51 protein-coding genes, 2 pseudogenes and 1 riboswitch are annotated in these 57671 nt (G+C 69.4%); of the genes and pseudogenes, 39 read left to right on the top strand and 14 right to left on the bottom strand.

Annotated elements, in window-relative coordinates:
- The first annotated feature begins 31 nt into the window (after positions 1-31).
- Complete coding sequence (locus ABD197_RS00265; protein WP_344050421.1) at positions 32-658, top strand: TrmH family RNA methyltransferase; 627 nt, start codon at positions 32-34, stop codon at positions 656-658.
- Position 659: 1 nt separating this feature from the next.
- Here the strand turns inward: ABD197_RS00265 and ABD197_RS00260 are convergent, their stop codons facing one another.
- Positions 660-1106: a pyridoxamine 5'-phosphate oxidase family protein gene (locus ABD197_RS00260; RefSeq protein ID WP_344050419.1), complete on the bottom strand. Its 447-nt coding sequence runs from the start codon at positions 1104-1106 to the stop codon at positions 660-662.
- A 57-nt stretch (positions 1107-1163) separates the two neighbouring features.
- Entirely contained in the window at positions 1164-2489 is a 1326-nt protein-coding gene (locus ABD197_RS00255; protein WP_344050417.1) for an MATE family efflux transporter, read from the bottom strand.
- Positions 2490-2572: 83 nt separating this feature from the next.
- On the opposite strand from ABD197_RS00255, the gene ABD197_RS00250 reads away from it, so the two are divergent.
- Together ABD197_RS00250 and ABD197_RS00245 are read left to right on the top strand one after the other, a co-directional pair.
- On the top strand, positions 2573-4534 hold the full coding sequence (locus ABD197_RS00250) for a M13 family metallopeptidase (protein WP_344050415.1): 1962 nt from the start codon (positions 2573-2575) through the stop codon (positions 4532-4534).
- A gap of 136 nt (positions 4535-4670) precedes the next feature.
- Positions 4671-5591 carry a serine hydrolase gene (locus ABD197_RS00245; protein WP_425560990.1) on the top strand — a complete coding sequence of 307 codons (921 nt, stop codon included), beginning with the start codon at positions 4671-4673 and terminating at the stop codon, positions 5589-5591.
- A 12-nt stretch (positions 5592-5603) separates the two neighbouring features.
- Here ABD197_RS00245 and purU read toward each other — a convergent pair whose 3' ends face one another.
- Positions 5604-6488, bottom strand: a complete 885-nt coding sequence (gene purU, locus ABD197_RS00240) for a formyltetrahydrofolate deformylase (protein ID WP_344050413.1) — start codon at positions 6486-6488, stop codon at positions 5604-5606.
- Between the two features lie 30 nt (positions 6489-6518).
- Positions 6519-7889, bottom strand: coding sequence for an HNH endonuclease signature motif containing protein (locus tag ABD197_RS00235; RefSeq protein ID WP_344050411.1), 1371 nt, complete (start codon positions 7887-7889; stop codon positions 6519-6521).
- A gap of 142 nt (positions 7890-8031) precedes the next feature.
- Between ABD197_RS00235 and ABD197_RS00230 the strand changes: the two genes are divergently transcribed.
- From ABD197_RS00230 to ABD197_RS00215, 4 genes are all read left to right on the top strand, one after another.
- Positions 8032-8817, top strand: coding sequence for a hypothetical protein (locus ABD197_RS00230; RefSeq protein WP_344050409.1), 786 nt, complete (start codon positions 8032-8034; stop codon positions 8815-8817).
- 57 nt (positions 8818-8874) lie between these two features.
- Positions 8875-8941, top strand: a riboswitch (guanidine-III (ykkC-III) riboswitch).
- Between the two features lie 12 nt (positions 8942-8953).
- Entirely contained in the window at positions 8954-9274 is a 321-nt protein-coding gene (locus ABD197_RS00225) for a DMT family transporter (RefSeq protein ID WP_344050407.1), read from the top strand.
- A gap of 215 nt (positions 9275-9489) precedes the next feature.
- Positions 9490-9981 (top strand): FBP domain-containing protein, encoded by a 492-nt coding sequence (locus ABD197_RS00220; RefSeq protein ID WP_344050405.1) that lies wholly within the window; start codon positions 9490-9492, stop codon positions 9979-9981.
- An 84-nt stretch (positions 9982-10065) separates the two neighbouring features.
- A complete protein-coding gene (locus ABD197_RS00215) occupies positions 10066-10959 on the top strand; it encodes an aldo/keto reductase (protein ID WP_344050403.1) in 894 nt (297 codons plus the stop codon).
- Positions 10960-10977: 18 nt separating this feature from the next.
- Here ABD197_RS00215 and ABD197_RS00210 read toward each other — a convergent pair whose 3' ends face one another.
- The 3 genes from ABD197_RS00210 to gnd are packed head-to-tail and all read right to left on the bottom strand — an operon-like array spanning position 10978 to position 14217.
- Positions 10978-11751: an alpha/beta fold hydrolase gene (locus ABD197_RS00210; protein ID WP_344050401.1), complete on the bottom strand. Its 774-nt coding sequence runs from the start codon at positions 11749-11751 to the stop codon at positions 10978-10980.
- Positions 11752-11791: 40 nt separating this feature from the next.
- Positions 11792-13159, bottom strand: a complete 1368-nt coding sequence (locus tag ABD197_RS00205) for a glucose-6-phosphate dehydrogenase (RefSeq protein WP_344050399.1) — start codon at positions 13157-13159, stop codon at positions 11792-11794.
- Complete coding sequence (gnd, locus tag ABD197_RS00200; RefSeq protein ID WP_344050396.1) at positions 13156-14217, bottom strand: phosphogluconate dehydrogenase (NAD(+)-dependent, decarboxylating); 1062 nt, start codon at positions 14215-14217, stop codon at positions 13156-13158. Before gnd ends, ABD197_RS00205 begins: the two co-directional genes overlap by 4 nt.
- A 500-nt stretch (positions 14218-14717) precedes the next feature.
- Here gnd and ABD197_RS00195 point away from each other — a divergent pair, with 500 nt between their 5' ends.
- Positions 14718-15887, top strand: a complete 1170-nt coding sequence (locus ABD197_RS00195; protein WP_344050394.1) for a hypothetical protein — start codon at positions 14718-14720, stop codon at positions 15885-15887.
- 242 nt (positions 15888-16129) lie between these two features.
- Here ABD197_RS00195 and ABD197_RS00190 read toward each other — a convergent pair whose 3' ends face one another.
- Both ABD197_RS00190 and ABD197_RS00185 read right to left on the bottom strand, forming a co-directional pair.
- Positions 16130-17314, bottom strand: a complete 1185-nt coding sequence (locus ABD197_RS00190; protein ID WP_344050392.1) for a 4-hydroxybenzoate 3-monooxygenase — start codon at positions 17312-17314, stop codon at positions 16130-16132.
- A gap of 196 nt (positions 17315-17510) precedes the next feature.
- Positions 17511-18263 (bottom strand): IclR family transcriptional regulator, encoded by a 753-nt coding sequence (locus ABD197_RS00185; RefSeq protein ID WP_344050390.1) that lies wholly within the window; start codon positions 18261-18263, stop codon positions 17511-17513.
- Between the two features lie 61 nt (positions 18264-18324).
- On the opposite strand from ABD197_RS00185, the gene ABD197_RS00180 reads away from it, so the two are divergent.
- Positions 18325-18957: a nucleotidyltransferase domain-containing protein gene (locus ABD197_RS00180; protein WP_344050388.1), complete on the top strand. Its 633-nt coding sequence runs from the start codon at positions 18325-18327 to the stop codon at positions 18955-18957.
- Here ABD197_RS00180 and ABD197_RS00175 read toward each other — a convergent pair.
- Positions 18954-19862 carry a LysR family transcriptional regulator gene (locus tag ABD197_RS00175; RefSeq protein ID WP_344050386.1) on the bottom strand — a complete coding sequence of 303 codons (909 nt, stop codon included), beginning with the start codon at positions 19860-19862 and terminating at the stop codon, positions 18954-18956. The genes ABD197_RS00180 and ABD197_RS00175 overlap by 4 nt on opposite strands.
- A 110-nt stretch (positions 19863-19972) precedes the next feature.
- Between ABD197_RS00175 and ABD197_RS00170 the strand changes: the two are divergent.
- The 19 genes and pseudogenes from ABD197_RS00170 to ABD197_RS00080 all read left to right on the top strand — a co-directional run.
- Positions 19973-20416: pseudogene (locus ABD197_RS00170) on the top strand (amidohydrolase family protein); the annotation flags it as partial.
- Positions 20417-20495: 79 nt separating this feature from the next.
- A complete protein-coding gene (locus ABD197_RS00165; RefSeq protein WP_344050383.1) occupies positions 20496-20999 on the top strand; it encodes an amidohydrolase family protein in 504 nt (167 codons plus the stop codon).
- 17 nt (positions 21000-21016) lie between these two features.
- Entirely contained in the window at positions 21017-21721 is a 705-nt protein-coding gene (ligK, locus tag ABD197_RS00160; RefSeq protein ID WP_344055763.1) for a 4-carboxy-4-hydroxy-2-oxoadipate aldolase/oxaloacetate decarboxylase, read from the top strand.
- Positions 21718-22671: an amidohydrolase family protein gene (locus ABD197_RS00155; protein ID WP_344050381.1), complete on the top strand. Its 954-nt coding sequence runs from the start codon at positions 21718-21720 to the stop codon at positions 22669-22671. Before ligK ends, ABD197_RS00155 begins: the two co-directional genes overlap by 4 nt.
- Position 22672: 1 nt before the next feature.
- Positions 22673-24028: a protocatechuate 4,5-dioxygenase subunit alpha/beta gene (locus tag ABD197_RS00150; RefSeq protein ID WP_344050378.1), complete on the top strand. Its 1356-nt coding sequence runs from the start codon at positions 22673-22675 to the stop codon at positions 24026-24028.
- The gene (locus tag ABD197_RS00145) at positions 24025-24978 is read left to right on the top strand and encodes a Gfo/Idh/MocA family oxidoreductase (RefSeq protein WP_344050376.1); all 954 of its coding nucleotides are present in this window, start codon (positions 24025-24027) and stop codon (positions 24976-24978) included. Before ABD197_RS00150 ends, ABD197_RS00145 begins: the two co-directional genes overlap by 4 nt.
- Entirely contained in the window at positions 24975-26030 is a 1056-nt protein-coding gene (locus tag ABD197_RS00140; RefSeq protein ID WP_344050374.1) for an aldo/keto reductase, read from the top strand. Before ABD197_RS00145 ends, ABD197_RS00140 begins: the two co-directional genes overlap by 4 nt.
- Positions 26027-26704, top strand: a complete 678-nt coding sequence (locus ABD197_RS00135; protein ID WP_344050372.1) for a substrate-binding domain-containing protein — start codon at positions 26027-26029, stop codon at positions 26702-26704. The genes ABD197_RS00140 and ABD197_RS00135 overlap by 4 nt, the downstream gene beginning before the upstream one ends.
- Before the next feature lie 23 nt (positions 26705-26727).
- Positions 26728-27717 carry an acyl-CoA thioesterase gene (locus ABD197_RS00130; RefSeq protein ID WP_344050370.1) on the top strand — a complete coding sequence of 330 codons (990 nt, stop codon included), beginning with the start codon at positions 26728-26730 and terminating at the stop codon, positions 27715-27717.
- A 227-nt stretch (positions 27718-27944) separates the two neighbouring features.
- Positions 27945-28697: a 3-oxoacid CoA-transferase subunit A gene (locus ABD197_RS00125; RefSeq protein ID WP_344050368.1), complete on the top strand. Its 753-nt coding sequence runs from the start codon at positions 27945-27947 to the stop codon at positions 28695-28697.
- Entirely contained in the window at positions 28694-29341 is a 648-nt protein-coding gene (locus ABD197_RS00120) for a 3-oxoacid CoA-transferase subunit B (protein ID WP_344050366.1), read from the top strand. Before ABD197_RS00125 ends, ABD197_RS00120 begins: the two co-directional genes overlap by 4 nt.
- A 1-nt stretch (position 29342) precedes the next feature.
- Positions 29343-30512 (top strand): thiolase family protein, encoded by a 1170-nt coding sequence (locus ABD197_RS00115; RefSeq protein WP_344050364.1) that lies wholly within the window; start codon positions 29343-29345, stop codon positions 30510-30512.
- 117 nt (positions 30513-30629) lie between these two features.
- Positions 30630-31409 (top strand): IclR family transcriptional regulator domain-containing protein, encoded by a 780-nt coding sequence (locus tag ABD197_RS00110; RefSeq protein ID WP_344050363.1) that lies wholly within the window; start codon positions 30630-30632, stop codon positions 31407-31409.
- A 327-nt stretch (positions 31410-31736) separates the two neighbouring features.
- Positions 31737-33038: a C-glycoside deglycosidase beta subunit domain-containing protein gene (locus ABD197_RS00105; protein ID WP_344055762.1), complete on the top strand. Its 1302-nt coding sequence runs from the start codon at positions 31737-31739 to the stop codon at positions 33036-33038.
- A gap of 38 nt (positions 33039-33076) precedes the next feature.
- Positions 33077-34552: a C-glycoside deglycosidase beta subunit domain-containing protein gene (locus ABD197_RS00100; RefSeq protein ID WP_344050361.1), complete on the top strand. Its 1476-nt coding sequence runs from the start codon at positions 33077-33079 to the stop codon at positions 34550-34552.
- On the top strand, positions 34549-35457 hold the full coding sequence (locus tag ABD197_RS00095; protein ID WP_344050359.1) for an alpha/beta hydrolase: 909 nt from the start codon (positions 34549-34551) through the stop codon (positions 35455-35457). The genes ABD197_RS00100 and ABD197_RS00095 overlap by 4 nt, the downstream gene beginning before the upstream one ends.
- Positions 35454-36620, top strand: a complete 1167-nt coding sequence (locus ABD197_RS00090; protein WP_344050357.1) for an SGNH/GDSL hydrolase family protein — start codon at positions 35454-35456, stop codon at positions 36618-36620. The genes ABD197_RS00095 and ABD197_RS00090 overlap by 4 nt, the downstream gene beginning before the upstream one ends.
- On the top strand, positions 36617-38086 hold the full coding sequence (locus tag ABD197_RS00085) for a family 43 glycosylhydrolase (protein ID WP_344050355.1): 1470 nt from the start codon (positions 36617-36619) through the stop codon (positions 38084-38086). The genes ABD197_RS00090 and ABD197_RS00085 overlap by 4 nt, the downstream gene beginning before the upstream one ends.
- Positions 38083-39711 (top strand): DUF5597 domain-containing protein, encoded by a 1629-nt coding sequence (locus ABD197_RS00080; protein WP_344050353.1) that lies wholly within the window; start codon positions 38083-38085, stop codon positions 39709-39711. Before ABD197_RS00085 ends, ABD197_RS00080 begins: the two co-directional genes overlap by 4 nt.
- A 329-nt stretch (positions 39712-40040) precedes the next feature.
- Here the strand turns inward: ABD197_RS00080 and ABD197_RS00075 are convergent, their stop codons facing one another.
- The 3 genes from ABD197_RS00075 to ABD197_RS00065 form a co-directional block, all read right to left on the bottom strand.
- Positions 40041-42176: a glycoside hydrolase family 3 N-terminal domain-containing protein gene (locus tag ABD197_RS00075; protein ID WP_344050351.1), complete on the bottom strand. Its 2136-nt coding sequence runs from the start codon at positions 42174-42176 to the stop codon at positions 40041-40043.
- A 110-nt stretch (positions 42177-42286) separates the two neighbouring features.
- Entirely contained in the window at positions 42287-43582 is a 1296-nt protein-coding gene (locus ABD197_RS00070; protein ID WP_344050349.1) for an ABC transporter substrate-binding protein, read from the bottom strand.
- A gap of 142 nt (positions 43583-43724) precedes the next feature.
- Positions 43725-46892 carry a glycosyl hydrolase gene (locus ABD197_RS00065; protein WP_344050347.1) on the bottom strand — a complete coding sequence of 1056 codons (3168 nt, stop codon included), beginning with the start codon at positions 46890-46892 and terminating at the stop codon, positions 43725-43727.
- A gap of 129 nt (positions 46893-47021) precedes the next feature.
- Between ABD197_RS00065 and ABD197_RS00060 the strand changes: the two genes are divergently transcribed.
- Both ABD197_RS00060 and ABD197_RS00055 read left to right on the top strand, forming a co-directional pair.
- Positions 47022-47981: a carbohydrate ABC transporter permease gene (locus ABD197_RS00060; protein ID WP_344050345.1), complete on the top strand. Its 960-nt coding sequence runs from the start codon at positions 47022-47024 to the stop codon at positions 47979-47981.
- A 3-nt stretch (positions 47982-47984) separates the two neighbouring features.
- Positions 47985-48821 (top strand): carbohydrate ABC transporter permease, encoded by an 837-nt coding sequence (locus ABD197_RS00055; RefSeq protein ID WP_344050343.1) that lies wholly within the window; start codon positions 47985-47987, stop codon positions 48819-48821.
- Positions 48822-48824: 3 nt separating this feature from the next.
- On the opposite strand, the gene ABD197_RS00050 is transcribed toward ABD197_RS00055, so the two are convergent.
- Entirely contained in the window at positions 48825-49811 is a 987-nt protein-coding gene (locus ABD197_RS00050) for a LysR family transcriptional regulator (protein ID WP_344050341.1), read from the bottom strand.
- Positions 49812-50021: 210 nt separating this feature from the next.
- On the opposite strand from ABD197_RS00050, the gene ABD197_RS00045 reads away from it, so the two are divergent.
- The 9 genes and pseudogenes from ABD197_RS00045 to ABD197_RS00005 all read left to right on the top strand — a co-directional run.
- Positions 50022-50816 carry a TIM barrel protein gene (locus tag ABD197_RS00045; RefSeq protein ID WP_344050339.1) on the top strand — a complete coding sequence of 265 codons (795 nt, stop codon included), beginning with the start codon at positions 50022-50024 and terminating at the stop codon, positions 50814-50816.
- Positions 50813-52339 carry a GMC oxidoreductase gene (locus ABD197_RS00040; RefSeq protein ID WP_344050337.1) on the top strand — a complete coding sequence of 509 codons (1527 nt, stop codon included), beginning with the start codon at positions 50813-50815 and terminating at the stop codon, positions 52337-52339. Before ABD197_RS00045 ends, ABD197_RS00040 begins: the two co-directional genes overlap by 4 nt.
- A gap of 91 nt (positions 52340-52430) precedes the next feature.
- Positions 52431-52826, top strand: coding sequence for a C-glycoside deglycosidase beta subunit domain-containing protein (locus tag ABD197_RS00035; protein ID WP_344050335.1), 396 nt, complete (start codon positions 52431-52433; stop codon positions 52824-52826).
- Positions 52823-53929, top strand: a complete 1107-nt coding sequence (locus ABD197_RS00030) for a sugar phosphate isomerase/epimerase family protein (RefSeq protein ID WP_344050332.1) — start codon at positions 52823-52825, stop codon at positions 53927-53929. The genes ABD197_RS00035 and ABD197_RS00030 overlap by 4 nt, the downstream gene beginning before the upstream one ends.
- Complete coding sequence (locus ABD197_RS00025) at positions 53926-54972, top strand: sugar phosphate isomerase/epimerase family protein (RefSeq protein WP_344050330.1); 1047 nt, start codon at positions 53926-53928, stop codon at positions 54970-54972. The genes ABD197_RS00030 and ABD197_RS00025 overlap by 4 nt, the downstream gene beginning before the upstream one ends.
- The gene (locus ABD197_RS00020) at positions 54965-55747 is read left to right on the top strand and encodes a nuclear transport factor 2 family protein (protein WP_344050328.1); all 783 of its coding nucleotides are present in this window, start codon (positions 54965-54967) and stop codon (positions 55745-55747) included. Before ABD197_RS00025 ends, ABD197_RS00020 begins: the two co-directional genes overlap by 8 nt.
- 16 nt (positions 55748-55763) lie before the next feature.
- Positions 55764-56180, top strand: coding sequence for a C-glycoside deglycosidase beta subunit domain-containing protein (locus ABD197_RS00015; protein ID WP_344050326.1), 417 nt, complete (start codon positions 55764-55766; stop codon positions 56178-56180).
- The gene (locus ABD197_RS00010; RefSeq protein ID WP_344050324.1) at positions 56177-57358 is read left to right on the top strand and encodes a Gfo/Idh/MocA family protein; all 1182 of its coding nucleotides are present in this window, start codon (positions 56177-56179) and stop codon (positions 57356-57358) included. Before ABD197_RS00015 ends, ABD197_RS00010 begins: the two co-directional genes overlap by 4 nt.
- A 24-nt stretch (positions 57359-57382) precedes the next feature.
- Positions 57383-57671, top strand: a pseudogene (locus ABD197_RS00005) (sugar phosphate isomerase/epimerase); the annotation flags it as partial.

The following is a 57671-nucleotide window of genomic DNA, read 5'->3' as shown; positions in this document are numbered from 1 at the left end:
AGCGCGACGTGGCACCCGATAACCTGACCCGATGAACGCCGAGCCTGTTGCCGAGCCCTCGCACGGCGTCGGGCCGTGGCCCGGCGGACCGGGCGAATGGCCCGACGACCCGCGCCTCGACCCGGACCTGCTCGCGCACGGCGACACCCGCAACGTCGTGGACGCCTACCGCTACTGGCGCATGGACGCGATCGTCGCCGACCTCGACACCCGGCGGCATCCGTTCCACGTCGCGATCGAGAACTGGCAGCACGACATGAACATCGGCTCGATCGTGCGGAGCGCGAACGCGTTCCTCGCCGCCGAGGTGCACATCATCGGCAAGCGCCGCTGGAACCGGCGCGGTGCGATGGTCACCGACCGGTACCAGCACGTCCGCCATCACGAGGACGTCGCGACGTTCACGGCGTGGGCTCGGGATGCCGGCATCCCCGTCGTCGCGGTGGACAACCTTCCGGGCGCCGTGCCCGTCGACCGAGCCGAGCTGCCGGAGCGCTGCGTCCTGCTCTTCGGGCAGGAGGGTCCCGGTCTGTCGGCGGAGGCGCTGGCGGCGGCATCCGGAACCGTCGAGATCACGCAGTACGGCTCGACCCGCTCGATCAACGCGTCGGCGGCTGCGGCCGTCGTGATGTACGAGTGGTGCCGCCGCTGGGCGTGAGTCAGTCCGCGGCGCCCGTCGACGCGACGTAGCGCGCGGGTTCCGGCATCCGGGTGAACAGGCGTCCGGTGATCGAGAACGGGGTGATCCGCACCCAGCGGTACTTGAGCGTGGGGATCCACGGTCGAAGCGGCAGGGCGTCCGCCGCGTCGATGTCGGCCTGGCGGGCGAGGCGCGTCGCCGTGCCCTTCACCACGACACTCGCCGCCTGGTGCTCGTCCCATCGGTCGACTTCGAACGCGACCTCGGCGTTCTCGGCGAGGTCGGTGAGCTTCGATCCCGGCGCGGTGCGGAACAGCAGCCGCGGCCCGTCCACGACATAGTTCACCGGGAAGATGTCCGGTCTGCCTCCGACGGCGACCGCGAGTCGGCCGACCTCTCCGCGGGCGAGCAGATTCCAGCAGGCGTCCTCGTCCAGGTCCCAGACGGCGGGTGCTCCCTCGTTCATGCGGTCAGTCAACCTGCCCGCGCCGTCGGGCACGCAGGCCGAAGGTCCCGCCGTGGACTACGCTCCGGCGGTCATCCAGGCCGCTCCCCGCACGCGCCAGCCGAGGGTCGCGAGGCGAGCGAGCATGTAGACGCCGAAGAAGGCGACCGACAGCCACGCGAGTCCGGCCGCGCCGCCGACGCCGATCGCCGCGAGCACGATGAGCGCCGGGACGAAGGGGACGAGGTTCAGCACGCCGGCGATCGCGAGGTACTTCGCATCACCGGCGCCGATGAGGACGCCGTCGAGCACGAACACGACGCCGCACACGGGCTGGGCGACCGCGAGGATCAGCAGCGCCGGCTGGATCAGGGCCGCGAGGGCGGGATCCCCGGTGAAGAGCAGTCCGATCACGCCGGACAGTGCGGCGATCACGCCGCCGACGATCACCCCGAACCACACGCCCCACGCCACGGTGCGCCGGAGCGTCCGGTGGACCTCGTCGAGCGCTCCCGCCCCGAGGCCCTTGCCGATGAGCGCCTGCGCCGCGATCGCGAGGGCGTCCAGCGCGAACGCCGCCGTGGAGAAGATCGTGAAGGCGACCTGCCAGCCGGCGAGCTCCTCCGTGCCGAGCGCGGTCGCGACGCCGACGGTCGCGAGGAGCGCCGCGCGCAGCGACACCGTGCGCAGGAACAGCCAGCCGCCCGAACGCGCCGACCCGCGCACGCCGTCGCGCTGCGGGCGGATCGAGGCGGAGTGCGTGCGCGCGAGTCGACCGATCACGACGACGTAGGCACCGACCATGCCCCACTGCGCCACGACCGTGCCGAACGCGGACCCGGCGATGCCCCAGCCGAACCCGTAGATGAACAGCCAGTTCAGGAGCGCGTTCGCGCCGAACCCCAGCCCCGCGATCCACAGCGGCGTCACGGTGTCCTGCATCCCGCGCAGGAGCCCGGTCGCGGCGAAGACGATCAACATGGCCGGCAGGCCCCACATCGAGATGCCGAGATACGTCTCGGCATCCCGCGCCACCTCCGGCGTCGCGCCGAAGAGTCCGACCAGGAAGGGCGTCGCGAGGTAGCCGCCGAGGGCGAGGATCGCACCCATCCCGAGGGCGAGCCACATGCCGTCGATCCCGACCGAGACCGCCTTGCTCGGGTCTCCCGCGCCGAAGCGCCGCGCGACGGCCGGGGTCGTCGCGTAGGCCAGGAACACCATGAGCCCGACGATCGTCTGCAGGACCGCGGAGGCGATGCCCAGGCCTGCGAGCGGAGCGACCCCGAGGTGTCCGACGAGGGCGGAGTCGACGATGAGGAACATCGGCTCAGCGATCAGCGACCCGAGCGCCGGCACGGCGAGCCGCAGGATGTCGCGGTTCAGCGTTCGGGAGGAGGTCGGCACCCTTCGACCCTATGAGTCCGCGCCCACATGAGGAGTTCCTCAGAGGCGCTCGCGCTCGAAGGATGCGCGCATATCCTGTACGGATGACCGCTTCCCGCTCCGGTCTCGCGCTCGACGAGCTCAGTGCTGAGATCCGCCCCCAGGACGACCTCTTCCGCCACGTGAACGGTGCGTGGCTGGAGCGGACCGAGATCCCCGAGGACAAGGCCCGCTGGGGCTCGTTCCACCTGATCGCCGAGCAGGCCGAGAAGGACGTGCGGGCGATCGTCGAAGAGACACGGGATGCCGAGCCCGGCTCCGAGTCACGCAAGATCGGCGATCTGTACTCGAGCTTCATGGACACCGAGCGCATCGCCGCGCTCGGCGTCGCACCGCTGCACGACCAGCTCGCCCAGGCCGACGCGATCGACTCGATCCCCGCCCTGCTGCGCGCGCTCGGCGAACTCGAGCGCGACGGGATCGGGGGCCTCATCGGCCTGTACGTCGAGCCCGATCCGGGCAGCCCCGACCGCTACGTGCCGTTCCTCGTGCAGGGCGGACTGTCGCTGCCCGATGAGAGCTACTACCGGCTCGAGAACTTCGACGCCGTGCGCACGGCGTATCGCGCACACATCGAGAAGATGCTGGAGCTGGCCGGTATCGCCGACGCCGCGGCATCCGCCGACCGCATCTTCGCGCTCGAGACCGAGATCGCCTCGCACCACTGGGACAACGTACGCAGCCGCGATGCGGTCGCGACCTACAACCTGAAGTCGTGGGACGAGGTCACCGCGCTCGCCGGGGTGGACCTGCACCCGTGGCTCGAGGGCACCGCACCCGGACGCGAGGAGGCGTTCGCCGAGGCGAACGTCTACCAGCCGAGCTTCATCGAGGGACTCGGTTCGCTGCTGAGCGAAGAGCGCCTGGAGGACTGGAAGGCGTGGGTGCGCTGGCGGATCGTGCACGGTGCCGCGGCATTCCTGCCCGATGAGTTCGTCGACGAGAACTTCGCGTTCTACGGCACGCAGCTGACCGGAGTGCCGGTCAATCGCGAGCGCTGGAAGCGCGGTGTGGGCCTCGCCGAGGCCGCGATGGGCGAGGCGATCGGCCGCGTCTACGTGGAGCGTCACTTCCCGCCGGCGGCGAAGGAGGCGATGGACGAACTCGTCGCGAACCTCATCGAGGCGTACCGGCAGAGCATCACGAATCTCGAGTGGATGAGCCCTGAGACGCGAGAGCGGGCGCTCGCGAAGCTCGACGCCTTCACCCCGAAGATCGGGTACCCCGTCAAGTGGCGCGACTACTCGGCGCTCGAGATCGACGCCGCCGACCTCATCGGCAACGTCCGCCGCGCGCACGTCCACGAGCACGACCGTCAGATCGGCCGCATCGGCGGACCCGTCGATCGCGACGAGTGGTACATGACGCCGCAGACGGTCAACGCGTACTACAACCCGCTCATGAACGAGATCGTCTTCCCGGCGGCCATCCTGCAGCATCCGTTCTTCGAGTCCGACCGCGACGCCGCAGCGAATTACGGCGGCATCGGTGCGGTGATCGGGCACGAGATCGGCCACGGCTTCGACGACCAGGGCAGCCGCTTCGACGGCGACGGGTCGCTCCGCGACTGGTGGACGGATGCCGACCGTACGGCGTTCGAAGAGCGCACGAGCGTGCTCATCGAGCAGTACAACGCCCTCGTTCCCCGCGGCCTCGCGGAGGAGAACCACGTCAGCGGCGCGCTCACGATCGGCGAGAACATCGGCGACCTCGGCGGACTCGGCATCGCGATCAAGGCGTACGAACTGTCGCTCGACGGCGCGGAGGCACCGGTGATCGACGGATTCACCGGCATCCAGCGGCTCCTGTTGTCGTGGGCGCAGATCTGGCAGCAGAAGGGGCGGGATGCCGAGACGATCCGCCTGCTCACGATCGACCCGCATTCGCCGAACGAATTCCGCTGCAACCAGATCGTCCGCAACATCGACGCGTTCTACGACGCGTTCGATGTGACGGAGTCGGATGAGCTCTGGCTCGACGCCGACAAACGCGTCACCATTTGGTGAGGCGTCCCCGCTAGAATCGCCGCGCACGCCACCCGAGTGCGCAGCGGCCGGACCGCAGGAGAACACGCGTTTTCGCAAGCGGTGTTCGGTGTGCCCGTCGAAGACCGCAGACCCCCTGGACACGGGAAGGAACCACGTGGGCATCGCCCCTGAACCTCGTCGTGACGCGGAGTCCCTCCGCAGCTCGCGGCGCGGTGGTCGCCGGCTTCCGCGTCGCGCGGCGGTCGGCCGTCGCTCGTTCACCGCGACGCTGAAGGCGCTGGATGAGCTCGCCGCGAGCGGCGCGCGGATCTCCGTGCGCATCACGGACCTCGATCGCGGGACCTCCGTCCTCGCCGGGGACGACTTCGTCACGCTCCCGGTCGCCGGTCTCGGCGTGGTGCCGCTGCTGATCGAGGTCGCATCGGGCTTCGAGTCGGGTTCTCTCGACCCGCTCGAGATCATCGAGAAGTCGAGCATCGGGCCGGTTGCCGGAGCGGGCGTGTGGCAGTACCTGAAGGCGCCGGCGCTGCCGCTGTCGGATCTCGCGGTACTCGCGGCATCCGCAGGTGATGCGCTGGCGGCGAACGCCCTGATCGGGCGGGTCGGGCTGCCTGCGGTCCGCGCGCGCATCGAGCAGCTGGGCTTCGCGCACACGGCCCTGTTGGATCTCTTCCGCGACGAACGCGGCCCCGATGACGCCCCGCACGTCGCGCTGGGCTCGGCGCGGGAACTCGCGGAGCTGTTCGCGGCGCTGGTGAATTCGAGCGCCGTGTCGGCCGGAGTCAGCGCGCAGGTGGCGGAGTGGCTGAGCCTGAACCAGGATCTCTCGCTCGTGGGCTCGGCGACGGGCCTCGACGCCTTCGATCACGAGAACGACGAGCACGGGCTGCTCTTCGTGAACAAGACGGGTCGGGATGCCGGAATCCGTGTCGAGGCGGGCGTTCTCGGCGGTCCGCGCGCGGGGGTCGCCTATGCACTCATCGTGTGCTTCGACGACCTGTCGATCGCGCACCGGCTCCGCGCACACGAGGCGTTCCGCACCCTCGGCACGGACCTCATGGAGTACGTGTTCTGACCTGCGTGCCGGTCAGGGGCGGTCGCTGAAGACGATCGTCTGGTTGCCGTGGCGGATCACACGGTCCTCGGCATGCCACTGGACGGCGCGGGAGAGGACGGCGCGCTCCACATATGCTCCGTGTGCCTGCAGAGCGGCGGCATCCATCGCGTGGTTCACCCGCGCGACGTCCTGCTCGATGATCGGGCCCTCGTCGAGGTCCTTCGTGACGTAGTGGCTCGTTGCTCCGATGAGCTTGACGCCGCGCTCCTTCGCCCGGCGGTAGGGAGCTGCGCCGACGAACGCGGGCAGGAACGAGTGGTGGATGTTGATCACCGGTACGCCGACGGTCTCGAGGAAGTCCTCCGAGATGATCTGCATGTAGCGGGCGAGCACGATGAAGTCGACGTTGTCCTTCACGAGTTCGAGGATCTTCGCTTCGGCCGCTGACTTGTCGGTGCCCTGCGAGGGCACGTGGAAGAACGGGATGCCGAACGAGCGGACGTCCTCGGCGGTGTTGGTGTGATTCGAGATCACCATCGGGATCGTGACGGGCAGCTCGCCGCGCCGGTGCCGCCAGAGCAGCTCGAGCAGGCAGTGATCGGACGTCGAGGCGAGGATCGCCATGCGCTTGGGCACGGACTGGTCGGTCAGCGTCCACTCCATGCCGAAATCGGCGAGGGTCGCCTGGATGTCCGCTTCGATCTCGGGCATGGATGCCGCCAGGTCAGCGCGGTGGAAGACCACCCTCTGGAAGAAGGCTCCGCCGTCGGCGTCATCGGAGTACTGGTCGAGCTGGACGATGTTGCCCTGGTTCCGGGTGATGAGCGCCGTGACGGCTGCCACGATGCCCGGCCGGTCGGGGCCGTGGACGATCAGGCAGGCGTGGTCGCGCAGGGACTCGTTTCGCGCTGGCATGCGTCAAGCCTGGCATGAGCGCGTCGGTGATCAGAACGGTGGGACGGAGGTGTCCGCGCTCGTTCGGAAGTGCACGCCGAGAGACGGGGGATCCTCGATGTAGATGCGCCCGAGCGGAGAGGTCCACTCGAGGACGCCGTCGCTGAGCTGTCGGACCCGCCAGGCGGTGAACTGCTTCATCGAATGATGGCGTTGGCACAGGTGGGCGAGGTTGCGCACGTGGGTCTCGCCGCCGAGCGCGTGATCCACCGTGTGGTCGACCTCGCATCGGATCGCCGGCTGCCGGCATCCGGGGAATCTGCAGTGCTGGTCGCGGGCCCGAAGGTGACGGTCGATCGCGGCGGTGCGCTGGTAGGTGTCGACGTGCAGCACGGCGCCGGTCACCGGGTGGGTGAGGATGCGCTCCCACGGGCTCCAGGTGAGGCAGGCCAGTTCGCGCGCGGTTTCGGGATCGATCGGTGCACGTCCGACGAGATCGGCCGCCTGATCGTCGGAGCCGAGCAGCGTGAGAGCCGGAACGACGATCTGCACGCGTGCCCGGATCGCGCCGAGCGTGCCGGGGCCGTCGTCGTCGCGGGTCGGGTCGGCGCCCGGCATCGACGTCAGCAGCATGTCCGCGACCAGGTCCGCGCGGAGCTGATCCATCGAGCGCGTGTCCGACGCGATCTGCTGCGGGGTGAGCGACGCGGATGCCGGGGGAGCGGCATCCGTCGAGGAATCGGCGGGCGTCATCGCGCGCGCCCGCGATCGAGCGTCGACGATCGTGTGCGCCTGCTGGGTGAGGCGGTCGAAGATGGCATCGACGAGCACCGTCGGGGCGATCGTGGTGAGCGCCGACATGCCGTCGGCGAGGGTCATGATCTTCACCGCGCGCTGCTCGCGCGCGTCGTGGTGACGTTCGGCGAGTGTGCGCGGATGCATGTTCTCGGCGATGAGCTCGAGCCGTGTCCGCACGCGCCCGGCGGTGTCGATCTCGCACTCGCGAAGGGCCGTCGCCTCGAACTCGGCACGGTACTCGGGCGGCAGGACGACGCCGGTGTCGACGATCGCGCGCACATGAGCACGGGTGATCAGGCCGTCCTGCCAGGCTTGGAGAGTCATCGGATAGTCCTGGACGAGCTCGGTGGCGTCGCCGATCTGACGCTGCACGGAACGGTCGGAGGTGCGCATGACCCCGGCCACTTCGGCGGCGATCGCACGCAGGGCCATGTCGTGATCGCGCACTTTCGCCGACGAGCGGGCGGCCTGCGTGCGGGCGAGGTCTCCTGCCCGGGCGAGGGCGCGCGTCTGCGCCGCCTGTGCAGCCGCGAGGAGGGCCGTGGACTTCTCGACGTCGGCGACGATCTCAGCGAGGGCGGCGGTGTCCGCGTCGCTGAAGCCGATGACGTCGTTCGAATGCATGTTCTAATGATGGCAGGGGCCTCCGACATCGATCGGGCCTCCCGCACCCCCTTTTCCCCCCTTCGTCGCCGCGAGTACTGGTGCACCCGGGCGGTCGGGTGTAGACCGAGCGCGGGGAAGGACAGAGGAAAGGTCGGATTCGATGAAGAAGTCAACGCGCCTGCGGGTGCTCCTCTCCGGTGTGATCGCGGTGGCGCTGTCGCTGTCCGCCGTCCCGGCGATGGCCGCATCGCCCCGAACGGCGCCGCCGGCGAACTACACGTGCAGCGGCGGTGAGATCCCATCGGGAAGCTACGCGAACGTCTCGGTGACGGGTCCGTGCACGGTCGGCGTCGGAGCAGTGATCGACATCACCGGCAATGTCAGCGTCGCCGCCGGCGCCTCACTGGACGCCCAGAGTGCATCGGCGACGATCTCGGTCGCCCGCAATGTCACGGCATCCGCCGGCTCGTTCCTCGGCCTGGGCTGTCAGCCGCCCTCTTACACCGGCAACTCCGCGCACGAGTGCACCGTCGATCCGGAAGGTGTATCGGTGATCAGCGTCGGGGGGAACGTCACGGCGAACGGCGCGATGGCCGTGATGCTCAACGGCATCACGGTGCGCGGCAACGTCACCCTCACCGGTGGCGGATCGACGATCCCGTGGTCGATCAAGAACAACGCGATCGACGGAAACCTCACGGTCACCGGTCAGCGGACGGAGTGGCTCGGCGCCCTGTTCAACACGATCGGGGGCAATGCGACGCTCACGAACATCGCGCTCAGCGACCCGCACCCGGGTGCGCCCGGCGTCTACATCGTGCGGAACAACGTCGCGCGCAACCTCACGTGCAACGGCCTGACGCCGGGAGTGTCGGGCGGGTTCGTACCTGGCAGCGTGAACGTCGTGGGAGGCAACGCCACCGGGCAGTGCGCGGCACTCGTGTGATGGGGAGGCAGATCAGGCCGCGTGACCAGCGCCTGCACAGGCGGGCGCCCTAGACTCGTCGAGGACCCGCAACAAGGTCCCCGGACGACGGATCAGTACCCGGTGAGCGACAAGACTGGCCATGGAGGCGAGTCTCATGTCGTGGGTCATCCTTGTTCTGTCCGGAGTCCTCGAGGCCGTGTGGGCGACCGCGCTCGGCAAGTCCGAGGGCTTCACGAAGCTCTGGCCGACCGTGGTGTTCGGTGTCGCCCTGGTGGCGAGCATGGGCGGTCTCGCGTGGGCGATGCGCGACATCTCGACGGGCACCGCGTACGCGGTGTGGGTCGGGATCGGTGCGGCGCTCACGGTGGCGTACGCCATGATCACGGGCGCCGAGCCCTTCTCGATCGTGCGGATGCTGCTGCTGCTCGGCCTGGTCGGCTGCGTGATCGGTCTGAAGCTGGTCGGCGGCGAGTAGGGGAGCGCCGGCATCCGGGGCCCACCCGGCTGAGCGGGCGTAGACTCCCGGGGTGGATATTCGCATGACGCCTTCAGGCGTGAGGAGGTCGTCGACGCTCACCGCGTCGACAGACGGTCGAGCCTGACCTCCCGTCACCCTCCCGTCGAGTGCACTCGCGCTCCGGCATCCGTCACGAACGTCGCTTTCCGGCGACCCCACCGAAGAAAGTCATCATGCGATCCTTCACCGACGCCCAGATCCGGGCATCCTTCGTCAACGCTTCGCGCAGCGAACTGAAGAACCTCACACTGCCGGCCGATTTCGACGCCCGGGATTTCTCCCCGCTCGACTATCTCGGCTGGCGGGATCCGAAGCTTCCGAACGTCGCGTACGTCGTCGCCGAGATCGACGACGAAGCCGTCGGCATCCTGCTCCGCCGCGCCGACGCACGACCGCGCAGCCGCGCGCAGTGCGCGTGGTGCGCCGACGTGCAGCTGCCGAACGACGTCGTCTTCTTCTCGACCAAGCGAGCGGGTGCCGCCGGACGTCGCGGGGATACCGTGGGCACGCTCATCTGCGAGAACTTCGAGTGCTCGCAGAACGTGCGCAGACTGCCGCCGAGCGCGTACCTCGGGTTCGACCGCGAAGCGGCGCGCGACCGCCGGATCGAGGCGCTCCGGCAGAGCGTCGACGGGTTCGTGCGTGACGTGCGCGGCGAGGGCTGACCCGCCCATTCGTTCCCCGTCCACCCCCAGCCGCCGACGTACCACCGGTGGCAATCTGGAACCACACCACGATCAGGAGACCCCATGAAGCACCGCACACTCGCCGGACGACAGGTTTCGGCCATCGGACTCGGTGCCATGCCGCTGTCGATGAACAACGACGGGGAGTACCCGGCGCTCGAAGACGCGATCGCGACCGTGCACGCGGCCCTCGATGCGGGGGTGACGCTCATCGACACCGCGGACATCTACGCCCCGGCGTGGAACGAGATGGGTCACAACGAGCGGATCGTCGCCGAGGCCCTTCGCACCTGGAGTGGAGATGCGTCGAGCATCTTCGTGGCGACCAAGGGCGGCATCACGCGCAGCGAGGGGGAGAAGTGGGGCCGGGACGGGTCGGCGGCGTATCTTCGGAGCGCGCTCGAGCGTTCGCTCGAGATCCTCGGCGTGGACAGCATCGACCTCTACCAGTACCACCGCCCCGACCGCTGGCTCGTGTACGGCGAGATCATGGCGACGCTCGCGGGCTTCAAGGAGGAGGGGCTCGTCCGCGCGGTCGGCATCTCGAACGCGAGCGTCGAGGAGATCGAGATCGCCCAGCACGTGCTCGGGGACGGTGGCCTCGCGAGCGTGCAGAACGAGTTCTCGCCGAAGCATCCGGGCAGCATCGACGAGCTCCGCTACTGCGGCGATCACGGCATCGCCTTCCTCCCGTGGAGCCCGCTCGGCGGCACCGGCGGCGGCGGACGCAACGTCGGCGACCGCTTCTCGGCCTTCCGCGAGATCGGCGAAGCACGCGGCGTCAGCCCGCAGCAGGTCGTGCTGGCGTGGGAACTCGCGCTGGACCCGCATGTGATCCCGATTCCGGGCGCGCGGCGAGCGGCATCCATCGTCGACTCCGCCAAGGCGACGGATCTCGACCTCAGCGGCGACGAGGTCGCGGCCCTGTCACGCTCGGTGGAGATCTTCGAGGACTGAGCTCGCGGCCCGTGGGGGTCAGATGCGCTCCGCGATCACGCGTGCGGTCGCGACCGGGTCGGGGCGGTGCATGACGGATTCCGGGACGATCACGAGGTCCGCGGCGGCCATCTCCTCGGCCAGCCGGTCTGCGGCGCGGATGAGCATCGGGAACGTCTGCTCACCGCGCAGGATCGTGACCGGCAGCGCGACGGAGAGCATCTCCGGCGTCGGCGTCGAGACCGCTGCCGTCAGTCGCGCGTCGTAGACCGTCGACTGCGCGAGCCCGACGAGGTGCGGGAACAGGTCGCTCTGCCGGATCTGGTCGACCATCCCACGCGGCAGCTCGACGCCCTCGAGCTGGAACGTCACGACGGCGTCGTCAGGCTGGCCGGAGTCGATGAGCTCCTGCAGCCGCTCCGCCAGCCGAGGATCGGGTTCGCCCACGCCGAACCGGAAAGGCGGCTCTGACACGAACAGTGCGGTGATCGGCACGCCGCGCGCGGCGGCGGAGAGGGCGAGGACGGCACCCGAGGAGTGGCCGAGCACGATCGCCTGCCCACCCACCGCGTCGATGACCGCGGCCAGATCGGCGACCTCGTCGTCGGGCGTCGACCCGCGCCGATCGCCGCTCGAACCTCGTCCCCGACGATCGACCGTGACGGCGCGGAAGCCGGCATCCGCCAGGGCGGAGGCGATCCCGGCGCCGTCGGCGGCCTCCGAGAACGCGCCGCCGACGACCACGACGGGAGGGCCGTCCCCGATCTTCTCGAACGCGATCGTGATGCCGTCGGCAGAGGTGGTGGTGTCCATGCCGATAACCAAGCACGGCCCGCCGACATCCGCGAGGGGCCTACCAGCCTTTCGGGCCGAGCGACCCGGCCGCGTATTCCTCGAGCGGGACCTCGTTCTTCTTCCACGCGCGGAGGACCGGCGCCACGATGCGCCAGCACTCCTCCGCCATGTCCGCCCGCACGGACAGCAGCGGATCGCCCTCGACGATGCCTTGCAGCACCTGACCGTAGGGCAGAAGATGCCCGGGCTCCTTCTTCGCGACGAGCATGCTGCGCTCGAGGCCGAACGGGTCACCGCTGCCGTTCATGGTCACCCCGAGCTCGACCGCGCCGGATTTGAGGTCGAGCATGATCGAATCCGGCTCGGGGGCGCCCCCGAAACCGGGGATCTCCGGCACCGGACGCATGTGCACGCGCACCTGCGTCACGTACTGACCGAGCGCCTTGCCCGACCGCAGCACGAACGGCACGCCTCGCCAGCGCGCCGTGTCGACCTCGAGAGTGATCTGGGCGAGCGTCTCGGTGTTCAGCGCCGGGTCCACACCCTCCTCGTCGGCGTAGGACGGCAGTCGGCGGTCCCCGACCTTGCCGGCGGTGTACCGCGCTCGGCGGCTCGAGGCGACCGGGTCGTCGTCCCACACGTGCGTGGCACGCAGCACCTGGGCGGCGTTCGAACGGAGCTCCACCTCGTTCAACCGCGGCGGCTGCTCCATCGCGACCAGGGCCAGCACTTCGAGCAGGTGGCTCTGCAGCATGTCGACCAGCGCGCCCGCGTGGTCGTAGTAGCCGCCGCGCCCCTCGAGCCCGAGCAGCTCGTCGTAGATGATCTCGACGCGCTCGATGCGGCGGGCATCCCACACCGACTCGAAGAACTGATTCGCGAAGCGGAGCCCGAGGATGTTGAGCACCATAGACATCCCGAGGAAATGATCGATGCGGAACACCTGCTCTTCGGGCACGAGCTGCGCGATCACGCGGTTCAGTGCCCGCGCGGAGCGCAGGTCCGTCCCGAACGGCTTCTCCAGCGCGAGGCGGGTGCCCTCGGGCAGCTCCACTTTCCGCAGCGCGGCGCAGACCGTGACGGTGACCGCGGGCGGCAGGGCGAAGTAGATGACGGGCGTGTGGTCGCACGCTTCGAGCAGGGTCCTCAAGTGAGCGGCATCCGTCACGTCGCCCGTGATGTAGCGCGCCGACTCGAGGTAGCGGTCGGCGTTCTCGGGGTGGGTGACCTGGCTGAAGCTGTCGCGGATCAGCGCTCTCCACTCCGCGTCGGTGCGCTCCTCCCGGGCAGCGCCGATGACCTGAACGTCGTACTCGTGCTCGGACAGCAGACTCGCCAGGCCCGGGATCAGGAGGCGCCTGGTGAGGTCGCCCCCCGCGCCGAGGATCAGCAGGCTGACGCTCTGGGGTTCGCGCTTCCTGCTCATGCGGAATCCGAATCCGCCTTCCGGCTGCCGGCCTCGAGCACGTCTCCCGCGGGGAGCTCCTTGTGCCCGCCGAACTGCAGGCGCATCGCCGAGAGCAGCTGATTCGCGTAGTGGTCCTCTCCGCGGGAGGCGAAGCGTTCGAACAGCGCGGCGCTCAGCACGGGGACCGGAACACCGGTGTCCACGGCCGCCTTGATCGTCCAGCGCCCCTCGCCCGAGTCGGACACGCGTCCGGCGAGCGAGTCGAGCGTGGGGTTCTCCTCGAGCGCCGCCGCGGTGAGATCCAGCAGCCACGACGAGATCACCGAACCGCGGCGCCAGAGCTCCGTCACTTTCGGGGTGTCGATCGTGAACTGGTAGAACTCCGGCTCCTCCAGCGGCGCGACCTCGGCCGAGTGCTCGGATTCGCGGATGCCGGCATCCGCGTTCTCGAGGATGTTGAGCCCCTCCGCCAGGGCGGCCATGATGCCGTATTCGATGCCGTTGTGCACCATCTTCACGTAGTGGCCCGCGCCGGACGGGCCGCAGTGCAGGTACCCCTGCTCCTCCGGCGCGAAGTCGCCCTCGCGGCCGGGGGTCCGCGGGATCTCGCCCGGACCCGGTGCGATCGTCTTCAGGATCGGCTCGATGATCCGCACGGCCTCGTCCGGCCCGCCCACCATGAGGCAGTACCCCCGCTCGAGGCCGAAGACGCCGCCGCTCGTGCCGACGTCGACGTAGTGGATGCCGCGCTCGGTGAGCTTCTTCGCCCGGCGGACGTCATCGCGGTAGTTCGAGTTGCCGCCGTCGATGATGATGTCGCCCGGTTCGAGGTGCGCGGCGACCTCATCGACGACTCTGCCGGTCAGGCCCGCGGGGATCATGAGCCAGACCACGCGCGGCGACTGCAGCTTCTGCGCGAGCTCTGCGAGGCTGCGACTGCCGTCTGCGCCCTCGCTCTCCAGCGCCGCGACCGCCGCCTCGGTGACGTCGTACACGACGGCTTCGTGCCCGTCGCGCATGAGTCTGCGCACGAGGTTCCCGCCCATCCGGCCGAGGCCGACCATTCCCAGTCGCATGCTTCCTCCACGTTGTCGTCCCACCCGCATCACGGCGGATCACCGGAGTCTACGGCTGGTGATCGGATGCGGGTCCGAGGGTGGCGGTGACGGCACGGCGCCTGGGACACTGAACGCGACGCCCGACCCCAGCGCGGGGCCACCCGACGGGCGGAAAGGTCTACGGACTGCTGCCGGTGCTCATCGGCTTCACCGCGACCGCCCTCGTGCTGGTGGTCGCGACCCGGGGGCGGCTCGGCTACGGCGCGTATCTGCAGCGCGCGGGCCGCTGAGTCCTGGGGCTGCCGTCCGCCGAGGTGGGGGGTTGTCCGCCGAGGTGGTGGGTTCTGCGCCGAGGTGGTGGGTTCTGCGCCGAGGTGGTGCACACCATCTGGGGGAAAGGGGAACCACCTCGACGGAAGGGGGACCATCTCGACGGAGAGTGGGACACTCGCGGCGGAGGGCTACACTCGGATTCCTCCGTCCGGTCCCCTCGCGCGCGCTGAAAGGCAGGTGGCCTCGTGCCCGACCTGGTCACCGGACCCCCTCAGCGGACCCGCGAGTCCGGGGGAGGCATCCGCGTCTCTGCAGAAGTGGACGGCGCGCAGCCGCTCTGGTTCAGCGTCGATGAGACCTTCGCCGAGATGCTCTCCGAACGGGCCGACCACATCGCGGTCGCGCTGCTGCTCCCCGCGATGCGCTACGGGCGGAACCTGCATGTCGGCGGCACCGTCACGGACACGCTTCTGCACCGGCTGAACCACGACGCGCAGGCACTCGTGCGCAGCGTGCATCCCGAATACCGGACCATCACGGTGACTGCGGACGAGACCGCCGAAGCCGGCTCGCCCGCCGCGGGCGTCGCGACCGGCTTCTCGGGCGGCGTCGACAGCTTCGCGACGCTCAGCGAGTACACCGGCGACGGCGTGCCGTCCAGCCTTCGGGTCACGCACCTGCTCAACAACAACGTCGGCGCGCACGGGGACGACGGTGCGGACCTCTGGCAGAAGCGGTTCGACGGGCTTCGGCCGGTCGCGCAGGAACTCGGTCTCCCGTTCATCCGCGTCGACAGCAACATCGGCGAGCACTATCCGCGCATGGGGTTCATGCAGACCGTCACCTTCCGCAACGCCGCGGTCATCCACGTGCTCGGCGGGGGGATCGGCCGCTCGTATCACGCGTCGGAGGGCTCGTTCGGGAACATCAGCATGCCGCCGCGGCACGGCGACATCGGCCTCGTGGGAGCCATGACCTTTCCACTCCTGTCGACCGCCGCGCTGACGTTGGAGTCCACGAGCTCAGGGATGTCCCGGGTCGAGCGCACGCTCGCACTCGTCGGGCGCCCGGTGTCCCGGCACCTCGACGTGTGCGTCGACGCGAACCCCGACCGCACGACCAACTGCTCGCACTGCTGGAAGTGCATGCGCACGATGCTCACGCTCGAGATCGCGGGCAGTCTCGACGAATTCGTCCCCGCCGTGTTCGTCCGCGAGCCGTACGAGCGACGCCGCGAGCAGTACTACGCCGAGCTCCTGTCCTCCACTGAACCCAACGACATCGAACTCGTGGAATTCGGTGACGCCCACGGGTGGCATTGGGGCCTCGGCGCTCGCGGGCGCGCGCTGGCGCGCCGCACCGAAGAGCATGCTCGGGATGCCGCGCGCGGCATCCGGCGTCGTCTGCGGCGCTGACCCCCAGGTCGTCGCTGGGCCCCGAGATGGTGGATTCTGCGCCGAAGTGGTGGGTCTTCTTGCGAGATGGTGGGTCTTCTTGCGAGGTGGTGCGCACCATTTCGGCGGAGAAGGGACCATCTCGGCGGAGAAGGGACCATTTCGGCGGAGAAGGGACCATTTCGGCGGAAGAGGGACCATCTCGGCGGAAGAGGGACCATCTCGGCGGGAGAAGGACCGGCGCGGGGGCCGGAGCGCGGGAGCTACGCGGTTGCGAGGGGCCAGCCGGTGTACGCCTCGGCCAGATAGGTCTGGCCGGCCTCGGACTCCACGATCGAGCGCAGCTCGCCGAGCTGACGCATCCGGTCGAAATCCGTCGCGTCAGCGGTCACGTGCAGCATGCTCGTCATCCACCAGGAGAAGTGCTGCGCCTTCCAGATGCGGCGCCGGGCGGCATCCGCGAAGTCGTCGATGCGCCGCTCGTCGCCTTCGAGCAGGAGCGCCTGCAGGGCGAGGTTCAGCAGGATCACGTCGGCGACGGCGAGGTTCATGCCCTTCGCGCCGGTCGGCGGCACGGTGTGGGCGGCATCCCCGACGATCGCGACACGACCCTTCCGCAGTTCATGCGCGACGAAGCTGCGGAAGCGCAGCACGTCGCGCTGGAAGATCGGTCCCTCTTTCAGCGTCGTGCCCGGTACGCGCTTCTGCAGCTCTTCCCACAGCTGCGCTTCCGAGTACGCCGCCGTGTCGGCATCCGGATCGCACTGGAAGTACATGCGCTGCACGGTGGCGCTGCGCTGACTGATCAGCGCGAAGCCGTCGGGGGAGTTGCTGTAGATGAGCTCGTCCGCGCTCGGCGGTGCTTCGGTGAGGATGCCGAACCACGCGAACGGGTATTCGCGGAAGTATCCGCCGAACGCGGATCCGGTCACGACCGGCCGCGCGACACTGCGCGAGCCGTCGGCGCCCACCACGAAGTCCGCCTCGATCACGAGCGGCTGCCCGTCGGCGTCGGTCGCGATCACCCGCGGGCGCTCGGTCCCGGCATCCTCGATGCCGTTGACGGTGATGCCGAAGCGGAGGTCCTGCCCGCCGGCGAGGCGCGCGGCGATGAGATCCTTCAGCACTTCGTGCTGCGGGTAGAGCCACACGCTGCGTCCGACGAGCGAGGGGAAGTCGATGCGGTGCCCCTCGCCGGCGAAGCGCATCTCGATGCCGTCGTGGCGGTGCCCGACCGTCCGGGCGCGACTGTGCTCGCCGAGCGAGTCGAGGACCTCGACCGTGCCCTGCTCGAGAATGCCGGCGCGGATGGTCGACTCGATCTGCTCGCGCGTGCGCTGGTCGACGACGACCGACTCGATGCCGGCATCTGCGAGCAGGTGCGACAGCAGGAGGCCGGCGGGCCCGGCGCCGACGATCGCGACGCGGGTGCGGACGGTGGTGGTCATGACGTCTCCTTCGACGGGGATGCTGTCCGCCGAGTGTCCGCCCCGCCCCCGCGTCCTCGCCCGTCATCTCCCATTCAACGGGACCCCTTCTTCTCCCTCGGGTCGCGAGTGCACGGGATGCCGCCGAGTGCACGGCTTCATCGCGCCAAGAACCCGTGCGCTCGGCGCGAAGTCGTGCACTCGGCGCAACGGGGGCTCAACCCCGGAAACCCAGTGCCTGCTCGATATCGCGCTTGCCGGCGTGCAGATCGCGCAGTGCGGGCTCGGTCGGTGCGTCGCGGGGCAGCACGACCGAGAGGGCGGCCGTGACGCGGCCGGCCTCGTCGCGCACCGGCACGGCGACACCGGTCGAGACCGTCTCGATGAACCCGCGGGCGACGGCGTGGCCGAGCGTGCGGACTTCGGCGAGCTTGCGGCGGAGCACCGCGGGATCGGTGATCGTCTCGCGGGTGAGGGCGATGAGCGGCTCGGCGAGGACGCGCTCCTGCAGCTCGCGCTCGCCGAACGCGAGCAGCACGAGACCTGACGACGATGCGTGCAGGGGGAGGCGTCCTGCGATCCGCGTGATGTTCGCGCCGGAGTCGGGGGCGCTCAGCCGCTCGAGGAAGAGCGCCTCGTCCTGCTCGAGGATCGCGAGCTGCGTGTGCTCGCGGACACGCGCCTGGACGCGCTCCATCGCGGGCATCGCGACCTGCCGCAGGCGCAGCGCCTGCGACGAGCGGGTCGCGAGCTCCCACAGCCGCACGCCGATGCGGATGCGACGGTCGTCGTCGCGCTCGAGCAGTCCGGCGTCGACGAGCTCGCCGACGATGCGGTGCGCGCTGGATCCCGGGAGCCCCGCGCGCCGGCCGATCTCGGCCGCGGTCTGTACCGTCCGGGTGGGGGTGAAGGTCTCGAGCACCCGCACGAGCCGGTCGGTGACCGAGTCGCCCGACGGGGAGTTCGCCATGCCGCCAGCATCCCACGACTCCCATTGAGTGGGAAACGCCGGACCGCAGTACCCTCAGGGGATGGCCGATGAACCCTGGTCTCCCCTCGAGCCGCGCGCCGTCGCGGAGCTCTTCGACGGGACCGCCGCGCGCTGGTGGATCTCCGGCGGCGTCGCGCTCGACCTGTTCGCCGGACGGGCGATCCGCGAGCGACCGAACATCGACGTCAGCACGATCCCGACGGACGTTCCACCCCTGATCGCCGCACTGCCGCCGGAGTGGAGCGCGTGGGCGGTCCAGGACGACACGCTCGTCGCGCTCGGCGAGGTGCCCGCCGACGCCGACGTGCAGATCATCCAGGTCCGCGACGACCGTCGGGGGACGTGGGTCCTGCGGCTGAATGTCGAGGACGGGACGGATGCCGCGTGGCTCTACCGCCGCGACCCCCGCCTGCAGCTGCCCTGGGACCGCGCGGTGCGCGAGGTCGACGGCATTTCGACCGGCGCCCCCGAAGTGCAGCTCGTCTGGAAGGCGCTGCGACCCCGACCGCAGGATGACGCCGATAAGGATGCCGTGCTCCCGCTCCTGGATGAGCAGGCGCGGGCGTGGTGGGAGCGGGCGATCCTCTCGATCCATCCGCACTCGTCGTGGTCGATCCCGGTGCGCACGCCTCGCTTTCCCGCCAAGGCCAGCTGGAATCGCCCGGGACGCTAGCCCGCGCGGTACTCGTCCGCCGCGACGGCGTCGACGGCGATCGAGCGGAACCAGCGCTGCGGTGATGTGAGGCTCGCCTCGCTGCGCGTGTAGACCGAGACCGGCGTGCTGCTGCCCGGCCAGGGGAGCTCGGCGATCCGGAGGTCCGGGAACCACCCGCAGAACACCTCCGCGACGTGCCGGGGGAGCAGCACGACCAGGTCCGTCGCCTGCAGGACCGCCGGGACGCTCGCATACTCCTCCACCGAGAGGGCGACCTGGGGCATCAAGCCGTGCTCGATCAGGGCCTGCAGGGGGAAGACGTGCCCCCCTCGGGCGGAGACGCGGACGAACCTGCGGCCCGCGAACATCTCCGGGCCGACCGGCGGCAGCGGGTGTGCGGCCGCGGAGAGGGCCACGTATTCGACGTTCCGCACCGGCGTGCGCCACAGACGTGGGGTCGCCAGCAGCGAGACGGTGATCGCGAGGTCGATCGTGCCGCGGATGAGTCCGTCCTCCACGAAGTCGGCGTCCAGGCGCTGCACCTGCAGATGCACGCCGGGGGCCGTGCGCGCGAGTGCCGCCATGAGCGGCGGCAGGAACGTCTGCTCGCCGATCGAGGTGAGGGCGAGCGCGATCTCGCCGGCGAAGGTGCCCGGATCGAACTCCTCCGGGTCGCTCACGGTCGCATCGATCTGCGCGAGCGCCTCGTGCAGCGGACCGAACAGCCGGGTGGCGTGGGCGGTCGGCACCATGACGTTGCCCTCGCGGCGGAACAGCTCATCACCGAAGCGGTCGCGCAGGCGCCCGAGCGTGTAGCTCACCGTCGGCTGGGTGACGTGCAGGCGGGCCGCCGCCGCCGAGACGGAGCGCAGTTCGTACAGGACGACGAATGTGCGCAACTGGTTCAGGTCGGTGAGGGCCACCCATCGATCGTATCTATAGGCGAACGCGATGGAATCTATTGGACTGAAGTCCGACGACCGACCTAACCTCGGAAGGAGCGCACGCAGCGACGCAGCACGAAGGACTCGCGATGATCATCGACATCCACGGCCACTACACGACCGCGCCCGCGCAGCTCGGCGCGTGGCGGGACCTGCAGGTCGCGTTCGCCGAGGGTGCCGGTGACGAGCCGTCGCCCTCCGATCTGCACATCAGCGACGAGGACATCCGCGAGACGATCGAGGCCAACCAGCTCCGCCTGATGGACGAGCGCGGCAGTGACATCACGGTCTTCAGTCCGCGGGCGTCCTTCATGGCGCACCACATCGGAGACTTCGCCGTCAGCGCGACGTGGGCACGCATCTGCAACGACCTCGTCGCGCGCGTCTCGCAGCTCTTCCCCGACCGCTTCCTGCCCGGCGCGATGCTGCCGCAGTCGCCGGGCGTCGACCAGAAGACCACGCTCGCCGAGCTCGACCGTGCGGTGAACGAGCTCGGCGTCGTCACGGTCAACATCAACCCCGATCCCTCGGGAGGGCTCTGGACCGCGCCGCTGCTGACCGACCAGCTGGTACCCGCTCTACGAGAAGCTCGTCGAGTACGAGCTGCCCGCGATGATCCACGTCAGCACATCGTGCAAGCCGCAGTTCCACACGACCGGCGATCACTACCTCGGCGCGGACACGACCGCGTTCATGCAGCTGCTCAAGGGCGACCTCTTCCGCGACTTCCCCGATCTGAAGTTCGTCATCCCGCACGGCGGCGGCGCGGTGCCGTACCACTGGGGGCGCTTCCGTGGGCTCGCGATGGCCCTCGGCAAACCGGAGCTCGAGGAGCACCTGCTCGGCAACGTCCACTTCGACACGTGCGTGTACCACCAGCCCGGCATCGACCTGCTCACGCAGGTCATCCCGACCTCGAACATCCTGTTCGCGAGCGAGATGATCGGCGCCGTGCGCGACATCGATCCCCGCACCGGCCACTACTTCGACGACACCAAGCGCTACGTGGACGCGACCGCGAATCTCGACGACGGGCAGCGCCGGCAGGTCTTCGAGGGCAATGCGCGCCGCATCTACCCCCGCGTCGACCGCGCCCTCGCCGCCCGCGGACTCTGAACACCAGGAGGAACACCGTGACCCAGCGCCTGAACGACCTCGGGATCGTCCGCACCGGCATCCCGCGGCCAGACCCCGCCGACGTCGCGCGCCTGTCGAAGTTCGGCGTCGCCACGATCCACGAGGCCATGGGCCGGGTGGGGCTCCTTCGCCCCTACATCCGCCCGGCGTACACGGGTGCGAAACTGTGCGGACCCGCGGTGACCGTGCTGCTGCAGCCGGGTGACAACTGGATGTTCCACGTCGCGGCCGAACAGGTGCAGGAAGGTGACGTCATCGTCGCCGGATGCACGACCGAGAGCGAGGACGGCTTCTTCGGCGAGCTCCTCGCGACCTCGCTCACCGCCCGCGGTTGCAAGGGGCTCGTGATCGACGGCGGCGTCCGCGACGTCGCCGACCTCGAGAAGATGGACTTCCCGGTGTTCTCGCGCGCGATCAATGCCAAGGGCACCGTCAAGGCGACCCTGGGTTCGGTCAACATCCCCGTCGTGGTCGCGAACGCACTCGTGAACCCGGGCGATGTCGTCGTCGCCGACGTCGACGGCGTCGTCGTCGTGCCCCGCGATCTCGTCGGCGCCGTCGCGGACGCCTCGGCCGCCAGGGAGGCGAACGAGGAGGCCAAGCGCGAGAAGTTCCGCGCCGGCGTCCTCGGCCTCGACATCTACGGCATGCGCGAGCCGCTCGCGAAGGCGGGCCTGACCTACGTGGAGGCGGGCTCATGACGGGCACCGAGGCCATCGCGCACGGCCACACCAGCGGCGGCTTCGAGAAGACCCCGGGCTGGCTCGACTGGTACGACGGCCCGAGCGTGCCGACGTTCCGTGTGCCCGTCGGTGCCGTGGACGCGCACTGCCACGTGTTCGGCCCGGGCGCGGAGTTCCCGTTCGCCCCGGAGCGCAAGTACACGCCGTGCGACGCCTCGGCGGACCAGCTGTTCGCCCTGCGCGACCGCCTCGGGTTCGACCGCAACGTCATCGTGCAGGCGACGTGCCACGGCGCCGACAACCGCGCCCTCGTGGATGCCCTCCGCCGGAGCGGCGGGCGGGCGCGCGGTGTCGCAACCGTGCGGAAAGACGTGACGGATGCCGAGCTCGCCGACCTGCACGACGCGGGCGTCCGCGGCGTGCGGTTCAACTTCGTGAAGCGTCTCGTGGACCGCCTCGACACCGCGTCGCTCGAGGAGATCGTGACGAAGATCGCGCCGCTCGGCTGGCACGTCGTGATCTACTTCGAGGCCGAGGACCTGCCCGAGCTCTACGACTTCTTCTCCGGCATCCCCACGGATGTCGTCGTGGACCACATGGGTCGCCCGGATGTCACGAAGGATCCTGACGGACCCGAGTTCGGGCTCTTCCTGCGGTTCCTCCGCGAGAACCCGAACGTGTGGACCAAGGTCTCGTGCCCGGAGCGCCTCTCGGTCACGGGACCCCGGGCACTCGACGGCGAGCAGCACGCGTACACCGACGTCGTGCCGTTCGCCCGACGCGTGGTCGAGGAGTTCTCCGACCGCGTGCTGTGGGGGACCGACTGGCCCCACCCGAACCTGAAGGACCACATGCCCGACGACGGGCTGCTGGTCGACTACATCCCGCAGATCGCGACGACGGAGGCGCTGCAGCACAAGCTGCTCGTCGAGAACCCGTTGCGCCTCTACTGGCCCGAAGGAGCATGAGATGGCACTGGACAAGCCGTACAAGAACATCCCCGGCACGACGATCTTCGACGCCGATCAGGCGCGCAAGGGGTATCACCTCAACCAGTTCTCGATGTCGCTCATGAAGCCGGAGAACCGCGAGCGGTACCTCGCCGATCGTGAGGCCTACCTCGACGAGTGGCCGCTGACCCCCGTCCAGCGTCAGGCCGTGCTCGACCTAGACCTGAACACGTGCATCGCCGAGGGCGGCAACATCTACTTCCTGAGCAAGATCGGCGCCACGCACGGGCTGAGCTTCCAGCAGATGGCCGGGTCGATGACGGGCATGAGCGAGGCCGCCTACCGCGACATGATGGTCTCGGGCGGTCGTCGTCCCGAGGGGAATCGCCTCAAGGACCTCGACGGCTGGGCGCCGCCGTCGACCGAGAAGGCGACGACGATGCGGCCGGACGCGCCGGCGAGGTTCACCTCGGCGCTGTTCACGTCGCACGTGCCGGCGATCGGCGCCGCGATGGATCACGGCAAGACCCAGGAGCCGTACTGGAAGAAGGTCTTCGACGGCTACGAGTGGACCCGGAAATGGGCGAAGGAGAACACGCCCGACGTCGTGATCCTCGTCTACAACGACCACGCGACCGCGTTCGACTCCAACATCATCCCGACGTTCGTGCTCGGTACCGGCGAGCACTATCCGGTCGCCGACGAAGGCTACGGCCCGCGTCCCGTGCCGGATGTGAAGGGGTACCCCGAGCTCGCCGCCCACATCGCCCAGTCCGTGATCCAGGACGACTTCGACCTCACCCTCGTGAACGAGATGGTCGTCGACCACGGACTGACCGTGCCGCTCTCGCTCGTGTTCGGCGATGTCGAGGAGTGGCCCTGCCGGGTCATCCCGCTCCCCGTGAACGTCGTGCAGTATCCCGTTCCGTCGGGGCGCCGCTGCTACGAGCTCGGCAAGGCGATCCGCCGGGCCCTGGACAAGTGGGAGGGCCCCGAACTCAACGTGCAGATCTGGGGCACGGGCGGGATGAGCCACCAGCTGCAGGGACCCCGCGCCGGCCTGATCAACGAGGAGTGGGACAACGCGTTCCTGGACCACCTGATCGCCGACCCGCTGGGGCTCACCGAATGGTCGCACATGGAGTACGTCGACGAGGCGGGCTCGGAGGGTATCGAGCTCGTGGACTGGCTGATCGCGCGCGGCGCGATGGACGACCAGTTCGGCGGTGGCGCGCCCGACGTGAACCACCGGTTCTATCACGTGCCGGCATCCAACACCGCCGTCGGCCACCTCGTGATCAGCAACCCCGTCGCGCCCGAGGCCGACGCTGCCGACACTGTGAGCGCCACCGTCCCCGAGGAAGTCACCGTATGACTGAGAAGGTCCGGGTCGCCGTCGTCGGCGCCGCCGGCGCGTTCGGCATGAAGCACCTCGACGGTCTCGCCCAGGTCGACGACGCCGAGGTCACGGTCGTGAGCGGCACGCGTCCCGAGCCGACGCAGGCGGTCGCCGAGAGATACGGCGTGCCGGCCGCGGTCGTGGGACTGGATGCCGTCCTCGAGCGCGACGACGTCGACGCGGTGATCCTCGCCACGCCGACCCAGATGCACGCCGCGCAGACCCAGGCGGTGCTCGCCGCCGGCAAGCACGTGCAGGTGGAGATCCCCCTCGCGGACTCGCTCGCCGACGCCCAGGCCACCCTCGCCGCGGCGGAGGCGTCGGACCGCGTGGCGATGGTGGGCCACACCCGCCGCTTCAACCCGTCGCACCAGTGGGTGCATGAGCGCGTGACGGCGGGCGAGTTCGCCGTGCAGCAGATGGACGTGCAGACGTACTTCTTCCGTCGCACGAACACGAACGCGAAGGGGGAGCCGCGCTCGTGGACCGACCACCTGCTGTGGCACCACGCCGCGCACACGGTCGACCTGTTCGCCTACCAGGCGGGTCGGATCGTGCAGGCCAACGCCCTGCAGGGTCCGCTGCACCCCGTGCTCGGCATCGCGATGGACATGTCGATCCAGCTCAAGAGCGAGACCGGAGCGATCTGCACGCTGTCGCTGTCGTTCAACAACGAGGGACCGTTCGGAACGTTCTTCCGCTATATCGGCGACACCGGCACCTACATCGCCCGCTACGACGACCTCGTCGACGGCGCGGAGAACCCGATCGACGTGTCGCAGGTCGCGGTGAGCATGAACGGGATCGAGCTGCAGGACCGCGAGTTCATCGCCGCGATCCGCGAGGGTCGCGAGCCGAACTCCTCCGTGCGGCAGGTGCTGGACTGCTACCGGGTGCTGGCGGAACTGGAGGAACAGCTCGCGTGATCCTGCCCCGGCTCGGGCTCGGCTGCATGTCGCTGAGCCATGCGTACGGCATCCCGCCCTCACCCGAGGAAGGTCTCGCGGTGCTGCGTGCCGCGCTCGAGGAGGGCGTCGGGATGCTGGACACCGCGACCCTGTACGGCGGCGGCCGCAACGAGGAGCTCGTCGGGCGCGCGCTCGCGGCTCTCGGCTCGGCGCGCCGTGATGAGGTCGTGCTCGCGAGCAAGGGAGGGATGGCCCTCGTCGACGGCGTGAAGACGATCGACGGGCGGCCCGAGACGCTGCGCGCGCAGGCCGACGCCTCGCTGCGCCGCCTCGGCGTCGAGCACATCGACCTGTACTACCTGCACCGGTGGGACCGCGGCGTGCCGATCGGCGAGAGCGTCGGTGCGCTCGCCGAGCTCGTCGCGGCCGGCAAGATCGGCGCGATCGGGCTGTCGGAAGTGTCGGTCGCACGTCTGCGCGAAGCGCTCGAGGTCGCTCCGATCGCCGCCGTGCAGAACGAGTACTCGCTGTGGAGCCGCAACGCCGAACTCGGGATGCTGGACGAGACGCGCCGGCAGGGCGTGGCGTTCGTCGCGTTCTCGCCGGTCGCCCGCGGGTTCCTCGCGGACGCCGTGGGCGATCCGGAGGAGTTCGCACCGAAGGACATCCGACGGGCGATGCCGCGCTTCCAACCGCCTTTCTGGGCAGCCAACGCCGCGCTCCTTCCCGCGTGGCGTGCGCTCGCCGCCGAGGCCGGCTGCACGCCCGCCCAGCTCGCCCTGACATGGCTGCTCGCGCGCGGCGTCGTGCCGATTCCGGGCACCACCTCGGTGGCCCATCTGCGTGAGAACCAGGCGGCGCTGTCCCTGGTGGTGGATGCGGGGCTGCTCGCGCGCGCCGGTGAACTCATCGACACAAGGACGGTCGCGGGTCCCCGCTACGGCGCCGCGCAGTCCGCCGAGGTCGATGCGGAATCCTTCGATCACACAGCGTCGGAGCTCGAGGGCGCTCCGGCGCCTGAGGGCGAGGCGGCGGCCTCGGTTTCGGCGACGGGCGAGGTCAGACGATGAGGGCGATCTCGTCGATGGCGACCCGCCACCTGCTGGCCGACCTCGCGGCCCGGGCGGCGGATGCCGGCTTCGGCCTCCTCGAGATCGAATCGGTCGGCGGGGTCGACGCCGCGCGGCGGGTCGCCGCGGGGGTGCCGTTCGACCTCGTGTTCCTCGCCGCCGACGCGCTCGAGCGCCTGGCCGCCGCGGGGCACGTGGATGCGGCATCCGTCACCCCGATCGCCGTGTCGCAGGTCGCCGTCGCCGTTCCAGGAGCCGGCTCGATCGACGGCCCGGCCTTCGCGGACGCCGCAGGGGTGCGTGAGGCGCTCCGGGCGGCCACGCGCATCGGGTTCTCGACCGGCCCGAGCGGCACCGCGCTCCGCGCACTGATCGAGGAGTGGGGCCTGAGCGCCGAGATCGGCGATCGGCTCGTGCAGGCGCGGGCGGGCGTGCCCGTCGCGCAGCTGCTCGCGGACGGCGAGGTGGACCTCGGGTTCCAGCAGCTGAGCGAGCTCGCCGGCCAGCCGGGGATCCGCATCCTCGGGACGCTCCCGCGCGACTGCGCGATCGACACCGTGTTCGCCGGTGCGGTGACCACGGACTCGCGCGCCGCGCGCGGGTTGCTGGCGTTCTTCGGGGGTCGTGCGGCGGCATCCGTCGTACGCGCCCACAGTTTCGACCCGCCCGCGTGAGCCGCGCGCCCTATGCTGGCGCCGTGACCCCCGCCGTTCCCCTGGACGACCGCGTCGTCCTGCGCTTCCTCGCGACGCCCGCCGACACCGCCGCCGGGGGCCGCTCGGTCGCGGCCGGCAGCGTCATGGAGTGGATCGACAAGGCCGGCTACGCGTGCGCGGTCGGGTGGGCGGGAGCGTATTGCGTCACGGCGTACGTCGGCAACGTGCGCCATCGCCGGCCGATTCCGCCGGGGAGCCTCATCGAGGTGCAGGCGCGTCTCGTGCACACCGGCCGGTCGAGCATGCACGTCGTCGTGACGGTGTCGTCGGCCGAGGTCAGCACGCGGGATTACACGCCCGCGACGACGTGCGTGCTGATCTTCGTCGCGAAGGGTGCCGACGGGCGGCCGACCGCCGTGCCGCAGTGGCAGCCGGTGTCGCGGTCCGACCGCAAGCTCGCCGAGGCCGCGCTCGAGCGTATGGACACGAGGGCGCGTATCAAGCAGCTCATGCTCGACGAGGAGTACACCGCCGACTCCGCCGCGCCGCAGACCACGCTGCGCTTCCTCGTGCCGACCGGCGTGGTGAACTTCGGGGGCAAAGCGCACGGCGGGACGGTCATGCGCTGGATCGACGAGGCCGCGTACGCGTGCGCCGTCGCGTGGGCGGGCGCCTCGGCGCAGGCCGATCACGCGGTCGGGGTGTATTCGGGCGGCATCCACTTCCTCGCGCCCGTGCGCATCGGCGATCTCGTCGAGGTCAGCGCGCGCATCGTGCTGACCGGACCGCACAGCATGCACATCAGCACGCGGGTCTCCACCGCCGACCCGCGCACCCCCGATGACCTGACCCTCACGACACAGTGCCTGAGCGTGTTCGTCGTTCCCGGTGACGACGGCGTCGCGCTGCCGGTGCCGGTCTGGGAGCCGGTCCTCCCGGAGGACGTGCGTCTGCATGAGCACGCGCGCGAGATCGTGGCCCTGCGCGAGACGATCGTCCCGCTCGCCGCGTCCCTCACGCTCGAGCCGTAGCCCGGGGGTCTGCAGAACTCCACGGATCCGGTCTGATCAGGCCCGATCCCGCGCGAATCCGGCGATCGGCGTCTCGGTTCTGTGGAGTTCTGCAGGCGTGGGCTCGACCGGTTGTGCACGCGGCGACCGCTGCATGGCGCCGATGGGGCTGGTGCCGGGGGTGGCACTTCGGCTATTCTGTTCGATATACGTATAGATGTGCGTAGAGCGAACGCATTGGGGGCGAAATGATTGACAAGACCGTCCGGAACGCCGCGGCGGCGGTCGCCGGCATCGCCGACGGCTCGACCGTCATGATCGGAGGGTTCGGTCGCGCCGGACAGCCGGTCGAGCTCATCGATGCGCTCATCGCGCAGGGCGCAGGCGACCTCACGATCGTGGCGAACAACGCGGGCAACGGCGACACGGGCCTGGCGGCACTGTTGGCGGCGAAGCGCGTGCGCAAGATCATCTGCTCCTTCCCGCGCCAGCACGACTCCTGGGTGTTCGACGGCCTGTACCGCGCGGGCGAGATCGAACTCGAGATCGTGCCGCAGGGCAACCTCGCCGAGCGCATCCGCGCCGCGGGCGCCGGCATCGGGGCGTTTTTCTCGCCGACCGGCGTCGGCACCGAGCTCGCCGCAGGCAAAGAGGCCCGCATTATCGACGGCCGCGACTACGTGCTCGAATACCCCATCCGCGCCGACGTCGCCCTCATCAGCGCACTGAAGGCCGACCGCTGGGGCAACCTCGTCTACCGCGAGACCGCGCGCAATTTCGGTCCGATCATGGCGTCGGCCGCGACCACCTCGATCGTGCAGGTCGACGAGATCGTGCCCCTCGGCTCGCTCGATCCCGAGACGGTCGTCACCCCCGGCATCTTCGTCGACCGCGTCGTCGCCGTCGACGAACGAGCCTGGCTTCACGGGGGAGCCTTCGTCGGAGGCGTCGATCTCGAGGGCCGGCCGGTGGCGGCATCCGTGAATGGAGCAGCCGAATGAGCACCCGCATCAGCCGCGAGGACCTCGCCCGGCGCATCGCCGCCGACATCCGCGAAGGCTCGTACGTGAACCTCGGCATCGGCGCGCCGACCCTCGTGGCCAACTTCCTGCCCGACGACCAGGAGATCGTCCTGCACACGGAGAACGGGCTGCTCGGGATGGGACCGGCGCCGGATGCCGCGCACGTCGACCCGGATCTGATCAACGCCGGCAAGCAGGCGGTGACCGCCCTTCCGGGGGCGGCGTACTTCCACCACGCGGACTCGTTCGGGATGATGCGCGGCGGCCATCTCGACGTGTGCGTGCTCGGCGCGTTCCAGGTGTCCGAGGGCGGAGACCTGGCGAACTGGTCGACCGGGGCGCCCGGCTCGATCCCCGCGGTCGGCGGCGCGATGGACCTCGCGATCGGCGCCAAAGCCGTCTACGTCATGACCGACCTGCTCACCAAGACCGGCGAGTCCAAGCTCGTCGTCGCGTGCACGTATCCGCTCACCGGCGTCGGCTGCGTCACCCGGGTCTACACCGACCACGCCGTGTTCGACGTGACGCCCGACGGGTTCGCGGTGCGCGAAGCGTTCGGCGACAACACGGTCGCGTCGCTGTCCGAGCTCACCGGTCTGACCCTTTCGGAAAGCGAGATCTGACATGCCCGCATCCTTCGTGTACGACGCCGTCCGCACCCCGTTCGGCCGGGCCGGCGGGGCACTGTCTTCCGTGCGACCGGACGACCTCGCCGCGGTCGTGATGCGCGCGATCGTCGAGCGGACCGGGCTCGACCCGGCGCGGGTGGACGACGTGATCTTCGGCGACGCGAACCAGGCCGGCGAGGACAACCGCAACGTCGCGCGATTCGGCGCGCTGCTCGCGGGCTTTCCGACGTCGGTGCCGGGTGTGACGGTGAACCGACTGTGCGGGTCGGCGGTGGAGGCCGTGATCCAGGGGTCGCGGGCGATCGAGGCGGGGGATGCCGACGTCATCCTCGCCGGCGGGGTGGAGTCGATGAGCCGGGCGCCGTACGTCGTGGAGAAGTCCGCGAAGCCCTTTCCCGCGACCGGCAACCAGACGATGTGGAACACCGCGATCGGCTGGCGCATGACGAACCCCGCGCTGCGCAAGGACTGGACGATCTCGAACGGGCAGTCGGCCGAGAAGCTCGCCGAGATCTACGGCATCTCGCGAGATGCGCAGGACGCGTTCGCGCTGCGCAGCCACCGGCTGGCAGCCCTGGGGTGGGATGCCGGAGCCTACGAAGACGAGATCGTGCAGGTCCCGGGGCATGAGTTGGAGATGGATGAAGGCATCCGGGTCGACACGACGCTCGAGAAGCTCGGCGGCCTGAAGGCGCTCTTCGCGGCGGAGGGATCGGTGACTGCGGGAAACTCGTCCTCGATCAACGACGGAGCCTCGGCGCTGCTGCTCGGCGCGGAAGGCGTGGTCGACGGTGAGCCGCTCGCGCGGATCGCCGCCCGCGCGGCGTTCGGCAACGACCCCGACGTCTTCGGTGTCGCGCCGGTCGAGGCCGCGAACCGCGCCCTCGCACGGGCCGGCAGGACGTGGGCCGATGTCGATGTCGTCGAGCTCAACGAGGCGTTCGCGTCGCAGAGTCTGGCGTGCCTGCAGTTGTGGCCCGAGCTGGATCCCGAGAGGGTGAACATCCACGGCGGCGCGATCGCGATCGGGCATCCGCTCGGCGCATCGGGCGGCCGCATCATCGGCCACGCGGCGCACGAGCTCGCGCGCCGCGGCGGCGGCGTCGCGGTCGCCGCGATCTGCATCGGGGTCGGCCAGGGGCTCGCCGTCGTGCTGGAGCGGTGAGGGACGCGTGCGCAACTCCTCAGTTTCGGGCGGATGCGACGCGTCCCGGGCCGAAATGCGGAGTGTGTGCACCGATACCGAGGAGTTCTGCACGCCCGCGATCGGTAGGGTGAGCCGGTGAGCGAGAGCGCAGCGGCATCGAACGGCGATTTCGTGCAGTCGCTGGCCCGCGGTCTCGCGGTGATCCGCGCCTTCGACGCCGAGCACGCAGAGCTGACCCTCAGCGACGTCGCTCGCCGCGCGGACATGACCCGGGCCGCAGCGCGCAGGTTCCTCCTCACCCTCCAGACGCTCGGATACGTCGCCTCCGACGACCGGTCCTTCCGGCTGACACCGCGCGTGCTCGAACTCGGATTCAGCTACCTGTCCTCCCTCTCGCTCCCCGAGATCGTGCAGCCGCATCTCGAGTCGCTGTCCCGTGAGGTCGGCGAGAGCGTGTCCGCCGCGGTCCTGGACGGCACGGACATCGTCTACGTCGCCCGCGTCCCGACCCGCCGCATCATGAGCGTGCGCATCACGATCGGCACGCGCTTCCCGGCGTACGCGACGAGCATGGGGCGCGTTCTGCTGGCGGGGCTGCGCCCGTCCGATGCGGATGCCGTGCTCACGGCATCCGATCTTCGTCCGCTGACCGAACGCACGCTCGCCGGACCCGCGGTGTTGCGGGAGGAGCTCGCCGCCGTGCGCGCGCAGGGCTGGGCACTCGTCGACGGCGAGCTCGAGCCCGGTCTGCGCTCGGTCGCCGTGCCGCTGCACGGCCGCGACGGGCGCGTGGTCGCGGCGGTGAACGTGTCCACGAGCGCGACCAGGGATTCGGTCGAGCACGTGCGGGACGCGTATCTCCCCGCGCTCCGGGCAGCCGCCGCCGCGATCGATGCCGAGCTGCACCTGGTCTGACCGACCTCCCGCTTCCGCCGAGGTGGTCCCTCTTCCGCCGAGGTGGTGCATCTCCTCCCGAGGTGGTGCATCTTCTCCCGAGGTGGTGCATCTTCTCCCGAGGTGGTGCACACCATCTCGCGGATAAACCCACCATCTCGGGGGGAAACCCGCCATCTCGGGGGGAAACACACCATCTCGGCAGTGGGGGCATCCAGGATGGTTACGCGGGCATCAGGCGAACTTATGCCGAAAACGGACTAAATCGTCTAGCCTGGTGAATACGGCGTGACGAAGCGCCGTCTGGTCGCGTTCCGCGCGATCGCCCTTCACCAAGAGAGCGACCTCATGCTCCTCGAGCGAGACCTCATCCAGTCCGTCGGATTCCGCAACGTCCGCGAGGACGGCGAGATCACCGGCTTCCAACTTCGGCTGCGGATGCCGTCCTACCGCGGGATGGCGGCATCCCTGATCGACGGCGTCGCGGTGAAGGTCGGCGACCTCGTCGACGTCCCCGCCGACGTGCCGCTGTGGACGCTTCAGGGAAAGACCTACACGCTCGCAGAGCTGTGGGAGAGCGACGGCGTCCGCTGGCCGCTCGAAGATGCGGCGATCATCACGGTCCCGCATCCCGGCGGTCTCCCCGACGGCGTGCACGAAGTGTCGATCGAGCTGCGGCTGCGCATGTCGTACATCCCGCAGGAGCATCAGCCCTCGACCTACGCCGTCACCAAGCACGTCACGCTCTCGCCCGAGGCGAGTGGCGCGCCGTTTCGCTACAGCGTGAGCCTGTACAGCTTCATGGGCGACTACGGCACCGTGCTCGACCTCGAGACCGCGATGGCCGGCATCGCCGATCTGGGTGCCACCGGCATCGAGATCCTCGGCGAGGGGCACATCCCGAACTACCCGAACCCGACGCAGGAGTGGGTCGACGACTGGTTCCGCCTGCTCTCGACCTACGGGCTGGAGCCCACGAACTACGGGTCGTGGATCGACACCCGGCTGCACTCCAGCGGCCCGAACGGGCGGGACATGACGGTCGAGGAGGGCGTGCAGCAGCTCCAGCGCGACCTGCGACTCGCCAAGCGCTTGGGCTTCCGGTTCGTCCGGCCGAAGATCGGAGTCGTCTCGAGCGACCTCGTCCCGCACCCGATCTGGACCGAGGTCATCGAGCAGAGCCTTCCGCTCGCCGAAGAGCTCGACGTCATCATCTGCCCCGAGATCCACTCGCCGACCCCGATCAAGCACGAGGTCGTCGACGAGTACATCGAGTTCATCGAGCGCACCGGAACGAAGCACTTCGGCATCCTTATCGACACCGGCATTTTCCAGGACCGCCCGATCCCACTGAAGCCCGGCGAGCTGCCCGGCCGTCGCCCGGCGTTCCTCGACGGCATCGGCGTCGACCCCGCCGACTTCGCCGCCGTCGCCCCCTACGTGGTGTTCATCCAGGCGAAGTTCCACGACATCGACGAGAACCTCGAAGATCAGCAGATCCCCTGGGAGCCTGTGCTGCGCGCCATCAAGAACGCCGGCTACACCGGCTACCTCTCCAGCGAGTACGAAGGCGAGCGCGAGCCGTGGCGCTCGATCGAGCAGGTGCGCCGCCAGCACTCCCTCATGCGCCAGGTCGCCGACGCGCTCTGAGCGCGGCATCCTCCCATCGACAACGAAGGAACCTCACCATGCCCAACGGACTCATCGCCGAGGACAGCCTGCGGGTGCATCCCGACGGCCTCGCGCTCTCACTGACCCTGCCCTGGTACCGCAGCCTCTGGCTCTCGTCGGTCGGAACGCTCAAAGTCACGATCGACGGCACCGAGTTGTCGGCGGGCGACATCGCGTTCGAGCTGCAGGGCGTCCGGTATACGCTCGACCAGCTGCCCGAGCAGAGCGACGTGCTCTGGTACCTGCAGGAGCACCCGCTCCTCATCGTGCGCCGCGAGGCACCGATCGCGCTCGGCGAGACGCACCAGGTCGAGATCTTCGGCGAGCTCCGGCTGCCGTACATGCAGATCGCGCCCGGACAGGACGGCGGCCCCGGCATGTACGTGCCGAACTTCGTGCGGCAGTCGCTCGAGCTGACGTCGACGGATCGGGATGCCGCGGCCCCGGCGCTCGTGTCGGATGTGCCCCCGCCGCCTCCGGCGACCGACGCCGACCCGTTCAAGCTCGGTCTCACGCTCTACTCGGCCAGCGCGGAGTTCCGCGCCGGCTGGTTCGACTTCGACGGACTGCTCGACCGGGTCGCCGAGCTCGGCATCGGCCCGGGCATCGAGATCGTCGCCTCGCAGGTGCTGCCGACGTACCCGATCGTCTCGGACGAGTTCGTCGCGAGCTGGCGCGCCGCGTTCGACAAGCACGGCTTCGACGAGAGCTCGTTCGGGGCGAACCTCGACATGGGTCGCCGCCGTGACCGCGACATGACGCCTGACGAGGAGTTCGAGTTCAGCGAGGTCATGTTCCAGGGCGCGAAGAAGCTCGCGTTCCCGCTCGTGCGCATCCAGAGCGCCAAGCCCGAGCTGCTGCGCCGGCTGCTCCCGGTCGCCGAGAAGCTGAACCTCAAGCTCGCGTACGAGATCCACGCGCCGATGGGGCCCAACGCCCCGGCCGTCATGAAGGTCCGCGAGACGTACGCCGAGCTCGATTCGCCGCTGCTCGGGTTCGTCGCCGACTTCTCGTCGACGATGCACGCGATGTCGCCGACCCTGCTGCGCGCCGTCCAGCGCGCGGGCCTGGACGACGAGGCGCTTGCAAAGCTGCAGGCGATTTGGGCCACCGACGCGACGATGCAGGAGCGCCAGCAGGAGTTCATCGGCTACCTCAAGAGCCGCGACTTCGACCCGGGCCGCCTCGGTTCGTTCGCACACCTCGCGTTCAACATGCACGGCCACGTCGCCCCGCAGGAGTGGGCGGACATCATGCCGCAGATCCTGCACGTGCACGCGAAGTTTTACGACATCGACGAGAACGGCCTCGAGCCGGCGATCGACTACCCCGAGCTCGTGCGCGTCTTCGTCGAGAACGGCTACCGCGGCTACTGGTCGAGCGAATGGGAGGGCCACGCGTTCGCCGAGCTCGGCGAGGTCGACCCGCTCGTACTCGTGCGCAAGCAGCACGACCTGATCCGCCGCTCGATGCGGGAGCTGCAGCCGGCATGACCGAGCAGCCAGACTTCCGCCGCATGCCGATCGCAGATGCCGTCCGCTGGCTCGCCGAGAACGGTGAGCCGGCCGACCCGCGGAACGACATCGACACCGCGTCGTTGACGCGCCGCTTCCCGCACCTGTCGGGCGTCGAGACCGCCGACATCCGCATCGACGGACCGCACGGCAGGCTCGTCCCGGCGAGGCTGTATCGGGATGCCGCGGCGCCGGCATCCGGTCGGGCCCTGGTGTGGGTGCACGGCGGCGCGTTCATCGGCGGGTACCTGGACATGCCCGAGGCGAACTGGGTGGCGCTCGAATTCGCCGCGCGCGGCATCCCGGTGTTGTCGGTGGACTACGTCAAGTGCCTCGGCGATGTGCACTTCCCCGAGCCGACGGACGAGGTCCGTGCCGCCTTCACCCATGCCGTCGCGCACGCCGCCGAGCTCTTCGGCGTCCCTTCCGACGCCGTGCTGCTGGGCGGGGCGAGCGCGGGCGGCAACCTCACGGCGGGTGCGGTCGCGCAGCTGCAGGATGCCGGCGACCCGGTGCCGGCGGGACTCGTCCTCGTGTACCCCGTGGTGCACCCGAACGGGCCCGAAGCCTCGGAGGTCGTCGACCTCGCATCGCCGCACGGGCAGCTCGCACTGAACTTCGCCGGATCGGATGAGGCGCTGCGCGACCCGCACGCGTTCGCCGCCCTCGGGCGGGTCGACGGCTTCCCGTCGACGCTCGTGGTGGTGTGCGAGAAGGACGACCTGCGACCCTCGGGCGAAGCGTTCGCCCGTCAGCTCGAGGATGCCGGCATCCGGGTCGCGCTGCACCTCGAGGTGGCTGCCGGTCACGGCCACATCAACGAGCCGTCCGACCCGACCGCGCTCCCGACGATCGAGGCGATCGCCGAGTGGATCAGCGCGTGAATCAGGCGACGCTCGAACTGGTGCGCGCGAGCCTCCGCGGAGCGGTGGACGTCGAGGTGAGCCCGACCGGCCTGACTCCGCTGCGCCTGCCGGCGCGCGCACGGGCGCAGTCCGACTCGGACTGGATGCGCATCGCCTCGGAGCAGGCATCGGGCGTGCGACTGGAGTTCCGGACCGCTGCCACCTGGCTCGAGCTGACCGTGGAGACCACCGGCCTGTACCTCCCGTGGGTGCCTGAACACGTGCGGTGGGCTGTCTTCTCCTCGACCGTCGACGGCGATCCCGTCGCCGACGCTCGAGTGACCGGCGGATCAGAACTGCATCTGGCAGAGCCCGGCGGACCGCGGTTCGTGAAGGGCGAGTCCGCCGTCGCACGGTTCGAGCTCGGCGGAACAGGTCTGGGGGAGCGCCGCGTCGTGGTGTGGCTGCCCCAGACCGACACCGTCGAGGTCCGCGATGTTCGCGCCGATGCGCCGCTCGCGCCCGCCGAACAGCTCGATCAGCTCCGCTGGTGGCACCACGGCAGTTCGATCAGCCATTGCATCGAGGCCGAGACGCCGCGCGGAGTGTGGCCGGTCGCCGCCGCCGGACAGATCGCTCTGGACGTGACCAATCTCGGCTTCGCCGCGAACGCACACCTCGACCCGTTCACCGCGCGCGCGATGCGCGATTCCGGTGCCGACCTGTTCAGCCTCAAGATCGGCATCAACATCGTCGGCGGCGACACCATGAAGCGGCGCACGTTCGTGCCCGCCGTGCACGGATTCCTCGACACGATCCGCGAGGGCGCCCCCACCGCTCCGATCCTCGTGATCTCTCCGATTCTGTGCCCCATGCACGAGGACACGCCGGGCCCGACCGTCACCGACCCCGAGACCGGCGAGCGGCGCGGCACGCCGAGCACGACGCCGGACTTCTTCGAGCCGCCGCTCACGCTGCGCTCGGTGCGCGAGATCCTGCGCGACATCGTCCAGACGCGCTCCATGGAGGACCCGGCCCTCTACTATCTCGACGGGCTCGACCTCTTCGGGGCAGACGACATCGCCGAGCTGCCCGACGGGCTCCACCCCAGCCCTGCCGGGTACCTGCGGATCGCCGACCGGTTCGCGGGATCTCCGGTCGTGTCCTCCTGGATCGGCGCCGCCGAGGGAAGTAAGGAATGACCGCGTTCACGAACCCGGTCCTGCCCGGCGACCGTCCCGACCCGGCCGTCATCAAGGTCGGCGACGACTATTGGCTCACTTACTCGTCGTTCGAGGCCGCCCCCGGTCTTCCGCTGTATCGCTCGACGGACCTCGTGAACTGGACCTACGTGACTTACGCGCTGCCGAACCCCGTCGGCAGCACGTTCGCGGTCGACATCGCGGAGCACGACGGGCGCTTCTTCATCTACATCCCGTTCATCCCCACGCCGTGGTCGACGCTGACCGACGCGTCGATCTTCGTGATCCACGCCGACGCGATGGAAGGCCCGTGGTCCGAGCCGATCGATCTCGGCATCCGCGGGGCGATCGACCCCGGTCATGTCCTCGGCGAGGACGGCACACGGTGGCTGTTCACGAACGGGGTGCGCCGCATCCGCCTCGCCGATGACGGCCTGTCGACCGTGGGCGAACTCGAGCAGGTGTACGACGGCTGGCGATACCCCGACGAGTGGATCACCGAGGCCTACGCGCTCGAGGGCCCGAAGCTCTTCCGGCGCGGTGAGTGGTTCTACCTCGTGAGCGCGGTCGGCGGCACGGCGGGCCCGCCGACCGGGCACATGGTGATCGTCGCGCGGTCGCGCTCGATCGACGGTCCGTGGGAGAACCACCCCCGGAACCCGATCGCCCGGACCGAGGATGCGTCCGAGGCGTGGTGGTCGCGCGGACACGCGACGCTCGTCGAAGGACCCGGCGGGGGCCCCGACGACTGGTGGATGGTCTCGCACGGCTACGAGAACGGGTATCGCACCCTGGGTCGCCAGATCCTGCTCGAGCCGATCCGGTGGGGCGATGACGGATGGCCCGAAGCGGTCGTCAGTGACATCCGCGGACCGATCGAGGCGCCTGCGGGAGCCGCCGAGCAGCTTCCCGCGCCGGACATCTCCGACGACTTCTCCCGGCTCGAACTCGGCCGGCGGTGGACATTCCACGCTCCCGGCCGAGGCGAGGCCGATCGCGCGCGGGTCGACGACGGCCTGGTGCTGCGGGGCAAGGGCACCTCGCCCGCCGACACGTCGCCGCTCGCGATGCTCACCGGCGACCACGCGTACGAGATCGAGGTCGACGTCACGGTCGAGCCCGGTCTCGAGGCGGGCCTCCTCCTGTTCTTCAACAGCCGGCTGTTCTGCGGCATGGGGATCGACTCCGAGCGGATGCTGAGCTATTCGGGCGGCATCCGCACGCACTGGCGCGAGCCCGCCCCCGCGACCTCCCGCATCACGCTGCGGATCCGCAACGACCAGCACGTCGTCACCGGCTGGTACCGCGTCCCGGGTGGCGAGTGGACGCGTCACGGCATCCGCTACGAGACCTCCGGCTACCACGTCAACACCGTCGGCGACCTGCTCAGCCTGCGCCCCGCGCTGTACGCGACGGGCGCAGGGGAGGCGCGGTTCCGCGACTTCACCTATCGGAGACTCCCGTGAACCCCGCCGCACGCCCGTGGACCCTGTCGACCGAAGCGCCGTTCGTCCTGCGTCGTGACGGGTCGCCGGAGCTGCTGGTCGGCGGGCAGGTCTTCAACTCGGCCTCGTCGTCGCCGAAGGCCATCCGCGACTCGTTCGCACATGTCCGGCGCGTCGGCTCGAACGTCGTTCTCTCACCCGTCAGCTGGGCGCTCAGCGAGCCGGTCGAGGGCACGTTCGACTTCTCGCTGGTGGACATCATGCTCGCCGAGGCTCGCGCGAACGAGCTTCGTCTGGTGCTGCTGTGGTTCGGCGCGTTCAAGAACGCGGGCTCCACGTATTCGCCCACCTGGGTGCGCCGCGACCCGGCGCGCTTCCCGCGCGTCGTGGTCGAGCCGAAGGGCATGCAGGCCTTCACCCATAAGGGCGCGACGGCCAAGCCGGTGCTCTCGGTGTTCAGCCCCGAGCTGCGCGAGGCCGATGCCAAGGCTTTCGAGGCGCTCATCCGGCACCTGGTGGATGCCGATCCCGACGGCACGGTCGCAATGGTGCAGGTCGAGAACGAGTCGGGGATCCTCTCCGACAGCCGCGACCGCAGCCCGCTTGCCGAGGCGGCATGGGAGGGTCCCGTGCCGTCCGAGCTGCTGGCGCACGTGTCGAACACGCCCGCGGGCAGCACGTCCGCCCGTCGGCTCTGGGAGGCGAACGGCACCCCCGAGAGCGGGTCGTGGCCACAGGTCTTCGGCGAGACGCCCGCCGCCGACGAGGTGTTCATGGCGTGGGAGATCGCGACCTATGTCGAGCACCTCGCCGCCCGGGGCAAAGCCATCGCCGACGTGCTGCTGTACGCGAACGCGTGGCTCGGTCCGCAGCCTGGTCAGGACACGCCCGGCCAGTACCCGAGCGGGGGTCCGGTATCCACCGTTCTCGATGTGTGGCGTGCCGCAGCGCCTTCGCTCGCGTTCCTCGGGCCGGACGTCTATGTGCACGACGCCGACGCGGCGATGAAGCACTATGCCACCGGCATCCAGCCGTTCTTCGTCCCCGAGTGCCGACTCAGTGCGGGTGAGCTCGTTCGCGCGATCGGCACGTACGGGGCTGTCGGGTGGTCCGCGTACGGGCTCGACGGCGCGAACCCGGATGGTCAGGTCGCCGCGACGCTCCGGTTCATCGCCGCACTCCAGGACGAGATCACCCAGGCGCAGCGGCGGGGGACGATCGCCGCGGTCGTCATCGAGCCCGGGGTCGACATCGAGGAGCGACAGGTCGCGGGTGTCGACGTCACCGCGCGCGGCGCGCTCGCGCTCTTCCAGAGGATGCTGCTGGATGCCGGCGTCCACGTACCCGCCGCCGAGCTCAAGGTGCCCGACGAAACCGTCGCTGATGCGCAGGTGACCCACCAGGGTGAGACGCGGCCCTTCGGCCTGATCATCGGCGACGGCGAGGACGGCTTCCTCATCATCGGTCGCGAGCTCGTGCTCGACTTCTTCGCCGCCGGCGCGCGGGTCGAGATCGACTCGGTGGTCGAGCTGCTGATGGACGGCGACGAGGTCGTTCCGGGACGGGTGCTCAACGGCGACGAGCGCCTGATGATCCTTCCGACCGATCGCGTCGGCGCGGCCCGCATCCGGCTCGTGCGACTCTGAGGTCCGCGACGCAGTCTCGCGGACGGAAGTTCGTGATGGCCGGAGGAGGTCGTCGCCGACCCCTGCCGCGTGCTCGAGGCCCCGCGAAGCGCGGGGGAACGGCATCCCTCGTCATCGTTCACCGACGACTTTTCCGAACTGCTGCGAGGGGAGCGGTGGTCGTTCCATCCCCGGGCAGCTGTACCGCCCTGTCGCGCGCGAAACGTGCCGAACGACGGCTCGATGGGGCTGGAGCAGTCTCGCGGTCGGCCTGGCAGGCCACTCCGGCCCCACTCGGCAGTCGTTGGGGACACCGCGCGGCGGGGACCGGGCGCCAGATTCGCGTCAGGTCAGCGGACTCGCAGGGCGACGGGCTGGGTGCGGTCGAGCGCGCCGCCGACGTGCAGAACGAACACACCCGGTTCCACGAGCAGAGACCCGTCGGCGAGCCGGAAGCCGAGCTGTTCCGCGCCGATCGAGAACGTGAAGGTCGCGGTCTCACCGGCATCCAGCGTGCGGCGCTCGAACGCGACGAGGCGGCGCACCGGGGGCGCGATGCTCGCGACGAGGTCCTCCACGTAGACCTGCACCACTTCATCGCCGGAGCGTGCCGACGTGTTCGTGACGTCGACCTCGAGCGCCACTGCTCCGTCCGGCCCGATCTCTGCGGCCGAAACTCGCGGAGAACCGTACGAGAAGGACGCGTAGCCCGAGCCGTGCCCGAACGAGAACTGCGGACCCAGGTCGAGGTCGAGGTACTTCGAGGTGTACTTCTCGGCCACGTTCGCAGGCCCCTCGAGCACGACGTCGACGGACTCGAGGGTCATCGCTCCACGCACCGTCGCCGGGCGCCCGGTGTTCTCGTGCGCGTAGTGCACCGGCACCTGCCCGACCGCGCGCGGGAACGACATCGGCAGGCGGCCGGCCGGCTCCTGGTCGCCGAACAGCAGGTCGACGATCGCCGCGGGGGCCTCGGTGCCGCCGTGCCAGACCTCGAGGACGGACGGAGACTGGTCGATCCAGTCGGCGACGACCAGCGGGCGGCCGTTGCACAGTACGACGACGAACGGGATGCCGGTCCCCGCGATCGCGCGGATGAGGTCGGCCTGCCGCCCGGGCAGCCGCAGGTCGCTGCGCGAGGCGGCTTCGCCCGACAGCGAGGACGGCTCCCCGACGCACACCACCACGACATCGCTCTCCAGCGCCGCGGTCGCGACGGCGTCGACGTCATCCGAGCGGTCGCCGAAGAACGACACGCCCTCTGAGACGACGACCTCGACGTCGGGCCTCTCGCGCAAGGCATCGGCGATGCTCGTGGAGCGCGCGGAGAATGCCTGTGTCCACGCGCCCAAGTGATCCGTCGAGGTCGCGTACGGACCCGTGAGCAGGATGCGCGCCGGCCGCGCGACCGGCAGCGTGCCGTCGTTGCGCAGCAGCACGGCCGAACGCCCGGCGGCGAGCCGGGCCTGCGCACGGGACTCCGCGGTCGGCTCGACGAGCTCCGCTGCCTCGTCGACGTAGGGCTGCGCGAACAGGCCGAGCGCCTCCTTCACGCCGAGCACCCGGGCGACGGCGTCATCGAGCCGCGCCGGATCGAGGGATGCGGCATCCCACCCGCTCGTCGTCGGCGAGCCGCCCATCTCGATGTCGAGCCCCGCCGCGTACGCCATCCGTACGGCCTCGTCGAGGGTTTCGGCCACGCGGTGCGGCAGCAGGTTGGCGACACCATCCGCATCGCCGACCACGAGGCCGCCGAAGCCCCACTCGTCCTTGAGGACACCAGTCAACAGGTCGCGGTTGATGTGCATCGGCACACCCGAGACCGTGTTGAACGACGCCATCACCGCGGCCACGCCCGCGTCCACGGCCGCGCGGAAGGGCTCGAGGAACACATTGCGCAGCCGGTGCGACGACACATCCACGGTGTTGTAGTCGCGCCCTCCCTCGGGCTGCCCGTACGCGACGTAGTGCTTCGCGGTCGCCGCGATCGTGCCCGGCGCGGCCAGGTCCGGGCCCTGATAGCCGCGCACCATCGCCGCGCCCATGACCGCATTCAGGTGCACGTCCTCGCCGAAGCCCTCGACCACGCGCCCCCACCGCGGATCGCGCGACACGTCGACCATCGGCGAGAACGTCCAGTTCACCCCGCCCGAGCGCGCTTCACGGGCCGCTGTCCGGGCGAGCTCCTCGACCATGCCGGGATCGAAAGAGGCCGCCTGACCGAGCGGGACGGGGGCGATCGTGCGCTGACCGTGGATGACGTCGAGTCCGATCAGGATCGGGATGCCGAGCCGGGTGTTCTCGACCGCTTCGCGCTGCAGCGCGTTGGAGGCGGCCGCGGACTGCGGCCAGAACACCGAGCCGAGTCCGCCGCGGACGAGGGCCGCGGCATCCTCGAGCTGCGGGCGGAAGACGATCTGCAGCTGCCCGAGCTTCTCGGCGGGGGTCATCTGTCGCAGCAGCTCTGCGACCCGTGCGCTCCTCACGTCGCGCGCTCCTTCTCTCAAACGTCGCGAGACTGCATCCGGTTGCCGAGACTGAGGGGAAACCCCTCAGACTCGGCGCGCGGGTGCAGTCTCGCGGGACTACGGGTGGGTCACTCGCCCCAGGCGGCGTCCATATCGGCCAGCACCTGGTCGACCGTCTTCTGGCCGGTCAGTAGACCCTGGACACCGGTGCCAAGGGCTTCGTACACTGCCGGGTTGGGCCAGGTGGCGTTCGGCACGCCGACGTAGGAGCCGTCACCGAGCAGACCGCCGATCGGCGCGTACTCGGGGAGCAGCGTCGCCTCATCGATGCCCGTGATCGGGACCGAACCGGAGAGGTCGGCGTACTCCTTGGCGTTCTCGGGCTGGGCGACCCAGTCGAGGAAGGCCTGTGCGGACGCCTTGACAGCGTCGTCCGAGGAAGCATTGATGCCCCAGGCGTAGTTCGCGCCCGTGATCGTGAACGCGTCGCCGCCGTCGGCGGGCGGGAAGGCCTGCACGTTGAGCTCGGCTCCGGTGGCGCTGCTGATCGATGCGGCCGCGCTGCCGGGGACCGCGGCGCTCAGCGAGGTGCCGCCGCCGAGACCGGCCGTGATGCTGTCGAACGTTCCGCCGGCGGCGCCGTCCTGGAAGCAGCCGGAGTCGTTCATCTCGACGATGTCCTCGAGCACGTCGCGCCAGCCGCTGTCGGCGAACGTGACATCACCCGCGGCGCGCTGCTCGTTCCAGTCGGGATCCTCGGCGTACACACGGGTCGCGGAGACCAGCATCGAGAACAGGCCGGTGTTGAACGGGATGCCGCCCGCGAGCACCGTGAACGAGTCCTTGCCGCCCTCGCGAGCCGTCGTGCATGCGGTGAGCAGCTCCTCGTACGTGGCGGGGTACTCCGACACGCCTGCCTCATCGGCCGCGGTCACGTTGAACACCATGCCGACCGGCGTGAGTGCGGTGGGCTGGGCGAACGTGTCGCCGTCGATCTGGTATTCCTTCTCGCTACCGGCGGGCAGGAGACCGGCCGAGGTCTCGTCGAGCGGCTCGAGGAACCCGGCCTCGGCGAGCGTGATGACCGAGATGGGCTGACCCGTTCCGGGCGAGAGCACCATCATGTCGGCGGCGTTGCCGGCCTGGAGCTGCGTCGTGACCTGCGTGTTGTAGGCGTCGGAGGGGTAGGGGATCACCTCGACCTCGACGCCGGTCTCGTCCGAGTACTTCTGCAGGATCTGCGCGTAGAAATCGTCGGCGTCGTTGGCCTGCGCGACCATGACCGAGAACCCGGTCGTGCTGGGGTCTTCGGAGCTGCCGCCGCCGTTGTCGGCCGAGCCGGAACAGCCGGCGAGGACCAGGGCACCGGCGGCCGGGATCGCGAGGAGCGCCCAGCGGAGCCGACGGGTGGAGAGCTGTGACATATCGAACCTTTCGTGACGTCATTGTCGTCAGCGGTGCAGCTGACTCGCGGCTCGGGGGCCGCAGATCCACTGTGACACCATTTGCATCATTCCGACATAACAGTCGCTTATGTGCGGCAATAGGGTGAGTGATCCGCGTGACTCACCGCCGGACGCGCAGGAACGCGGGACCGGTCAGGCCCGCGGGCAGCGGCGTGGCACTCGGTTCGAACACTTCCGTCATCGGCGCGAAGAGCTCGCCGCTCGGGTCGCGTGCCTCCGCGATCAGCCGGTTGCGCCACGGCGTCGCGACGTGCACTTCGAGCTCGTTGCGGCCGGCGACCACGGCCGAGGAGACATCGCACACGAACGGCGCCGTCCACACGACGCCGCAATCCTGCCCGTTGACGCGCACCCGCGCGATGTCCCTCAGCGCGCCGAGCTCGAGGGTGATCTCGGCGTCCGGAACATCTTGGGCGAGCGTGAATGAGTGGCGGTACACGCCGACGCCGGAGAACCCCGATGCCCCCTGATCGGTCCAGAGCACAGGATCCGGGGCGGTGGAGAACTCATCCGCCCCCACCCTCACCGTCCACGGTCCGGCGAGCCGGATCACCTCCGTGGCAGCCGGTGGCAGCGCGGCCGTACCCGGCATCACGAACAGGGACCCGAACGCCGGCAGCTCGACTCGGAAGCCGTTGTCGCCCGCTTCGAGCGCGAACGACCGCAGCTGAACGGGGTCCCACGCACGCCAGGGTCCCGACGTCGAGGGAGAGATCACGACACTCACGTCCTCAGCTCTCGGATTGGCCAGGAACGTCACGAGCGCGCCACCGACCAGTCGCGAGATGCGGCGGACAGGCGCCCCCGCCACGTGCAGGCGCGGTCGCAGGTCTGCGTGCGCGATCGCCGCGCGGAGATCCGCCTCCAGAATCCGTCCGGAGCCCCAGAGCCGCTCGCACGCCGCCTCGAATTCCTCAGGATCGTCCGCGAGCGAGGGGGAGGAGACCGGTCGGATGCCGGACACCACCGCACCGGCATCCACGAGTCTCTCGACCGCGGCGAGGGTGCGCAGGGTCATGCGTCGCGATGATCCGCCGAGGTGCAGCAGTCGATAGCGGGCACCGTGAGAGAGGAGGTCGCCGTCCTGGACGCGGAGGATGCGCGCCAGCGCGTCGGCGCCGATGTAGTCCGCGTCGAACCCGTCCGGCACCGTGTCGTCAATGGCGTCGGCGAACAGCCCGGTCACCGGAGCCTCCTCCCCGACGAACACGGCGATGTCGACGGCCGGCTCGCCGGAGCTCAGAACGGCGCTGCACCGCGCGAGGTAGTCGATCCACGGACGGGTCATCGAGGCCCACGTCTCGTTCACCGCGAAGGCCTGCCCGAGGAAGGGGGCGAGCGAGATCCCGGGCGGCGGTGCCGCGATCGGCTGGTGGGGCGAGGTGTGGATGCAGAACCGGGTGACACCGAGCGAGAGCTGGAGGTCGGCCACATGCTTGAGCATGCGCGGGGTCCACGACCACGGATTGTCGAACGAGGTGAACGCCTCACTGCCGACCCAGCGCTTGCCGTGCACATGGGCGACGGATGCCGCGCCCTTCAGATCAGCCACATAGGTGGGCTGTGGCCCGTCGGCCGGGTCGAAGGTCCACATCGCGCCCATCGGCACGTCGGCCGCGGCGCGCATCGCGAGGTCGTCGCCGAGGCTCGGCCGTGCATCCTCCAGGGCCTCGGCGTAATAGGTCATCCCCCGGAGTCGCGCCTGCGCACCCAGCGTGCCGTAGTACTCCGATGCGAGAAGCTCCGAGAGCGTGCGGCGATAGTCGTAGAGGAACCGATCCGATGCGGACGCGCTGCCGACGAGTCGCCCGGTCAGCGCGGGCAACCACGGCCGCGGGTCGTAGCCCCGGGACCGTTCGAAGCACGCAAGAAGGTCGTCGGTCCAGTTCTGCGGGCCGGCCTCGATGCTGTCGCTGAGGAGCGCAGCGAAACGTGCGGGAGCGGCATCCGTCCCGCCGAACCGGATCAGATGCTCGCTGAGGTAGCGGGCCACCCGACGGCCGTCGAGCTTGTCGACCTCCAGGCCTGTCGAATCCGCCGGCGCCGGTCCGTTCGTCTGCCCGGTCAGAGACGCGCCGATCCTCAGGATCAGCCAGTCACCGGGCGGAGCATCCCATCGCAGCACGCCCTCCTGCACGTGGGGGGTCACGTCGATCACCTGATCGACGCTGATCGCGCCGGCGTCCTGGTCGCCGTCCACGGCGTAGTAGTCGGGCACGACCCCGAACCCGGCTTTCACCTCGGCGTGGTGCACCCGCGCATCGGTGCGCAAGGCGAACTCGGAAACCTGGAAGTGGCGCGATCGGCGCAGGACGGGAGGCAGGCGCACACCGGGAGAGGTATGGGGGAGGGCGTCGGCCGCGCTGCCGCCGCCGAGGAGGAGCCGGAATCGTCGACCGGTCACCGGGGCGAAGCTCGCGGTGCGTGCCGGAACGGTCGTGGTTTCCAGTCGCACGACGTCGCGATATGACGCACCGTTGTCGCTGACCTGGAGTACGGCCTCCGCGGGCGGAGCGGCGCCGAATCCGCGCGGCCCGGGAAGCCCGACGGTGACCGAGCGGACGGTCACCGGATCATCGAAACGCTGCTCGATCCAGGCCGTCGACCATCCGTCCGGATCACGGGGAAGAGCAACGGTCGCGGTGAAGGAGCCGTCGAGGATCGCGTCCCATGTCTCGAGCGGGGCGGATGCCGACACCTCGGCGGGGCGCAGGGGATCGGCATCCGCCGTGTGGGGGAGCGCCAGCACCGCCGTGTCGACCGCGAAAGCGGAGGCCTGCGCGCCGCCGTCGCGTGGGCTGTCCTGGTACAGCCCCGCCACCGCGGGTAGGGGCGCCAGTTCTCTCTCCACGCCGCGGCCGCCGCCGACCACCGTTTCCGACCAGACCACCTTCTTCATCGCATCCGCCGGTGCAACCCACGGTCCGCCGGCGGCACTCCACCCCGAGGAGGTTGCGACGGCGAGTTCGAGGCCCAGCTCCGCGGCGGTGTGGACGGCGGTGTCGATCGCTTGCGTCCACTCCGTCGAGCCGGGACGGACCGCTCGGGGGACGACGAGAGGAACGCCCATGCCGCCGTCGAAGAGCTGCACGCCGCGCACCCCGCTCGCCTGCAGCCACTCCAGGTCGCGACGAATGCCGACAGGATCGATGTTGCCGTCCATCCAGTGCCACCACGCACGGGGCCGTGCGTCGTCCGGAGGGGTGACGAAGTCGCTCCACAACGACTCCCAGTGACCGCTTTCGTCTTCGCCGCCGGAGGTGCTCACGTCGGCATCCTGTCAGCGTCGGCACTTATAGCGGATATCGCTAGAACTAATGTGTCATTTCGACGCAAGCGTGTGATCATGGGTCTCGTGGCGCTCCGTGCCGGAGTGCATGACGACGAGGTCAGAGAGATGACAGTGACGATCGACGAGAACAGTACTCGCACCCTCACCGTGCCCCCTCGTGCTCGGCGCACACCTCCGCCGCCGAGCAAGAAGAAGCCGTTGATCAGCTACGGCCACTGGTGGTGGGCGCTGCCGGCGATCGTGCTCGTGATCGGCGTCCACTACGCCGCCACCCTCACCGGTGGCTTCTTCGCCTTCACGAACTGGACCGGTCTGGGGGACTGGGAGTTCATCGGCCTCGACAATTTCGTGAAGATCTTCAACGACCCGCAGCTGCTGGGCGCGGTGTGGAACACCCTGTTCCTGGCGTTCGGCTCCGTGATCCTGACGAACGTGGTCGGCCTGCTGTTCGCGCTCGCGATCAACCGGACCCTGAAGACCCGCTACATCCTGCGCACGCTGCTGTTCATGCCCGTCGTGCTCAGCCCGCTGGCAGTCGCCTACGTCTGGAAGTTCATCTTCCAGTTCAACGGTCCGCTCAACGGCTTCCTCGCTGCGATCGGCCTGGAGGATCTCCAGAAGGTGTGGCTCGCCGACCCGACGTGGTCGATCTGGGCGATCCTCATCACCGTGGTCTGGCAGCAGACCGGCTTCACGATGGTGATCTACCTGGCGGGCCTCGCGTCCGTCCCGGTCGAGGTCGAAGAAGCCGCGGCGCTGGATGGAGCCGGGATCTGGGGCAGGTTCTGGCACGTCACCGTGCCCGCGATCCGGCCCTCGATCGCGATCGCGATTACCCTCGGGATCATCCAGGGGCTGAGGATCTTCGACCAGATCCTCGCCCTCACCGGCGGCGGGCCGGCCGGCGCCACCGAGACGCTCGCGACGGAGGTCTACAAGCAGGCGTTCTCGCTCGGGCAGTTCGGCTTCGGGTCGGCACTCGCCCTGGTCCTGACCGTCATCATCCTGGCGTTCGCCATCCTGCAGCAGTACGTCACCCGCGACCGCGACGCCAGAAGGGTCTGACCCATGTTCCGCTACACGAAGGCCACCGCCGTCCGAGAAGTCCTCATCTGGATCATCACGCTCTTCGGGCTCCTGCCGTTCTACATCCTGATCGTCACCTCGCTCAAGACGAACGAGGAGACCCTGACCACGAGTGCGATCACCCCGCCGTCGTCGCTCGACTTCAGCAACTTCGTCGAGGTCCTCACCACGACGGGCCGCAACAGCATCCCGATGAGCATCTTCAACAGCGTCATCATCACCGCCGGTGCGGTGTTCGGCCTGGTGCTGTTCGGCTCGATCGCGGCCTACGTGATCGCGCGGCGCACGCGCCGCTGGACCACGGTGACCTTCTACCTCGTGCTGATCGCGATCATCCTGCCGGCGCAGCTGGGTACCGTCCCGCTCTACATCGGCGCCCGCAGTGTCGGATTGACCGGCAATGCGATCGGCATGATCCTGCTGTGGATCGGCATCCTGCTGCCGCTGTCGGTCTTCCTCTACGCCAGCTTCTTCCGCGGCCTGTCGACCGAGTACGAAGAGGCGGCCGTGATCGACGGGGCATCACCCACGCAGGCGTTCTTCCGCGTCGTGCTGCCGCTCATGGCTCCCGCGACGGGAACCGTCGCGATCCTGGCGGGGCTCATCGTCTGGAACGACTTCTTCAACTCGCTGATCTTCCTCGGAGGATCGACGACGCAGACCCTGCCTGTCGCGATGTACACCTACGTCGGTGGTCTGCTGTCGGCGTGGAACAAGATCTTCGCCGTCGTGATCATCTCGATGATCCCGATCCTGGCGTTCTACATGTTCGCGCAGAAGCAGTTCATCCAGGGCTTCGCCGGAGGGCTCAAGGGCTGACGGTCAGGGGGCGATCGCCGCATCGAACTCCGCGAGGGGCTCGATGTAGCGGTCGCCTCCGGCCACCGTGGCCTGCACCTCGTGCGATGCCTCGAGGAAAAGTCGCCGCATCCAGGCATGCTCGGGATCGCGGTCGTGCACGGGGTGCCACCACAGGGCGTTGGCCGTAGGTGTGGCGTCGAAGGGCGCCTCGAGAATGCGGATGCCGCCGGAGCGGGCGACGTCGGGGGCGAGGGCGGCCTGAACCAGGCCGAGCCGGTCGGTCCCCTCGATGAAATGTCCGAGCGCGAGGAAGCTCTCCACCACGACATCGACGCGCGGCTCGAGGCCGAGCATCTGCAGCTGTCGGCTCGCCGAGGTGAACGCCGATCGCGAGCGGTAGGTGAACACCCAGGGCGATTCGCCCAGCATCCGCATCGTGAGGCCGTTCGCGACGAGCTCGTTCGCCTCGTCGGCGACGACCACCCAGCGGTCCCGCCAGAGGTCCTCGTACGGCAGGTCGCTGATGTGGCCGTGCGGGATCACCATCGCGTCGACCGAGCGCAGGCTGTTGGCGGCGTCGTCGACGATCGGGGTGTTGTGCAGCATGAAGCGGAAGCGCACACCGGGCGCCTCGCGCGCCGCCAGCCGTGACACGGCGGCGCCGATCGTCGCGAAGCCGTAGTCCGAGCCGTAGATCGAGAATTCCCGGGTGGATTCCCGCGGGGTCCAGGTCGCCTGGCTCTCGAAGACCCGGCGCGCGGCATCCAGGGCGATCGTGGTGTGCTCGGACAGCCGGAGCGCCAAGGGGGTGAGCTCGTACGCATTGCCGCGGCGCGCGAGGATCGGGTCGTTGAAGTGGTTCCGCAGCCGTGCCAGCGAGGCGCTGAGCGCGGGTTGACTCAAGTGGAGGCGCTCGGCGGCGCGCGTCACCGAGCGCTCCGTGAGGAGAGCGTCCAGGGCGACGAGCAGATTCAGATCGAGCCGGGACAGCAGCGGGTAGTCGGTCACGTCCGTGTGATCCTTCCAGCGTCGAATCCGCTTCATCCTATCCACTGCGTGGATTCAGCACTCGAGGGCCATCCGCGCGAGCGATGCCGCGGATGCTCCTCGGGATCCGTGATGCCCGGCATCACAACCCCTTATGCACAAATCAAGCATAAGTGGCGCATGATGGAACTGTCATCGACGACATCCACGTGCGAAGGAAAGAACCTCCCGATGTATCAGCTCTCACCCAACATCGAACTGCTTTACACGGAAGCGGGCGACTACCACGATCGGGTGCGCGCCGCGGCGGCGGACGGTTTCGACGCCGTCGAGATGTGGGGGCCGACCGGCGTGGACGCGCCGTCGACGCCGAAGGACCTGCCCGCGCTCAAGGCGGCGCTGGAGGAGACCGGCACCCAGCTGACCGCCCAGCTCTCCGAGCCCCGCACGCAGTTCATGATCCCGCCGTGGGACCACTCGGAGTTCTTCCGCAAGCTCGACGAGGGCGTCGCGATCGCCCAGGACCTCGGCTGCCCGCGCATCGTGGTCGGCAGCGGCACGGGGTTCGGCGGGTGGAAGCGCCAGGTGCAGCTGGACAAGCTCATCGAGATCTACCAGAAGGCGATCGCGCAGATCGAGGGTTCGGGCATCACGTTGGTGCTCGAGCCGGTCAACGTCCGCGTCGACCACCCGGGCTCGCTCCTGGACCGCACGGCGGAGGGCGTCTACGTCGCCCGGGGCGTCGACTCGCCGTTCTTCGGTGTGCTGTACGACATCTATCACTCGGCTGTCGAGGGCGAGGACATGGCCGCCGAGCTCGCGAATGCCGGCGACATCGTCAAATACGTTCAGCTGGCCGATGCGCCCGGTCGCGGCGAACCGGGCACGGGCGACCTCGACTGGCCGGCGACGCTTGCGACGCTCCGCGCGTCGGGCTACGACGGCCCGATCGGGCTGGAGTACTACCCGCGGGCCGCCTCCGCCGAGTCCGTGCGCTATATCCGTGAGGTCGCGGCCGGAGCATGAGCGGACGCACGTATCCCGGGTCGGTCGACGTCGCGATCGTCGGCAGCGGACCCACCGGTGCGGCCTACGCGCGCATCCTGAGCGAGCGGGCGCCGCACGCGACGATCGCGATGTTCGAGGTCGGACCCACGGTGTCCGACCCGCCAGGCGCGCACGTGAAGAACATCGCCGATCCCGACGAGCGGGCTCACGCGCAGGTGCGGTCCGAGGGTCCGTCGGCTCACGACGACGGCGATCGCACCGGCGGGATCGTGAAGACGAGCGCGCGCCGTGCGCGTCCGGGCACGTTCCTGCTCGAGGACGGCTATCAGGTCGAGGGGGAGGACGGACTGCCGGTCGCGGCCTTCTCGAGCAATGTCGGCGGCATGGCCGCGCACTGGACGGGCGCGTGCCCGCGACCGAACGACAGCGAGCGGATCGCGTTCCTCGATGACGGCACGCTGGACGAACTCCTCGGGGAGGGTGAGCGTCTGCTGGGCGTCACCACGGACGCCTTCGACGCCTCACCGCATGCGCCGCTCGTGCGGGGTCGTCTCGCCGCGGCCGCCGACGAGGGGCGCGACGAGCACGAACGCGTCCAGCGGATGCCGCTCGCCGTGCACCGCCGTGACGACGGGCGCCTGGTGTGGTCGGGTTCGGACGTCGTCCTCGGTGACACGACCCGGGACAATCCGAACTTCACGCTGCACGACGAGTCGCTCGTGACCCGCGTGCTGCTCGACGACGGCCGTGCTGCGGGCGTCCGGATCACGGACCTCCGCTCGGGGGACACCCACGACGTGCGGGCGCGTTTCGTCGTCGTCGCGGGCGACGCCCTGCGCACCCCCCAGCTGCTGTGGGCATCCGGCATCCGTCCCGACGCGCTGGGGCGCTTTCTCAATGACCAGGCGCAGATCGTGTTCGCGGTCCGCATCCGCGACTTCCAGCCCGCGGAGGGCGAAGAGGGCGCGGCACAGACCGGACTCAGCGAGTACAGCGGTGTCACGTGGGTGCCCTTTACGGATGAGGCGCCGTTCCACGGCCAGGTGATGCAGCTCGACGCGTCGCCGGTCAAGCTCGCTGAGGATGATCCGGCCGCACCGGGGTCGATCGTCGGACTGGGGCTGTTCTGCGCGAAGGATCTGCAGTCCTCGGACCGCGTCGAGTTCGCCGCTGACGCGGTCGACGGATACGGAATGCCGGCAATGACGCTGCACTACACGCTGAGCCCGGCCGATCACGAGGTCATCGACCGCGCGAAGGCGGAGATCGTGCGGCTCGGGAAGGCGATCGGCGAGCCGCTGGATGACCGCCCGTTCCTGATGCCGCTCGGCGCCTCACTGCACTATCAGGGCACGACCCGGATGGGTCTCGTCGACGACGGCACGAGCGTGTGCTCGCCCGACGGCGAGGTGTGGGAAGCCCCCGGCGTCTTCGTGGCCGGCAACGGCGTCATCCCCACCGCGACGGCGTGCAACCCGACGCTCACCGGCGTCGCGCTCGCCGTCCGCGGTGCCCGCGCGATCGCAGCAAAGCTGCACTGACGTTTGCTTATGTCTGATTCAGACATTACACTGTAGAAACAATGACAAAGATGTCCGGCCGAACCTGCCGGCCCAGAAAGAAGAGGTCATCGTGATCCCCGATCGCATCATCGAGCAGGGAACGCTCACGACCGGTGGCGGCCGTGCCGCTGTCGAGGTCCGACTGCCCTGGTACCGCGCCCTTCCGGGCTCCTGCATCGCCGGAGCGACCCTGACGATCGACGGCGTCGCCGCGCCGGCGGAGTCGCTGCGCTGGCGCATGAACGACCGCGAGTTCACCTTCGACGAGCTCCGCACCACGACGGACGAATGGTGGTTCCCCACCGACTCGGCCGTCCTCTCCGGCGACCTCCCCGTCGACGCGGATGCCGAGCACGACGTGACGGTGGGGCTCACGCTCTACATCCCGTACATCATCATCTCCGACACCGAGACGCTCCACATCGACGAGTCGAACACCAAGACCATGAAGGCGGTCGCAGCATGACTGAGCTCGGCACACCCATCCAGGGCGTCACGCTCTACAGCTTCACCCGCGCCTTCCACGGGCGCGAGTACGACCTCGAGGGGCTCATCCGCAAAACGGCCGCGGAAGGCTTCGGACCGGGCCTGGAGATCATCGGATTCTCCAGCTTCCGCGGATTCCCCGAGATCGACGACGCATACGCGGGCTGGTTCAAGGACCTCGTCGCAGAAGTCGGGCTCGTGACGACCTCGCTCGCCGTGAACGCCGACATCGGCATCCATCGCGATCGACTGCTGAACCAGGACGAGCTCATCGCCTACATGACGCGTCAGATCAAGGCCGCGGCGAAGCTCGGCTTCCCGATCGCCCGCGTGCAGATCTCGATCGAACCCGACTCGATGGAGGCGCTCGCCCCGGTCGCCGAGGCGCACGGCGTCACTCTCGCCCTGGAGGTGCACGCCGACCAGTACGCCTCGCACCCGCGCATCCTCGCGCTCCGTGATCGCTACGAGAAGGTCGGCTCGCCGTTCCTCGGCTTCACGATGGACTGGGGGGCCACCGTCTCCGCTTTCGCCCCCTCCACGCTGGAGGCGTACCGCCGACGCGGCGCGAGTGACGAGTTGCTCGAGGACCTGGTGGGACTGTGGAACCAGTACTACGAGCAGGGTCCGCCCGCGGACCAGACCGAGCACGGCCAGCGCATGGGCGCGTTCATCGGCCTGGCACATCGTCACGGACGCCCGGATCTCGGCATCGACTTCGGCATCAACGGCACCGGCCTGTTCGGCCCGGCGCGCGTGGATGACTGGCTCGCGATCGTCCCCTGGATCAAGCACGTGCACGGCAAGTTCTTCGGCATCGATGAAAACGGGGAAGAGCCCTCGGTGCCCGTCCGCGACCTCGTGAAGCTGCTCGTCGAGAACGGCTACAAGGGCGCGATCTCCAGTGAGTACGAAGGATGGCACTGGAACTACTGGGAGTCCCCTTTCGACATCATCCGTGCCGAGCAGGCCGTGCAGCGATCCGCTGCGGACAACGCCGGCTCGCGCATGGTCACCGATCTCACCGAGGCACGCGCACAGCTCGCCTCCTGGCTCCCCACCTCAGAAGGAGTGAACGCATGACCGACAACGACGGAATCGCCGGCACCGGCATCAAGCTCGGCACCACCCTGTATTCCTTGACGAGCGAGTTCGCCGCGGGTCTGTACACGCCCGAGACGCTCATCAAGGCCGTGCACGACGAGGGGATCGGGCCGGGCGTCGAGTTCAACATCGCGCAACTGCTGCGGACCTACCCCGACGTCGATCAGGAGTTCGTGAAGCTCTGGTTCGACTCGCTCGAGAAGTACGGTCTCGAGGCGAGCGCGGTCGGCACGAACCTCGACATGGGTCGCCGCAAGGAACGCGACATGACGCCCGACGAGGAGCACGACTTCCTCGCGCGGCAGCTGAAGACCGCGCACACGCTCGGCTTCAAGAAGGTCGTCATCCGCTCGCACGGAAAGGAGCTGCTGCGCAGCCTCCTGCCGCTCGCGGAGCAGTACGACCAGTACCTCGGGTACGAGATCCACGCGCCGTCCGGCCCGAACAATCCACAGGTGCTGCAGATGCGCGAGATGTACGACGAGCTGCAGTCCGAGCGTCTCGGGTTCACCGCGGACTTCTCCTCGACGATGCACTCGCTGTCCCCGCTGCTGCTGGACCAGCTCGAGCTCATGGGCATGGACCCGAAGCACTTCGCGGTGATGGACGAGATCTGGCACGAGCCGACGCCGATGAACGTGCGCAATCAGAAGTTCGAGGACTACCTGATCGGCGAGGGCGTCGACCCGGTCGGCTTCGGTCCCCACACGCGTCTGGCGTTCAACATGCACGGCCTGGTCGCTCCGGAGGAGTGGATGGACATCATGCCGCAGATCTTCCACGTGCACGCGAAGTTCTACGACATCGACGAGACGGGCCAGGAGCCCGCGATGGACATCCCGCGCATCGTGAAGCAGTTCGTTCTCGGCGGCTACCAGGGCTACCTCTCCAGCGAGTGGGAAGGGCACGCCTTCGTCGACCTCGGCGTCGTCGAGCCGATCGAGGTCGTGAAGAAGCAGCACGCGCTCATGCGCAAAGCCATCGAAAACACCGTCGCCGCCAAGGAGGCCGCCAATGTCTGACACCATCACCGCAGCATCCCTTGAAGAGATCACCGCCGAGCTCGCACGCCTGCGCGAAGAGGTTGCAGGCGCTCGCGCACTCGCGCAGCGCGCGGAGGACCGCGGCCAGGTCGAGAACCTCTTCAACCGCTACATGTATCTGCACAACGCGTTCGAGGACGAGCAGATCATCCCGCTGTGGGTGAAGGAGGGCACGGAGGGCATCCGCGCCCGGTACACGAACGCCGGTCAGTACACGACCTGGCAGAGCGTGACCGACTACCACCGTGGGCGCCCGCATCCCGAGGGCAAGCTGATCCTGCACGCCACCACCACCCCGGTGATCGAGGTCGCCGCGGACGGCAAGACCGCGAAGGGCGTGTGGATGATGGCCGGCACCGAGTCCGGGCTGACCGACCCGAAGGTCGCCGAGGCGTTCCCTGACATGTACTCGCCCGAAGAGGTGCTCGGCAAGAAGGTCTGGGCCCACTGGGTGTGGTGCAAGTACGCGATCGACTTCCTCAAGCAGGACGGGGAGTGGAAGTTCTGGAAGTTCCGCTGCTACGAGCTCGCCCGTGCGCCGTTCGAGGAGAACTGGGTCAGCTTCGGTCTGAAGAACCAGGGCGCCTTCGACCTCGACCTGATGTACTTCGGCGACGACGGCAAGCCCGTCTTCATGCCCCGCGCCGACGAGCCCGTGCCCGACACCAACCACCCCTACAGCCCGCAGACCGTGCAGAAGCTCGAGCCGGCACCGCCCGTGCCGCACGAGCACTTCACGGACACGTACGCCTGACACGCTCGGAGGAGCCATGGCCACCCACAATTCACTCTTCGCCGACGAAGACGTCCGCCGCACCGACAACGGTCTCGCCGTCTCGGTTCAGCTGCCCTGGTACCGGAGCCTCTGGCTCTCGGCGGTGGACGGCGTCGCGGCATCCGTCAACGGGGTCGAGATCCCCACCGACAAGCTGCGCTTCGAGCTCGAGGGCCGCACGTACCGCATCGAGGAGCTCCCTGAGCAGTGGGACACCCTCTGGTTCGTCGCCGACCGCCCGAACGTGCTGATCGATCTCGGGCGGGCGCCCGAGGAGGGCGAGAAGCTCACCGTCGAGGTCGTGCTGACGATGCGTCTGCTGTACATGCAGATCTTTCCCGGCGCCGACGGCGGTCCGGGCCGCTACGTCACCAACCGCGTCCCGGTCCAGCGCGAGGTCGTACTCGCATGACGCTGCGGGTGGCCATGATCGGCTATGGCTTCATGGGGGCCACCCATTCGGTGGGCTGGCGGCAGGCGCCGCGAGTGTTCGATCTGCCGGAGGCTGTCGAGATGACCGTCGTGGTGGGCCGCAACGCGGACGCCGTCGCCGAGGCCGCCGAGCAGTGGGGTTGGGCGGAGTCGGCCACCGATTGGCGTGAGGTGATCGCGCGGGACGACATCGACATCGTCGACATCGTGACGCCAGGGGACTCGCACGCCGAGATCGCGATCGCCGCGCTCGAGGCGGGCAAGCATGTCCTGGTCGAGAAGCCCCTCGCCAACACCGTCGAGGAGGCCGAGGCGATGGCGGATGCGGCCGCCCGTGCCGCCGAGAGGGGCGTGCGTTCGATGGTCGGGTTCACGTACCGCCGCGTCCCGGCGGTGACGTTCCTGCGCGATCTGGTCGCGCAGGGTGTGGTCGGTCGCGTGCAGCAGGTGCGTGCCGCGTACCGTCAGGATTGGCTCGTGGACCCTGCGGTGCCGCTCGCGTGGCGTCTGCAGAAGGAGCATGCAGGCTCGGGTGCGTTGGGCGATATCGGCGCGCACATCATCGATATGACCCAGTTCGTCACGGGGCTGGGTGTCGAGGCGATCTCGGGCACGATCGACACGATCGTGAAGGAGCGTCCGCTGCTCGGCTCGGGCTCCGGGCTTTCGTTGACGGCGGCTGAAGGCAGGGGCGCGGTCACCGTCGACGACGTCGCGATCTTCACCGGCCGCCTCTCGAACGGCGCACTCGCCTCGTTCGAGGCGACCCGATTCGCGACGGGCCGCAAGAACGCGCTGACGATCGAGGTCTCGGGGGACAAGGGCGCGCTCGCGTTCGACCTGGAAGACCTCAACAGCCTGCAGTTCTACGACCGCACCGCGCCCGACGATCGCCAGGGCTTCACGAAGATCCTGGTCACCGAAGCGCAGCATCCGTACGTCGCCGCGTGGTGGCCCGCCGGCCACATGCTCGGCTACGAGCACGGGTTCAGCCACCAGGTCGTGGACCTCGTCACCGCGATCGCCGAAGGCACCGACCCGCACCCCTCGTTCGCCGAGGGGCTGTCCGTGCAGCGCGTGCTCGACGCGGTCGAGCGCAGCGCCGCGAACGAATCCGCCTGGGTCCGCACCGCTGCCGGCGTCCCGGCATCCGACTGAGAAATCGATCCGAAGGAGCACGCGATGACGCGTCCGATCACCCTGTTCACCGGACAGTGGGCCGATCTGCCGTTCGAGGAAGTCGCCCGGCTCGCCGGCGAGTGGGGCTATGACGGCCTCGAGATCGCCTGCTGGGGCGACCACCTCGACGTGTCGCGCTGGGACGACGCCGACTACGTGCAGTCCCGGCTCGACATCCTCGAGCGCAACGGCCTGAAGGTCTACGCGATCTCGAACCACCTGACCGGCCAGGCGGTGTGCGACGACCCGATCGACGAGCGGCACCGCGACATCCTGTCCGACCGTGTCTGGG

It is taken from the genome of Microbacterium lacus (assembly GCF_039531105.1).
GTDB classification, from domain to species: Bacteria; Actinomycetota; Actinomycetes; order Actinomycetales; family Microbacteriaceae; genus Microbacterium; species Microbacterium lacus.
The sequence above is the reverse complement of the archived record's forward strand: the minus strand, read 5'-3'. Positions and strand labels throughout refer to the sequence as shown.

Excerpts from the sequence above, each read along its gene's own strand:
- ABD197_RS00265 (WP_344050421.1), top strand. The coding sequence starts at position 32 with ATGAACGCCGAGCCTGTTGCCGAGCCCTCGCACGGCGTCGGGCCGTGG.
- ABD197_RS00260 (WP_344050419.1), bottom strand. The coding sequence starts at position 1,106 with ATGAACGAGGGAGCACCCGCCGTCTGGGACCTGGACGAGGACGCCTGC.
- ABD197_RS00250 (WP_344050415.1), top strand. The coding sequence starts at position 2,573 with ATGACCGCTTCCCGCTCCGGTCTCGCGCTCGACGAGCTCAGTGCTGAG.
- purU (WP_344050413.1), bottom strand. The coding sequence starts at position 6,488 with ATGCCAGCGCGAAACGAGTCCCTGCGCGACCACGCCTGCCTGATCGTC.
- ABD197_RS00235 (WP_344050411.1), bottom strand. The coding sequence starts at position 7,889 with ATGCATTCGAACGACGTCATCGGCTTCAGCGACGCGGACACCGCCGCC.
- ABD197_RS00230 (WP_344050409.1), top strand. The coding sequence starts at position 8,032 with ATGAAGAAGTCAACGCGCCTGCGGGTGCTCCTCTCCGGTGTGATCGCG.
- ABD197_RS00225 (WP_344050407.1), top strand. The coding sequence starts at position 8,954 with ATGTCGTGGGTCATCCTTGTTCTGTCCGGAGTCCTCGAGGCCGTGTGG.
- ABD197_RS00220 (WP_344050405.1), top strand. The coding sequence starts at position 9,490 with ATGCGATCCTTCACCGACGCCCAGATCCGGGCATCCTTCGTCAACGCT.
- ABD197_RS00215 (WP_344050403.1), top strand. The coding sequence starts at position 10,066 with ATGAAGCACCGCACACTCGCCGGACGACAGGTTTCGGCCATCGGACTC.
- ABD197_RS00210 (WP_344050401.1), bottom strand. The coding sequence starts at position 11,751 with ATGGACACCACCACCTCTGCCGACGGCATCACGATCGCGTTCGAGAAG.
- ABD197_RS00205 (WP_344050399.1), bottom strand. The coding sequence starts at position 13,159 with ATGAGCAGGAAGCGCGAACCCCAGAGCGTCAGCCTGCTGATCCTCGGC.
- gnd (WP_344050396.1), bottom strand. The coding sequence starts at position 14,217 with ATGCGACTGGGAATGGTCGGCCTCGGCCGGATGGGCGGGAACCTCGTG.
- ABD197_RS00190 (WP_344050392.1), bottom strand. The coding sequence starts at position 17,314 with ATGACCACCACCGTCCGCACCCGCGTCGCGATCGTCGGCGCCGGGCCC.
- ABD197_RS00185 (WP_344050390.1), bottom strand. The coding sequence starts at position 18,263 with ATGGCGAACTCCCCGTCGGGCGACTCGGTCACCGACCGGCTCGTGCGG.
- ABD197_RS00180 (WP_344050388.1), top strand. The coding sequence starts at position 18,325 with ATGGCCGATGAACCCTGGTCTCCCCTCGAGCCGCGCGCCGTCGCGGAG.
- ABD197_RS00165 (WP_344050383.1), top strand. The coding sequence starts at position 20,496 with ATGATCCACGTCAGCACATCGTGCAAGCCGCAGTTCCACACGACCGGC.
- ABD197_RS00155 (WP_344050381.1), top strand. The coding sequence starts at position 21,718 with ATGACGGGCACCGAGGCCATCGCGCACGGCCACACCAGCGGCGGCTTC.
- ABD197_RS00150 (WP_344050378.1), top strand. The coding sequence starts at position 22,673 with ATGGCACTGGACAAGCCGTACAAGAACATCCCCGGCACGACGATCTTC.
- ABD197_RS00145 (WP_344050376.1), top strand. The coding sequence starts at position 24,025 with ATGACTGAGAAGGTCCGGGTCGCCGTCGTCGGCGCCGCCGGCGCGTTC.
- ABD197_RS00135 (WP_344050372.1), top strand. The coding sequence starts at position 26,027 with ATGAGGGCGATCTCGTCGATGGCGACCCGCCACCTGCTGGCCGACCTC.
- ABD197_RS00125 (WP_344050368.1), top strand. The coding sequence starts at position 27,945 with ATGATTGACAAGACCGTCCGGAACGCCGCGGCGGCGGTCGCCGGCATC.
- ABD197_RS00120 (WP_344050366.1), top strand. The coding sequence starts at position 28,694 with ATGAGCACCCGCATCAGCCGCGAGGACCTCGCCCGGCGCATCGCCGCC.
- ABD197_RS00115 (WP_344050364.1), top strand. The coding sequence starts at position 29,343 with ATGCCCGCATCCTTCGTGTACGACGCCGTCCGCACCCCGTTCGGCCGG.
- ABD197_RS00105 (WP_344055762.1), top strand. The coding sequence starts at position 31,737 with ATGCTCCTCGAGCGAGACCTCATCCAGTCCGTCGGATTCCGCAACGTC.
- ABD197_RS00100 (WP_344050361.1), top strand. The coding sequence starts at position 33,077 with ATGCCCAACGGACTCATCGCCGAGGACAGCCTGCGGGTGCATCCCGAC.
- ABD197_RS00095 (WP_344050359.1), top strand. The coding sequence starts at position 34,549 with ATGACCGAGCAGCCAGACTTCCGCCGCATGCCGATCGCAGATGCCGTC.
- ABD197_RS00085 (WP_344050355.1), top strand. The coding sequence starts at position 36,617 with ATGACCGCGTTCACGAACCCGGTCCTGCCCGGCGACCGTCCCGACCCG.
- ABD197_RS00070 (WP_344050349.1), bottom strand. The coding sequence starts at position 43,582 with ATGTCACAGCTCTCCACCCGTCGGCTCCGCTGGGCGCTCCTCGCGATC.
- ABD197_RS00060 (WP_344050345.1), top strand. The coding sequence starts at position 47,022 with ATGACAGTGACGATCGACGAGAACAGTACTCGCACCCTCACCGTGCCC.
- ABD197_RS00055 (WP_344050343.1), top strand. The coding sequence starts at position 47,985 with ATGTTCCGCTACACGAAGGCCACCGCCGTCCGAGAAGTCCTCATCTGG.
- ABD197_RS00045 (WP_344050339.1), top strand. The coding sequence starts at position 50,022 with ATGTATCAGCTCTCACCCAACATCGAACTGCTTTACACGGAAGCGGGC.
- ABD197_RS00040 (WP_344050337.1), top strand. The coding sequence starts at position 50,813 with ATGAGCGGACGCACGTATCCCGGGTCGGTCGACGTCGCGATCGTCGGC.
- ABD197_RS00030 (WP_344050332.1), top strand. The coding sequence starts at position 52,823 with ATGACTGAGCTCGGCACACCCATCCAGGGCGTCACGCTCTACAGCTTC.
- ABD197_RS00025 (WP_344050330.1), top strand. The coding sequence starts at position 53,926 with ATGACCGACAACGACGGAATCGCCGGCACCGGCATCAAGCTCGGCACC.
- ABD197_RS00020 (WP_344050328.1), top strand. The coding sequence starts at position 54,965 with ATGTCTGACACCATCACCGCAGCATCCCTTGAAGAGATCACCGCCGAG.
- ABD197_RS00015 (WP_344050326.1), top strand. The coding sequence starts at position 55,764 with ATGGCCACCCACAATTCACTCTTCGCCGACGAAGACGTCCGCCGCACC.
- ABD197_RS00010 (WP_344050324.1), top strand. The coding sequence starts at position 56,177 with ATGACGCTGCGGGTGGCCATGATCGGCTATGGCTTCATGGGGGCCACC.